Origin of the sequence: Streptomyces doebereineriae (assembly GCF_031845645.1) — a bacterium.
GTDB lineage: Bacteria > Actinomycetota > Actinomycetes > Streptomycetales > Streptomycetaceae > Streptomyces > Streptomyces canus.
In genome coordinates this window covers 1-55,973 of sequence record NZ_JAVREZ010000009.1, presented here as the reverse complement: position 1 = coordinate 55,973, position 55,973 = coordinate 1, and the positions used below count along the sequence as shown (strand labels likewise).

Genomic DNA, 55,973 nt, shown 5'->3' with positions numbered 1-55,973 from the left:
GGCGCGGGAGGTGTCCGAGTTCTCCGGGGTGAAGGCGGGCACCACGAGGGTGCCGTCGGGTCCAAGGGCGGCCAGCAGCGCGTCCCGGACCAGGGTGGGGGGCAGGCCGGTGCCACTCAGCGAGGTGTGCACCATGAGGACACCGCCGGGTCGGATGCCCAACTCGCCCAGCAGCAGGCGCAGTCGCGTCAGCTCAGACAAGACGCCGCCACTCCGCGTGCAGCTCCTCCAGGAAGGCGGCGCCGCTCTCGGTGAGCTCCCTCGCGGGCAGTCCGGTCAGCCGGGTCAGTGCCCGTTCCGTGCGTGCCAGCGCCGAGGCCGCCGCAGCGCTCGAGGGCCCCGCGTGTTCGGCGTCCCCCAGGCCGTCGGACGCCTCGGCGAACAACTCGCCGGCCCTGCTTCCCGGCACGTGCAGATGCGCCGCCTCGCGCAGCGCGGCCAGCCGGGCCCGGCGCAGATGACGCGGTAATTCCCTTGCGAGTACGGCGGGTTCGGCGTCGACGGCAACACCCAGCGCGCCCAGCCCGTGCTCGTCCCCGCGGACGCCCGTCCCGGCCGCGAGCGGGGTGACGACGGCGAGGGGCAGGGGAGGACGAGTCCCCGACGACAGCGCGGTACGAAGCAGATCCCTGAATGCGGCCAGGGCGTCCGGAGTCAGGGGGGCGGACACCTCTGCCGCGTAGACGGCACGCCAGGGGTCGGCGTCGTCGATGAGCAGCGGCGGTGTGCCGTTGCCGTCGGACATCTCCAGCGTCGTCAGCGGCCGCCACCAAGGGCCGGGACCGGTGTCCGTCGCCGACGTGCTGCCGTCGGCGAGACGCACGCTCACCGTGCGGCCGGTGACGGTCGCCTCCACGCGCCCCGGGGCGGGCAGTGTCATGGTGCCCAGCGACGGAAGGTGCAGCTCCCGGGACGGCTGCTCCCAGGACAGCTGCAGGGGGGCCTGGGCGTGAACGGCCGCGGCGACCGCGACGGACGCGCAGCGTGCGGTCGTGGTGGTGCCTGACTGGCCCGAGCGGCGCAGTGAGGACCGTACGTAGGGGTGGGCCAGCAGTCGGTTGAGGTGGGTGGCGCCGTCGTCGTCCGCGTCCAGGCGCAGCAGGGCGTGCCAGGTCTCGTCCCAGTCCGGGCGCCCGGCGAGCCGCTCGTTGGCGGCGGCCAGCCGTTCCCGGTCCTGTTTGAGCAGGGCGAAGGACAGCTCGTCGGGGTCGTGGACGCCGGGGAAGAGGGCGCGCTCGGTGATCCGGTCGGCGATGCCGTCGACCAGGGCCCGCAGGTCCGCGCAGAACACGGAGGGATTGTCGAAGCCGTTCTCCGAGCTGTAGCGGTGGGCGTAGAGGCCACCGCCGCAGGACTGCACCACGGGACAGCGACGGCAGGTCTCGGACACGCCCGCGAGGCCCGTCTGACGGGCCCGTACCCCGGGATGCCGGGCGAGTTCCGCGAAATCGTTCCGGAAGACGTCGTACCCCGTGGCGGGGGCCCCGTCGTAGGCGGTCTTCAGCGAGTCGGCCTGCTCGAAGGTGCCGTCGGTCTCCACGACCGCGAGATCGGACGGGGCGAGCCCCATGGCCTCGGTCAGGCTGGGGCCGCCGTGCAGGGTACTGAGCACCGAGTCGAAGGTCCGCACGGGCACCTTGCGGCCCTGCTCGGTCCAGCGGTCGAAAATGGTCAACAGCCAATCGGCGTACGGTGTTTGCGACCCGGAGTCGCCGCGTGGGGGTGGATTGTCCCAGGTGGAGTGCGGCAGGAGGTAGTCGATGCGCGGCGGATCGAGCGCGGTCAGCGCGTCATGGACGGCGACCGGATCGTTGCGGACGTCGACGGTGCACAGCAGCCCGCCGAAGAGATGCCGGTACGGCGGTGTCTGCAACAGGTCGACGGCACGCAGGACCCGGTCGTAGCTGCTCCTGCCACGACGGTCGAGCCGGTGCCGGTCGTTGGCGAGCTTGTCGCCGTCCAGGCTCAGACTCACCCGGACGCCGAATTCCGCGAACACGTCCAGATGGCGTCGGCTCAGCTGAATTCCGTTGGTGTGAATTCGGAGGTCCAGCGGAGTGATATCGGTGAGTGCGGTGGTGAGTTCCGTGCAGATCTCGCGCAGTCGGGCCGGGCCCGCGAGAAGGGGTTCTCCACCGTGCAGAATGACGGATACGGATTCCAGTCCGACGGCTCCGGCATATTCGGCGAGTCGACGGGCCGTCTGGGTGACCGTCCCCTTCTGGATGACGACCGGCCGCGCTTTCCAGCTCCGGTCGGCGTGCTCGTAGACATAGCAGTGGTCGCACGCCAGATCGCAGCGGCTGTGCACCTTGAAGACGAGCTGCTGGAGCGGGGTGTCCGCCGCGGGGTCGGTCATTTACCACAGATTAGTACCTGCGGCCACCCCTGGCGCCCCGGTTCAGGACAACTCCCAGGATACGTGCAGGGATTGATGGGGGACGGGTGTGCTGGTGGGGTTGACCCGGAGTGTGCGCACAGAGCGGTCAGCAGCGGCGATGTGTGGACGCGGATCGTGATCGAGATCGCCAGATGTTGGTGAGGTCTCGATCCATCAGGCATAGTGGCTGCTGCCGCCCTGGCTGTTCGTGTCGCCGGGGCGACGCACAGAACGGACCCCGGCTGAGGGTCCGGCCCCGGGTGAAGCCGGAGCCGGACCGTCGCGCGGAGTCTGCAGAGGCGGGTCCGGCCGAAGCGTCAGCACGGCCGGGCTCGCTTCTCATTGCCCTGGCCTTGGCCGGTTCACCGCTTGCTCAAGTCCGCACGTTCAGCGGAACATCAACGTCACGACACACGCAATGATGGTCGCGATCGCCGCGAGGAGTTCGAACAGCGTCGTCCAGCGCGGGTCGATGGTCCACTTGACGGGGTTTCTTTCCTGGTCTTCCTCGATATCACTTCCTTCCGGTTGCGGGTCATCGGATTCTGACTCTCTCAATTCTTCAGCCCCATTTCGCTCGGTGCGTCATGGGAATCCTCACGGATCCCCCCGCGGAGCCGTGGAAGAACATGAGAGTGCGTCAGTATAGCGAGAAGGCGAGCGCGGAAGTGGGCTGTGCAAGTTCAACGAGGCTGACTTTACAGCCCACTTCTGTCAAGCGAGTGCTGGACAGCGCGACCTACAGTGCACTGTCGAACGTGATGGGCTTGGCGGGACGCCTTTCCGGGACGTCCAGAACCCGCGCGGCCTCGGTCCTGGCCGACTCGCTGGGGACGATCGTCCCGAGCGGGGTGAGTCGACGGGACGTGGGACCGGCGACCGGTCCGCGCTCCGTGGTGGCTTGTGCGTTCATGTGTGCTGATGTCTCCTCTCGAGGGCACCGGTCTGCCCCCGGCCCAAGGGGACCAGAGGGTCCGGTGTCGCTTCGCGATCCATGAGGCAGAGACAGCCCGGGTTTAGGCGGACGATACCTCAGGAGACCATGCCCGGAGCATGGCTTGGGGGCGCGTACACGCTCATACTCGATGGTCCAGGTGAGCATGCCGTCGGGGGTGGTTCATGAGCGCCGCAATTCCGGGTCCTGGCACGACATGGAGTGATCACGACCTGCCCCCGCTCTTCCGCGTTAACGATCAACTCGCGATCACCCATCAGAGTGAATCGTTTCGCGCCGTCCGCGCCCAGTTGGTCGTCCTGCTGGCGGCCACCACCTCGGCCATGCTGGCCGAACGCCTCGACAGCCATGTCCCCGCGCTCCTGGCCGCGCTGCTGTACGCCCTGACCATCGGCATCGGACTGCGCACCACACGCCGTCGTGCCCGCGCACGCTGGCAGGCCCATCGTGCCGTCGCCGAGCTGCTGAAGTCCCTGGCGTGGCAGTACATGGTGCACGGAGGGATCTTCCACTCCCAGGTGGCCAACGCGGACGCGCTGTTCGCGGAGCGGGTCGAGGAACGGCTCAGGGAGATGCGCAAGGTGGGCTGGGAGGACTCCAGGAACGGGGCCCATGCCCGCGGCGAGGGCCAGATCACCCCGGCGATGCGTCAGGTGCGGGCGAAGGCCTTCTCGGTACGGCGGGACATCTACCTGCGTGAGCGATTACTCGAGCAGCACGCCTGGTACCGGCGGCGCGCCGCGCAGGCCCACCGGGCCTCCGTGCAGTGGTCGTCCGTGACCGCCGTACTGACCCTGCTGGCCCTGCTCGCGGCCGTGTTCAGGGCGGCCGGGATGCTCGGCGGCTGGGACCTGACCGGGGTGCTCAGTGCGGCCGCGGCGGCGGGGGTCGCCTGGCAGGAGGTGCGCCGGCACCGGCCGCTGACCTACGCGCACTCGCTGGTCGAGCAGGATCTGGAGACCCTGCGGGTCGAGATGAGCACGACGGTGACCGAGGACCGGTGGGCCCTGGCGGTCGGCGAGGCGGAGCGGCTGGTGTCGCCGCAGCACTCGGACTGGCTCGGCAGGTTCGGTGGCTGACGGCCGGCCACAAGCCGGGTGTCATGGCGCGCGGCGCACATCCGGCTCCCACAGCACGGTCACCGGCACCCCCGTCCGCCGCGCGTAGGCGACCACATCGCCGGTGCCCCCCAGCCCCCGGGCCGGGCGGCCGTCCCACACGGCGATCAGGCGGTCGCAGTGGTCGACGATCCAGCGCCCCGCCGCGAAGTACGCCTCCTCGTGCGTCGGCTCGCGCGGCAGATCGACGCGGTTCGCGCAGGCGCGCAGGATCCTGCGGTACCCGGCGCGCGCCGCGTCGTCGTCGAGGTGCGCCTCGTAGTCCATGCCCGGGATCACCGCCGTCACCGGGACGCCCCCGTCCAGGGCGATGTCCGCGAACAGCTGGTCGGCGCCGGCCGCGAGACAGGTGAACGCCTCCAGGGCGCCGCCGCTGAGGTGTCTGCGCATCTCCGCACGCACACCCGGCAGGACGGAGCCCGGGATGGAGCGGTGCCCCGTCACACCGATCCGGGTGACGGAGGTGAAAGCCGGTGCGGTCGCGGTGGAATCGGTTCCGGCCTGTCGGGTCGTCGCGGTTCCGCTCGTCACGAGAGAGCCTCCCACAGCCGTCGGAACTACACCGTAACGCCGTCGGTGGGGAGCACACAGGGGCGCACCTGCTCACACCGGGCTCGTCGGGCGACGTCCCCTCAGCCCAGCCACTCAGCCCAGCCGCACCCGACGGCCGCTCCCGGCCGAGGACCTGACGGCGTCCAGCAGCCGGTGCACCCGCACGGCGGTGGTGAAGTCGGGGCCGAAGTCGTCTCCCGTGCGGATCGCCCGGGCCAGGTCCGTGTAGACCTGGGCGACGTTGCTGACCGGGGACGGGGTGCCCAGCAGCGGGCGGTGTGCGTCGGGGACGGTGAGCTCCCGGGCGGGGGAGCCGTTGGCCGGGGCGTGGGTCAGGGTGAAGCGGGGGCCCACCAGCGAGTCGTCCGACGACGCCAGGACCAGCCGGCCCGTCCGCCCGTGCACCTCGATCCGGAAGCCGTCGCCGCGCGGACCGCCCGTCATGAAGTGCGCCGAGGCCGCCGCGCCCGACTCCAGCAGACCGCCCAGCACGATCTGGTCCGGGGAGGTCACCTCGATGGGCTCGCCGGTCTCCTCCATCGTGATCCGGTCGATCCGGGTCGCCAGGGTCGCCGAGATCTCGGCGAAGTCCCCGACGGCGTACTGGAACATGTCCAGCGAGTGACCGCCCACCACGGCGAGATGGTTGACGCCCTTCGTCTCCTCGAACAGCGCCGCATACCGCGTGGACCACACCTCGGGCGTGGCGAGCGAGTACAGCAGGGACGCCGACAGCACCTCCCCGATCAGCCCCTGCGCCAACACCTCCCGCAGCAGCCGTACTTCGGGATGGTGCCGGCTCTGCAGCCCCACCGCGTGCCGTACGCCCGCCGCCCGCGCCGCCGACTCGAAGCGCTCGGCGGTCGCCGCGTCCGGGGCCAGCGGCCACTCGCTGTACACATGCCGGCCCGCGGCGATCGCCGCCTCCACCAGCCCGTCCCGGGAGGGGAGTTGGACCGCGACGGTGACCAGGTCGACGTCCGGGTCGGCCATCAGCGCCCGGGCGTCGTCGTACGACTTCTGCGCGCCCCACACCTCGGCGGCGGCCCGCGCCGACGCGGCGGTCGTACCGGCAACTGCCGTGACCTGAAAGTCGTTTAGCGCCCTGAGTGCCGGGAGATGGATGTTGCGACCCCATCCCCGCTCGGCGTGCGCGCCGACGACACCCACCCGGATCCTGTCCGCCATGCCAACTCCCCACGTTTTCCAGGGTGGTTCCCTGGTCCGTCGATAAAAGTACCAGTCGGTTGGTTTTTTTATGGGTCGGGAAGGCAAACTGATCCCGAGAGCACGTCGCGACACAGGCAGGGGTTGGACGCATGGTCAGGCAGGAACGCGCGGAGGTCACCCGGTCGGCCATCCTCGACGGGGCGGCCCGCGCCTTCGACGCCGAGGGGTACCACGGGACGTCTCTCGGGGACATCGTCAAGGAGGCCGGGGTGACGAAGGGCGCGCTCTACTTCCACTTCGGCTCGAAGGAGGAGCTCGCCCAGGCCCTCGTCGACGAGCAGTTCTCCGCCCTGGAGTCGGTCACGGACACGGGCAAGCCCGGGGTGCAGACCGTCATCGACATCGTGCACACCATGGCCCGGCTGCTGGTGGCGGACGTCCGGGTGCGGGCCGGCATCCGCCTGGTCATCGACCAGAGCTCCAAGACGGGCATCGTCAGCGAGCCGTACACCCGGTGGATCGAGCTCTTCCGGGAGTGCCTGGTCCAGGCGCAGCAGCGCGGGGACGTCAAGGCGGACCTCGACCCCGGGCGGGTGGCCCGGCTGATCGTCGGCTCCTGGACCGGGCTGCAGCTCAGCTCCCAGGTCCTCAGCGGGCGGGCCGACCTGACCGAGGAGACCACCCTCATGTGGGAGATGCTGCTGCCGAGCATCGTGCCGCCGCGTCGGCTGGAGCGGTTCCGTCCCGAGGGCACGGCGCTGGTGCCCGAGATGGTCTGACGGGGTGCCTCAGGAGGACACCGGGTCGAGCGACATCGGCTCGATGCGGCCCTCCAGCATGTACCCCAGTCCCTGTACGGCGCAGACGTCGGGCCGCTCGGCGATGTGCACCGGCATCCCGGTCGCCTGCCGCAGCATCTGGTCGAGCCCGGGGAGCAGGGCGGAACCGCCGACCATCATGATCCCGCGGTCGGCGAGGTCGGCCACCAGGTCGGGCGGGCAGTTGCGCAGCACCCGGCCGATCCCGTCCAGGACGGCGGTCAGCGGGGTCTCGATCGCGTCCCGTACGGCGGCGGTGTCGACCTGCACGGAACGCGCGAGGCCGGTGGCGACGTCCCGGCCGTGGATCTCGGTGGAGGCGGGGCCCTGCGGGGTGAGGCCGTTGCCGGAGAGGGCGAGCTGCAGCGGTCGTACGGACTGACTGGGCAGCATCAGCTCGTGCTCGTGACGCAGGTGCTGCACGATCGCGTGGTCGACGGCCTCACCGCCGACCGGGACGCGCTCGGCGGTCACGATCGACCCGAGCGAGAGCACGGCGACCTGGGTGGCGGCGGCCCCGCACACCATGATCATGGTGGCCTCGGGCCGCTCGACGGGCAGTCCGCAGCCGACGGCGGCGGCGATGAGGGTGTCCACGAGCTCGACGCGCCGCGCCCCGAGTCCCACGAGGGTCTCGATCGCCGCGCGCTGGGCCAGCGGGTCGGCGTCGTGCGGGGTGCAGGCGGCGGCCCGCAGGCGGGGCTTGCGGCGCAGATTGCGGCGGATCTTGTCGCCGAGCAGATGGCGCAGCATGCGCTGGGCCATCTCGATGTCGACGACGGTGCCCCCGGAGACGGGCCGTACGACACGGATGTAGTCGGGGGTGCGGCCCGTCATCTTCTCGGCGAACTCACCGACCGCGATCAGCGCGCCGGTACGGGTGTTCACGGCGGCGGCCGACGGCTGGTCGACGACGAGCCCGGCCCCCCTCACGTACACCCGCGTCCTCGCCGCGCCCAGGTCGACGGCGAAGTGGCAGCGGCGCAGCTGCTCCAGACTGGCGGTCATCGCAGGTCCTCCCGAGAGCACAGACCGTGGGCCGCGCCGGGTGGCGGGCTTAGTGGCATTGTGCGGCGCCGGGGTAGGAGGGGCCCTTATTGAGGGGCCGGGTGGGGTGCGGCTAAATGGGCGATTTTGTCGCTTATGTCTGATCTGGGTGTCTTATGGGGTTCTCCCCTCCGGGTGGGCGATCACCCCGAGCTCCGCCAAGTCCTGTGGGCGGAGCCGCAGTTGGTCCGCCGTCGCCTCGACATCCTCCCGCGGTCGCTTGAGGATCGCCGCCGCCAGTTCGGGTGCGATGACGGAGAAATAGCTGTCCGGGGTGGCGTACGTGGCGCCGGGAGCCGCCAGGGCCAGGGCGCCGCCGGAGCCGCCCTCGCCGACGAGGAGGGTGGTGATCGGGGTGCGGGCCGAGGCGACCGTGGTGAACAGGTCGGCGATGGCCGCGCCCGCGCCCTGACGTTCGGCCTCCGCGTCGTTGGCCGCGCCCGGGGTGTCCACCAGGGTGAGCACCGGGATGCCCAGACGGTCCGCGAGGCGGATCAGGCGGGTGGCGGTGCGGTAGCCGGCGGGGCGGGTCGCCGTGCCGGTCTGGGCGGCGTAGGCGATGGTGCGGCCCCCGCGCTCCCCGAAGCCGCACAGCATGCCCGGGTCGGTGCCGCCGCAGCGGTCACCGGAGATGGCCGCGCGGTGGGTGAAGTAGCCGTCCAGGTAGTCGGCCGCGCGCGGTCGCTCGACGGAACGGGCACGCCGGACCGCGTCCCACCCGGTGGCGGGGAGATCAGTGGTGCCGAGGGGGGCCGGGACGGGGGCGGGTTCGGCGTGCGGTGTGGGGTGGGCTGCGCCGGTCGAGTCCGTGGGTGTGGAGTCGGTGCTTCCGGGCGCCGGGTGTCGGGGGGCGGGCGCCACCTCGGTGGTGTGACCGTCGGTGGCGCTGTCCGACGGCCTCGCCAGCAACCGCAGCCACATCCCCAGCGTCCGCCGCAGCTCCTCCGGTCGTACGACCGCGTCCACCGCGCCCGCCGCCACCTGGGCCTCCGCTGTGTACGCCGACGGGTCGGCGTCCGGAGGGCGGACCCGGGAGCCCGCGAAGCCGACCTGGGCGCCCGGGAGAGCGAGGATCACGTCCGCGCCGGCGCCCAGGGTGGCCCAGCCGCCGCCCGTGGTGGGGTCGCGCAGTACCGCGATCTGTGGGAGACCCGCCTCTCGGGTGAGGGCCGACTGGCATGCCACGCGCTGGAGTTGGGTCAGGGCGAGCATGCCCTCCTGCATACGGCTGCCGCCCGTGGCCACCAACGGGACGACGGGAAGCCGGTGTTCGCGGGCGTATGTGTACGCCGCCTCCAGACGGTCACCGGTGCGTTCACCCAGCGAGCCGCCGAGGAAGCCGAACTCGAAGGCGATCAGGACGGCTCGGGTGCCCTCGACACGCGCGGTGCCGCAGATGACCGACTCCTGCTCGCCGGTGCGTTCGGCGGCACGGGCGCGCGAGGCGTCGTAGCCCTGCCAGGCGAGGGGTCCGTCGGGCTTCGACTGCCGTTCGGGGTACCGGATTTCGGCGAAGTCGTCGGCCACCAGGGCCACGACCTGGCGCGCGGACAGCCGCTCAGCCATGCAGCGCCCGCTTCATGATCTTCCCCATGTCGTTGCGGGGAAGGGCGGCGAGGTGGTGGACCACCCGCGGGCGCTTGTGGGGGGCGAGGCGGGCGGCCACATGGTCCGCCAACTCGTCCAGAGCGGGCGGGGACTGAGGATTCTCCGGGACGATCCACGCCACGATCCGCTCGCCCAGATCCGGGTCCGGCTCCCCGGTCACGGCGGCCTCCCGCACCCCCGGGTGCTCCAGCAGCGCGTTCTCGATCTCGCCCGCCCCGATCTTGTAACCCCCGCTCTTGATCAGGTCGGTGGCCTTCCGGCCGACGATCCGGACGTATCCGTCCGCGTCCCGCACCGCCATGTCCCCCGTGCGGAACCAGCCGTCCGCCGTGAACGCCGCCACCGTCGCGTCCGGCCGGTTGAGGTACTCGGTGAACAGGTTCGGCCCGCGCACCTGGATCTCGCCGACCGTCTCGCCGTCGTACGACGTGATCGGCGACCCGTCCTCCTCCACCAGCCGCAGCTCCACGCCCGGCAGCGGTACGCCCACGGTCCCGGCGCGTGGCTCGCCGTCCGCGCGCACGCTGGTGTTCATGAGGGTCTCGGTCATGCCGTAGCGCTCGATGACCCGGCGGCCGGTCGTGGCCGTGATGCGCTCGTGGTCGTGCACGGGGAGCGCCGCCGAACCGGAGACGAGCAGCCGGGCCCCGCCCAGTGCCTTCACCAACTCGGGGTCTGTCGCCAGGGTTTCGGCGATGCGGTGGTACATCGTCGGGACGCCGAAGAGCATGGTCGCGCCGGCGTTCAGCTCGCGGGCGACCCCGTCCGTGCTGAACCGGCCGAGGTGACGGACCGAGCCGCCGCGGCGGAGCGGGCCGAGGATGCCGAGGACCAGGCCGTGCACATGGAAGAGGGGCAGGCCGTGCACCAGGATGTCGTCCGACGTCCACTGCCAGGCGTCGGCGAGGGCGTCCAGCGTGGTGGCGATTGCCCGGCGGGGGAGCACGGCGCCCTTGGGCGGCCCTGTGGTGCCGGAGGTGTAGACGACCAGGGCGGGGTCGCCGTCCTGCGCCGCACTGTCGGGGGCAGTGCCGCCGGTGCCGTGCACGTCGATGTCGACGCGCTCCAAGTCACCGACAGCCGCAGGCAGTTCGGCGCCCGGCGGGACGAGCAGCAGGACCGGCGCGCTGTCGTTCAGGATGTGCCCGAGCTCCTTCTCCCCGGACTTCGGGTTGAGCGGCACCGCGGCCACACCTGCCTCCAGCGCCGCCACCACGGCCACCGCGGTCTCCAGTTCCGCGGTCGCCCAGACGGCCACGCGGTCGTACCGCGCGAGACGGCCCGCCAGGGCGCCGGTCGCGGCCGCGAGTTGCGCGTAGGTGAGTGAGCGGTCGCCGAACCGCAGGGCGGGACGGTCCGCCGTGGCGCCCCTGAGGGCCGGGAAGAGAGAGGTCACGCTTCACAACTCCTAACGTGTTTTCGCCTGTCGGTCCTACCCGAAGCCCGGAACCACCAACACCAGCCACACCACCGCGGGTACCACCGCCACCACGATGCCCCCGTAGATCATCAACTGCCGGAAGAAACGCTCGCGGTCCACGTCCGGTGCCGCGGCCAGCACCAGCGCGCCGTTCGTCGAGAACGGGCTCACGTCCACGACCGTCGCCGAGACCGCCAGCGCCGCCACCATCCCGACCGCCCCGATCTCGCCCTGCGCGAGGAACGGCACCGCCAGCGGGATCAGCGCGCCCATGATCCCCACGGACGAGGCGAACGCGGAGACGATCGCGCCGATGTAGCACAGCAGTACGGCGGCCAGCAGCGGGACGCCGATGCCGCCGACGCCCTCACCGGCCCACTTGATCGTGCCGATCTCCTCCAGCACGCCGACGTACGTGAGAACACCGCAGATCAGCAGCACCGTGGACCACGCGATCTGCCCGACCGCTTTGCGGCTGTCCTCCGGCCAGGCGGCGCTCAGGATCACCGCGAGGGTGATGGAGGTGAGCCCGGCGTCGAGGTCGAAGGCGAGGACGGCGACGACCAGGGCGACCAGAGCGGTGAGGGTGGCGATCCGCGCGGGGGTGAGACGGGTGGTGTCGGGGGCCTCGGTGCGGGTGGCCACGGCGGTGGCGGGGCCGCTGCCGGAGGAGGGGGCGGGAGCGGCGCCGGTGCCGTCGTCCGGTGCGTCCCGCTTGTCGGGAGCATCCCCGGCCCCGGCGGCCTCGTCCAACGGGACCGCACCCTGCGCCCACAGCTTCAGCCCGCCGAACAGCACGAACATCACGCCCGCGATGACGAGGTTGACGATGAGCGAGGCCAGGAAGAGGAACACCTCGTTGCCCGGGAGGTGCTCGCGCTCGACGATGCCGTTGACGATCGTGCCGTAGATGCTGATCGGTGAGAAACCGCCGCCCTGGGCGCCGTGCACGACCATCGCGCCCATCAGCAACGGGCTGATCCCGTACCGCGCGGCGAAGCTCAGCGCGATCGGCGCGACGATCGCGACCGCGGCCGGGCTGACCGCGCCGATCGCCGTCAGCGCGCCGGTGATCGCGAACATCACCCATGGGATCAGCGCCACCCGCCCGCGCACCAGCCGGATGGACGCGTGGACCAGCCAGTCCGTGGTGCCGTTGGCGCGAGCGATCGCGAACAGGTACGTCACGCCGACGAGGACGACGAACAGGTCGCCGGGGAAGCCGGCGAAGATGCCGTCCGCGTCGAGGTCGGCGACGAGCTCGCCCACGGCGAACGCTGCGGCGAAGGCGAGTGCGCCCATGTTGACGGAACGGGTGGTGGCGATGACGAACACCACGACCAGGACGAGGATCGAGATGAGTTCTGGGGACATACGGGCTCCCGTCGTTGGGCCCCGGAGCGGTGGGGTGGGCCGACTGGCTCAGTGGACAATTGGCTGAGCCACTCAGCCACATGGGGGATGGCTGGTTAGCGTGGTGCGGGCCAGGCGGCACGTCAAGGGGGCGCGCAAAATTGGCTCAGCCACTTGGCCAATTGGCCACCTATGGGGTGTTACTCTCCCGACGAACGAGAGGGGGACCCGTGACCGACGCCCTGCGCCCCATGACCAAGCCGCGGCTCTACGAGCAGGTGCTCGACCGGCTGCGCCAGTACGTCGCCGAGGGCGGGCTCCGGGCCGGCGACCGGCTCCCGCCCGAGCGCGACCTTGCCACCCGCCTCGGCGTCAGCCGGGCCTCCGTGAAGCAGGCCATCGTCGTGCTGGAGGTCCAGGGGCTGGTCGAGGCACGGCACGGCGGCGGGACGTATCTCGTCCGGGACAGCCTCGACGTCGAGCCCGTCGAGAAGATGGTCGAGCGCCGCCGGCGCCTGCCCGACGTCCTCGACGCCCGCGAGGCCCTGGAGACCAAGCTCGCCGAACTGGCCGCCGAACGCCGCACGGACGAGGACCTGGTCGCCATGCGCATGGCCCTCGCCAGGATGGCCGGGGAGATCGAGGACGGCGGTCACGGCATCGAGGGCGACCGGCTGTTCCACGCGGCCGTCACCGGCGCCGCGCACAGCTCTCTCCTCGCGGAGTTCATGCGCTCCATCGCCGACCAGATCGCCGAGAGCCGCACCGAGTCCCTGCGCCAGCCGCACCGCCCCGAGCGTTCCCTCGCCCAGCACCGGGCGATCCTCGACGCCATCGCCCTCCAGCGCCCGGGCCAGGCGGCCACGGCGATGCGCCGCCATGTCCGTACGGTGGCGAAGGTACGGCTGCTGGACTGGGAGCCGGAGGAGGACGGGTAGCGGCGACCGCCGTGCGTCGGGGGGGGGGGACCCGGGATCGCGCTACCGGGATTCATTCGCAGTGCATCGGGCTTCAGCCCGGTGGTGAAGCGAATCTGTGATGGCGACGCGGAGCGTCGCCGTGTCTTGTCCGGCGGAGCCGGGTACCGCGTGTTCATCACCTATGGTGCGGAGCACCGCCCAGGTTCCTGCGCCGCGCGGAGAAGAAGCTGAAGAAGGCCCAGCGCGAGATGTCCCGCAAACAGAAGGGATCCAGGAACAGGGAGAAGGCGCGACTCAAGGTCGCCAGCGCCCACGCACAAGCGACAAACGCCCGCCGTGAGTTCCACCACCAGCTCTCCACCCGGCTGATCCGCGAGAACCAAGCGATCGGCGTGGAGGACCTGGCGGTCAAAGGACTGGCGCGCACCAAGCTGGCCAAGAGTGTGCATGACGCGGGCTGGTCGCAGTTCGTACACATGCTGGAGTACAAAGCGGCTCGGTACGGGCGGACCCTGGTGAAGATCGGCCGGTTCACACCGACCAGCCCGCCCTTGCGCATTAGGACCTGGGCCTGTGCCGCCTGTGGCGCGATCCATGACCGGGACCACAACGCCGCGAAGAACGTCAAAACGGCCGCCGGACTGGCGGTTACAGCCTGTGGAGCGCAGGTAAGACCAGGACTACTCCCGGCACAGCGCGACGAAACAGGAAGCCACGGATTCCCGTCCGAACCCCGTGCCGCGTAGCGGCACAGCAACGGACGAGAAGGCCAGAATCCTCGGGCTTCAGCCCGAGGAGCAAGTCAACGCGCGGCCCGCAGCACCGCTTCCACCACCGTCTGCACCGACGCCGGGTGCAGGAACAGGAAGAGGTTCGGCTCGACCAGCTCCAGTTCCATCACCCGCGCCCGCCCGTCCTCCCCGTCGACGAGATCCACGCGCGCGTACAGCAGCTCCGGCGCATCCGGTACGGCGGCCAGGGCGCGCTCGGCGACCGCGAGTTCGGCCGGGGTCGGCGTCCAGGGCTCCAGGCCCGGGTGGGCGACCTTGGCCGCGTCGAAGGCGGTACCGGGAGCGAGAACCGCCCGCTTGCGGCTGGCGTGCAGCAGTCGGCCCCCGAAGAACTGCAGCGCCCGCTCACCGCCCGCGTCGATGCCCCGCATGTACGGCTGCACCATCGCGGTCAGCCCCTCGGCGTGCATGCGCTCCAGTTGCCGTACGGCACTGTCGTGCTGCTCGGGCCTGTACCGCGCGGCATACCGCGCGCCCGCCCCGGAGGTGGGCTTGACGACGTACTCGTGGTCGCGGGGCAGGTCGGCGGGGTCGCCGGGCGCGAGATACCGGGTCGGCACCACCGGCACCCCCGCCTCCGCGAGCTCCCCGATGTACCGCTTGTCGGTGTTCCAGCGCACGACCTCCGCCGGATTGGCGAGCCGCGTCACCTTGGCGCACCGCTCCGCCCACGCCACGAACTCGGCCGCCCGCCAGCTGTAGTCCCAGGTGGACCGGATGACGGCCAGGTCGTACCCGGCCCAGTCGACGTCACCGTCGTCCCAGCACACGGCCTCCGCCTCCGCCCCGGCCTCGCGCAGCGCGGCCACCAGCACGGGCAGGTCGGCGTCCTTGCTGGGTTCGGGCCGGGGGTCGTAGGTGACGAGGGCTATGCGGGGCACGGCGGGTTCCTTTCCCATGGGGGTCGTCCGGCAGGCTATCCGCGGCAGGGGAAACCGCGGCAACCCGTTTACCTTCCCCCTTGGTGAAGCCCCACCATCGAGGGCGAGGAACGGAGGAGGCCGTATGGAGTGGCTGACGATCGGGGCCTTCGCGCGGGCGTGCCGTCTGTCGCCGAAGGCGTTGCGGCTCTACGACGAGTTGGAGCTGCTGCGTCCGGCCCGCGTCGACGCGGCGACGGGCTACCGCTACTACACGCCGGTCCAGCTCGAACAGGCCCGGCTGGTGGCGTGGCTGCGGCGGCTGGGCATGCCGCTGGCCCGGATCCGTACGGTGTGCGCGCTCCCGCCCGCTGCCGCCGCCGACGAGATCCGCGCGTACTGGGCGCAGGTCGAGGCGGAGACGGCCGTACGGCGGGATCTCGCCGCGTTCCTCGTCGACGAGCTGGCGGCGACGCCGAGGAAGGACACCACCGTGCTCGAACTGCGTTACTCCGCCCACTCGGACCCGGGCCTGGTCCGCCCAGCCAACCAGGACACCGCCCACGCGGGCGCCCGACTGCTCGCGATCGCCGACGGCTACGGCCCGGCGGGCGCCCCCGCCAGCAGCGCGGCCGTGGCGGCGCTGCGGTTCCTGGACACCGCCGACCTCCCGGCCGGCAACGTCCTCAACCTCCTGGCGGACGCGGTGCACGGGGCGACCGAGGCGGTACGGGACGTGGCCGCGGGCACCGACGAGAACGGCACGACCCTGACCGCCCTGCTGTGGACCGGCTCCCGCCTCGCCCTGGTGCACATCGGCGACTCCCGTGCCTATCTCCTGCGCGGCGGCGCCCTCTTCCGTATCACCCACGACCACACGGTGGTCCAGTCGCTGATCGACGAGGGCCGGCTGACCGCGGAGGAGGCCGGCACCCACCCCCAGAGGGCCCTGCTCCTCAAGGCCCTCACGACCGGCACCCCGGACCTGAAACTGCACGACGCCGAACCCGGCGACCGCTATCTGCTGTGCTCCGACGGCCTCTCGGGCGTCGTCCCCGACACCACCATCCGCGACCTGCTCACCACCGCCGCCGCCCCCGACACGGCCGTCCACTCCCTGGTCGACGCGGCGAACACCGCGGGCGGCCCGGACAACGTCAGCTGTGTGGTGGCGGACGTGGTGGAGACGGCGGCCCGGCCCGCTGCATCATGACGCCATGTCGATGTCCGGAACCGACGCGTACGACGGGGAACCCCATCTCCCCCCGCTCGTCGAACGAGCCCTCACCGCGGCCCGCGCCCACGGCTTCTCCTACTCCTGCCGCCCCGAACAGGGCCGTCTGCTGCAGGTTCTGGCGGGCGGGGCCCGGACCCTCGTCGGGGAGACCGGCACGGGCTGCGGGGTGGGTCTGGCCTGGCTGGTCTCGGGGGCGCGGGAAGGTGTACGGCTCCTCAGCGTCGAGCGCGACCCGGAGCGCGCCCGCGTCGCCGCCGAGGTGTTCGCCGACCGCCCCGACGTGCGGATCCTCCACGGCGACTGGCGGCGCATCGAGGCCCACGGCCCCTACGACCTTCTCGTCCTCGACGGCGGCGGCACCGGCAAGACCCCCGACGACACCCCGGCGGAGCCGGCCCGCCTCCTCGCGCCGGGCGGCAGAATCGTGATCGACGACTTCACCCCCGCGTCGGACTGGCCGCCCCGGCACGGCGGTTCCGTGGACCGCCCCCGCGTCTTCTGGCTGGAGCACCCCGCCCTGAACACGGTCGAACTCCCCCTGGCCGAGGACCTGGCCACGCTGGTGGGGACGCGACGCCGGAGCGCGGGGCGGTAGGGCGCGATCAGCGCACCGCAACCCTTTGCAGCAGGCCCCACGTGAACTCGGCCACCACCTCCCGGCGCACGCCCTTCTCGTCCGGGGCCGTGAACGTCAGGCCCCAGCGGGTCGGGGCCGTGCCCTCCAGGGGGCGGGCAGGGGGGAAGGCGTGGGCCGCCTCGTCCACCGTGCAGGACCATGGGGTGAGGTCTTCGAGGGTGCGCAGGGCAGGGCCTTCGGCTTCCGGTGCCCTGATCAGCCACTCATTCCACACCGTCGAGCCGTTCGGGGCCAGGAGCGCCTCGAAGCACAGGTCGGGCCAGAGGGGGACGGGCCAGAGCCAGGCCTCGCACTCCAGGTCGCCGACCTTGCGGGTCAGGACGGTCTCGGGGGCGCCGAGGACGGAGCGGTAGCGGGAGGCGGGGGTGCGGGACCGCGGTGAACGGACCATCGCCTGCCAGCGTTTGTTGGCCTCCCGCATGTCCGCGATCGATACGCCCAGCGCGTGCCGGGCGTCCTCCACCAGGCCGGGGTTGTGGTCGGCCATGCGGCGCAGCAGGACCAGCTGGAAGTCGAGCGGGGTGAAGGGCGCGCTAGCCGCCTGCTTTCCGGAGGGCATGCCCCCCATCGTCCCCCACCGCCCATTTCCTTGGTGCTCCGCCTCCGGGCGCCTCAGTCGGTGTCGAGGGGAAGACCGTGCTCACCCCTTCGGGCCTCCGCGCGCTCTTCCCCTCGACACCGACGCGCCCTCCGGCTCCGCACGGGCGACACCGGGACGGCGTCCATCGGGCAGGAAGAGGACCGAGTTGATGTACCGCGGGCGGTGGAGGAAGGGCAGGACGCGACGGAGGAGACCCTGGTTGACGACGTACGACGCCGTCTCCTGGTGGGCCTCCAGGGGGAAGCCGGACAGCGGGACCCAGGTGGCGCGGGGCAGCACCCAGCCGTCGTAGCCGAGGAGGGACAAGTACGTCACCACCGGGCCGATCGGCTGGATCCGGGACTCCAGTTCGACGAAGAGCGCGGGCCGGTCGCGCGCGAGGATTCCCGTGGCCCCGCGCAGCACCGCCAGCTCGCTCCCGTCCACGTCGATCTTGATGAAGCCGACGTCCTTGAGGTCCAGTTCGTCCAGCGTGACGCAGCGGACGTCCACCGCCCGGCCATGGATGTCCCGCCGGACCAGGGAGGACACCCCCCGGTCGCCCTCGTCGCCGGGCGGCAGCCACAGCCGGGCGGTCCCCGGCCGGTCCGTGGCGGCGGCCTGCACGACCTGGACGTTCGCCGGGGCCGCCGAGGTCAGCAGCCGGGCCAGATGGGGTACCGGCTCGACGGTCACCACCCGCCGCGCCCGCCCGGCCAGCCGCCGCGTCCACGGCCCGTACCAGCCGCCCACGTCCACCGCCGTCCGGCAGTCCGCCGGGCACAGGTCGGCGAGTCGCGCCAGCTCCGGTTCGAAGCGCGGGTACACGGCCCGGGCGGCCGCCGCGACCAGCCGGGTGGGCAGAAGGGGGGCCACTCTGGCAGCCCAGGTACGAGCCGGTCCGGTCATGGAGTCATCCGTTTCAGTAAGTCTTCGTGTTCGTCGTCCGTCACCTGCTCACCGGAGGCGGGCAGCAACTGCGGGATGCCGTCGACGATCGGATAGCGGCGGCGCAGCCGCGGGTTGTACAGGGCCTCGTCCGGCGGTACGAGATGCAGGGGGCCCTTGTCGAGCGGGCAGGCCAGGATCTGCAGCAGCGGGTCGTCGGGGTTCATGGGGGCGTCAACTCCTTGGCACCGATGGGGGGTTTGGGCGCCGGATCGTGCTTGGGCATGCTCAGCAGTACGGCGACGGCGAGCACCGTGCCCGCGAGGCGCAGGGCGAGTCGGAGCGGGTCGTGGGGCAGGGACTCGCCGAACGAGAGCGTGCCGAGCACCGCCGTGTACAGGCAGGTCACCGTCGTGCACACCGGCACGATCAGCGAGGCCCGGCAGCGTTGCAGCGCCGCCTGCGACATCACCAGGCCGAACGCCCCGGTGAACAACAGGAGATACGGATACGGGGAGCCCAACAGCTCAACTACCGCGCTGCCGAGCCCATTTGACGTCAGATAGCTCGACACGCCCTTGATCGCGAGCGAGCTGACCCCGTACAGCAGGCCCACCGCCACGCCGTACTCGACGCCGGTCGTGGGCATGCGGTGCCGGTGCCTCGTGCGCCGCTCGGCGGACCCGTACAGCCACACGCCCGCCGCCAGCGACGGCACGCACACCAGCAGGATCAGCTGGTACGGGGCGTCCTGGCTGACCTGGTCCGAACCCTCCTTCAGCGACAGCACGACCATGAGGAGCGCGGCGAGGATGGCACCCAGCGCGTACCGCTCCCGGCCGGTCGTCTCCTCGCCCAGCAGCCGGGCCGACAGCAGGACGAGCAGCACCAGACCGGAGACGAAGATGCCCTGCGCGGCCGCGATCGGCAGCGTCCGGTAGACCGCGAGCTGCGCCCCGAACCCGGCCGCCAGCGAGAGCGAGCCGCCGATCCACAGCGGACTTCTGAGGACCAGCCCGAGCAGCCGCGCCGGTTGCCGGATCGACACCTCGGGCAGGGAGGTGAGCGCCCGTTTCTCCAGGACGAATCCGACGCTGTACAGGGTGTTCGCCAACAGGGCCGCCGCCACTCCCCACCACATCGTCCCGCCCCCTAGGTCTTGCGCGCGTGCAGCAGCAGGATCGACGCGAGCGACGGTCTGGCACACGCCAGCCGGTCCAGTGCGCGCAGCGGACGCGGCACACCGTGGAAGGGCGCCCCCTCCAGTCGTACGACCTCGAAACCGGCCGCCGCGACGAACTCCCGCAGCGCACGAGCCGTGTACAGCCGCAGATGCCCTACGACCTCCCGCCCAGGCCTGCCGTGGATCGCCCGCAGGCTCACCTCCGAGAACACCGGCTGGACGCCCGCCAGCAGCAGACCGCGGTTGTACCAGGCGGCCAAGTTCGGTGTGGACAGCATGAGATGACCTCCCGGGCGCAGGATGCGGCGGATCTCGTCGAGCGCGGCGTCCGGGTCGACGAGATGCTCGACGACCTCGCTGAACAGCACGGCGTCGACGGACGCGGACCCGAACGGCAGCCCCGGACCGGTGAGTTCGCCGCGGATGGCGTACGGCAGCCGGGTGCGGGCGCGCTTCAGGGCGTCCTGGGACCAGTCGACGCCGACGATCGTGTGGCCGGTGAGGAGGGGTGCCGCGGTGGCGGCCGCGGTGCCGTCGCCGCAGCCGATGTCGAGGACGGTGCGCCGGGTCTTTCCGGGGGCTCCGAGGGCCGTGGCCAGCATGCGGGCCTGGCGCAGTGAGCGGGGGGTGCCGGAGGCGACGGGGACGGCGGGGTCCTCGTAGAAGTCTCTGAGGCCGCCGCGGCGCGGGGGTGCGGTGGTGTTCACGGGGCCACCTCCGTGGTGTGCAGGTAGTGCTCGAACAGGTCCCGTAGGTGGGTGCCGTCGCCGTGGCTGAGCAGGGCGCGTGACCAGCGCAGCGCGAGGTGCAGCCGGCCCGCGGTGGAGGCGGTCGTGACCGTGAGGCCGCGGGGCATCCTCGCGGGCGCCGAGAACCACACGGCGTGCGCGCGGCCGGCCTCCTCACCGAAGTCCAAGGGGTACGGGACGCGGCCGATGTTGCTGAGCAGCGTGGTCGAGGTCCAGGGGGCGGCGGCTCTGCGCAGACCGCGGGTGAGGGCCGCCCGCCAGGTCACCGGGGTGACCGGGGCGGTGAGCAGGCTTGCGCCGTGGCCCAGTTGGGGGCGGGTGAGGGATTTCAGGGCCCGCGTGCGTTGTGCCGTGCGGTGCAGGAACGCGGGCATGTCGTCCGAGGTGTGCTTCAACTCGTCGGGTGAGAAGGGGACTTCCACCAGGCGGGTGCCGTTTCCTATCGGCATCGTGGTGTCCCTCGGGCGGTCGTCGACGGGCATGGTGATGCGGAGGGGGCGGGGGTCGGCGCCGTGTTCCCTGTTCCAGTGGGCGATCGTCAGGGCCGTGGTGACCATGAGCTGGTCGTTGACCGTGTAGGGGGAGCCCTTGGGGCGGTGGGGGAGGGGGAGTTCGGTGACGAGGAGGCCGTTGCCGGGGGAGGGTTCGGGGGTGCCTGGTGCTACGCGGGCGGGGCGGGACCAGTTCGAGGGGGTCTCCGGTTGCTGGGGGGTGTCCGGGGCGCGGAGGGGTGGGGCGGCGGGGGAGTTGTCCTTGCCGCCGTAGATTTCGGCCGCCGTGGCGAGGATGCGGAGGCAGGCGGGGCCGTCGAGGGCGGTGTGGTTGATGGTGAGGAAGAGGACGGTCGTGTTTCGGGTGCGGCTGAGTGGGGGCTGGTCGCGCAGTTCCCCGCGCCCCTCAAGAGGTGGGTGCAGGCCCACAATGTCTGTCGCCTCGCTGCCTTCTGCTGGACCTGCTCCCTCCACCACCTCCAGTCGTACGGGTGGGGACAATGACAGGGGAGGTGCTTCGACCAGTGCCCTTGTCCTCGCGTCCCGTAGTGCGTTCCTCCCCGGCGCCGCAAAGGTCACCACCTCCACATCCGGCTCCGCCGTCAGCTCCCACTCGTAGCGGCGGCGGTACCGACCCCCCGGGGCCTCCCGCATCAGGATGCGTGGGTGGCGGTGCAGGGCCTCCAGGAACGCCTTCCGGAGCCGGGACTGGTCCAGTCGGCCCGGCAGGTGCACCTCGATGTGGACCGTCTCCGGTTCCTCCTCCTGGAGGCAGTGGCGGGAGACCTCGTCGACCACCGGGAACGGGATGCGTGTCGGTGGGGTCATGTCGGTTCCGTCCTCCCCTTGCTCACCTCGACCGGCGGCAGTTGCTGTGTCGGTGCCTCGGACTCGGGGGGTGTCTCTTGCTCACGCACGCTCACCAGAGCCGCGAACAACCCGACCAGCGCGAGGAGTTGGGCCACGTGACCGAAGGCCCCGTCCGATGCGCCCACCGGCTCACCGGCTCCCACCGCCGCGGCGATCCCCGCCCCCGCCGGCGCCACGAAGGCGATCGGCACCAGAAGTGCATGGCGCCGGGACGCGAGCAGTGCCAACGCCGGGACCAGCAGGGCGAACCAGCCCGCAATGACCACGCCCACCACCGTGAGCGCGACCACCCCGAGCCACACGCCCGGCGCCGGGGGCACCCGCTGCGGCTCGTCGGGGTTCGGGGAGCGCCTGCGCCACAGCACCAGGCCCACCAGCACCGCCAGTGCGACCCCGCTGCCGATCAGCGCACCGTCATAGGTCGTCGCGGGTTCGTACGACAGCTTCACCGTGCCGCCCGCACCCGCGGGGATGCGCCAGCCCTGCTGCCAGCCGTCGAGCCGCAGCGGGGAGAGCGACTTCCCGTTCAGGGTGGCCTTCCAGCCGTCGTTGTAGTTCTCGTACGTCGTCAGGTACGAGGCGGCGCCGGACCCCACGGTCACCGCGCGTTTGTCGCCGAGCCAGTCCCGAATCCGCAACTCCCGTGCGAGAGACGTCGGTTCGGCGACGGTGCCGCGGATCAGCGTGATGCCGGTCAGGGCGAGCGGACCGGCGTCCCCACCCTCGACGACATGCTCACCGGAAGCGAGGGACAACTTGGCGTCCGAGCGGCCTGACTGACAGAGCGTCACGGTCAGTTCACGCCGCTCGGTCAGGTCCCGGATCCGGCCCGACACGCCGGTCTGGTACAGCTTCCCGTCGACCGCCAGCACCGGCCCCTGGCCGCACGGCAGCGAGAACTTCCGCGTGGCCTTCGGCTGCGGGGTCCGGTACTGGTCGAGGGCCGGGATGTAGGCCTCCGTGAGCCCCACCGGGAGTTGGAGGTCCTCGTCCGCGACCGGGTTGTGCAGGGTCAGCGGGGCGGTCTTGGTGATCGTGATGTCGAGACGGTCGGTCGTGATCGGCGGGAAGCGCACCGCGCCGTTCTCGTCGACACCGGCGACCGTCGCGCCGTCGGGCGAGGTGATGTCGACCTCGGTGGGACGGGCGGAGAGTCCGCCGGCGGGCGCCAGCACCACTTCCCCGATGGGCTGTTTCCCGTTCCAGCTGAGGTGGACGGTGGGCCGGTCGCCCGCGATCCAGGCCGTGGTGAGGTCGCCGTCGGTGAGGTTGCGGGCGGACAGGCCCGTGCCGAGGGTGGCCGTGGTGTCGGCGGTCGCGGTGATGCGGTTGCGCTGGTCGGGGGCGACCTCGTACAGCAGCCTGTCGAGTTCCTCCCCGGTCACCGGCACCGCGCTCGCCTTCACCGAGTACGTTCCCGAGGCCGCCGTGTCGAAGCGGCGGTGCAGGCCGGCCTCGGTGCCGGTCGGGGAGATCCCGGCCGGGTCGGGGACCCGGTGCAGGGAGACGATCTCGGCGGGCGCGTCGGAGGAGTCCGCGTCGGCCGGCAGCCGCAGCAGCCGGGTCACCTGCACGTCCGGCAGGTCGATCTCGGAGAACCCGGCCCCGGCGAGACCGGTCCGGCGCGCGACCGAGTCGACGATCGTCAGTTTCATCCAACCCGTCGTACCCGGAGGGGACTTGATGCTCTGTGTCGATCCGTCGGCCCGAAGGAAGCTGGTGCGCGAGCCGTTCTCCGTCTCCACCCGCACCTTGGTCGCCGCCGACCGCACGCTCTCCTGCGGCAACGGCGTGACCTTGAACGACGAGGGCATGTCGTACGCGGGGTCGGAGAACCCGATCCGCAGCCACTCCCCGTCCGGCGAGCCCGCCACGCCCACCGCCCAGGCGGTGTCCGGGTTGCCGTCGAAGGCGTTGACCGGGTCGAACTGCGGGAGATGGAACAGCCAGCTGCCGTACGACGACGCCGTCACCGAGCGGGCGCCGCGCAGTTCGGCCACCGTCTGGTGCGAGAGTCCCTTGGTCGGCAGGATCTGGTGCGGTTTCTCACCGGCGTCCTGGGCGGCCCCGGAGGCGTTCCGCTCGTCTTCGGTGTACGTGTACGAGGTGTTCGCGTTGACGAGCCCGAACCGGGTGTCCGCGCGCCGCAGCCCGTCGCCGACGATCTGGAGCGGCGGCGTGCCGAGCCCCGGGTGGTTGTCGCCGGTCAACACCGTTGCCCGGCCTCGTAGTTCGGTCGCCAGCGGCAGCAGCGACTCTGGTCCGCCGGACACCTGGACGGTGTCGGCGACCGGCAGCAGCCCCGCCTGACCGGGCCGTGGCACGTCCTCGCTCGCCGGACGGAAGATCTCCACCGCCCGCTGCCTCGGGTACAGCCCTTCGATCTGGAGCGGGGTGTCGTTCGCGATCTTCCCTCCGGTCATGAGCGGCCCGAGGCCCGTCACCCGCTCGTAGCCGGACTGTTCGAGGGCCCGCTTGACGACCGAGGACGACGCGGTGCCGATCTGGTCGGGGTCGAGGTCGTTGCGCACGACGACGTAATAGACCCCGGCCCGGCTCAAGTAGTCGGCGAGTCCGGGGATTTCACCGCCGGTCAGCAGCGCCTGCTCGACCGCGTCCGTCGTGCGCCGGTTGCCGGGGGTGCCGAAGGGGACGTAGTCCCGTTGCGCCCACCGGGACTCGGCGAGCACGTCGAGCGGCTGGTCGATGGGGGAGCCCCAGGTGTAGATGCCGTGCGCGGTCGCGGGGACGACGAGGGCGCGTGAGTCGGGGGAGTACTTCTCCAGCCAGTCGGCCGTGGACTGCCAGTACGTGGGCAGTTGCTGGAAAGAGCCCGGGTTCAGAATCGTGCCGTTGAGATACGGCCACATCAGCCCGGGCAGGACGAGGACCGCCGCGATCAGCGGGGCGTACCGGCGGCCTCTCATCGCACGTGCCCCGCGCGGTTCGGCGGCCACGCCCACCAGATGGGCGAGGCCGAGCACCAGCGCGAGCGCCAGACCCGGCTGGAACTTGTAGATGTTGCGGAAGGGGGCGAGGCCGCCGTTCAGCCAGTCCTGCACGAGCCCGTGGAAGGGTGCGCCGAACGCGCCGCCGTATCCCGCGAGCAGCACCAGGACGGCCGTCAGCACGGTCAGCACCAGCCACCGGCGCTCCGGCATGTCCCGCCGCGCCAGGCCCGCGAGACCGAGCCCGGCCGCGAGCGCCGAGCAGAGGATCACGATCACCGAGGAGGCCACGGTCCAGCCGGCCGGCAGCCACGCCTCCCCCAGGTGCAGATAGGCGACCCAGTTCCCGGCCCCGCGCAGGGCCTCCGTCGCCGACATCGTCTCGGTCGTGGTCCGCGCGCTCTCGACGTACGGCAGGAAGTTCTCGCCGTAGAGGCCGAGCAGCAGCAGGGGGATCACCCACCAGGCCGTCGCCAGGATCACGCCCGGTACCCACCAGACGATCAGCTTGCGCTGCCGGGGCCCGGGTGGCCGGGAGAGGAGATACAGGCCGACGGGCAGCAGAGAGGCCAGCGTGGAGGCCGCGTTCACCCCGCCCATGAAGGGGATGATCAGCGCCGAGCGCAGGGCGGCGATCCGGGCGCTGCAGCGCTCGTTCGTCAGCGGCAGCAGCACCCACGGCAGGAAGGCGCCGGGCAGCGCGGCGGCGGAGGTCGAGCCGACGACGATGGTGAATGTCGGCCACAGCGCGTACGCGACCGCGGCGAGCAGCCGGGACGCCCCGTTGCCCACGCGCAGCCGCTCGGCCAGCCGCAGCGCACCCCAGAAGGCGACCGACACGATCAGCGACAGCCACAGCCGTTCCACCAGCCACACCGGCAGCTGGAGGGCGTGGCCCAGCCAGTAGAACGGCAGCATCGGCCACAGATAGCCGACGTACTGGTCCTGGATCCCGCCGAAGGAGCCCTGGTCGTGCCACAACTGCCCGAGGTCGGCGAGGAAGCGCCCGGGGTCCGTGGTGACGCCCAGCTTGGTGTCGAAGGTCTGCCGGCCCGGGTGGACCACGAGGAACAGCACGAAGACCACGGCCCAGAACCCCAGCAGCCAGCGCCGCGACCTCGGGCCCTCCGGGGGGCCCGACATGCTCGCGGTGGTGGGGACGGCTGCCGGAGGAGGGGCCTGGACCGTGGACGTCGTCATGGTGGACACCGCCGGAGGATGAGGAGGAGGTTCCAGGTGGCCACCTCGCGGATCCCGGGAGCCCGGACGACGGTCTCCGCGAGGAAGGGCCAGTAGCGGGAGCGCGCCGAGACGACCGTGACGTCGTCGCGGGCACGCACCTGCCGCAGGGTCGGGCCGATGTGCACGGCGAACAGGTTCTCGCCGAGGGTGTGCTTCGCGGCCTTTCCGGTACGGCGCCGATAGCGGGCACGGGCCCGCTCGGCACCCAGGTAGTGCCAGGGCGCCCACTCGTGACCGCCCCACGGGGACAGCCAGTTGGTGAACGACACGTAGATCAGCCCACCGGGCCGGGTGACCCGCACGAGCTCACTGAGGAAGGTCTCCGGGTCGGCCACGTGCTCCAGCACGTTGGAGGAGAAGGTGACGTCGGCGGCCGCGTCCCGCACGGGGAGCAGATAGCCGTCGGCGATCACGGTGGAGTCGGGTGGCTTCGCTCCCAGTTCGGTGGGATCGGGCTCGAAGAGGAAGGCGTCGGCACCGCGTCTGCGGAACTCCTCGGTGAAGTACCCGCTGCCGCCGCCGACGTCCACGACTGTACGGCCGGCGACGGGACCGTCATAGGCCTCGACCTGGTCCACGGCGTCGCGGGCGAGCAGCGTGTAGCAGGACTCGGGGTCGTCCTGCTCATGGAGGAAGGCCCGGAAGAGAGTGAGGGAACGTCGGAGGGAGGGGTCCTTCGCCCGAGGCGGTGTCACGGTCCCCAGCCCCTCACCGCCTCGGCGGCAACGGCCCGGAACTGTCTGACGGTCCGATCCCAGCGATACCGGGCCGCCCGGTCCCGGGCGGCCTTGCCCATCAGCTCACGGCGATGTCCCGACAGGGCGAGCGTGCACCAGGCGGCGGCGAACGAGGACTCGCCCCGCGCCAGCACTCCCGTCTCCCCGTCCACGACGGAGTCCCGCAGCCCGGGCACATCGAAGGCGATGGTCGGCGTCTCCCGGGTGGCGGCCTCGGTGACGACCAGTCCCCAGCCCTCCACGGCCGAGGGATGAAGCAGCAGCCACGCCTCGCACAACAGCCGGTGCTTCTCGGCCTCGGTGACATGCCCGGTGAACTCCACGCCGGGACCGGCGAGTTGCTCCAGCCGGGACCGTTCGGGACCGTCTCCGACGATCACCAGCCGGCCACCGGTCACCGGCCGCACCCGCTCCCAGAGCCTCAGCAGCAGATCGATCCGTTTGTACTCGACCAGCCGGCCCACGGCGACGAAGAGCGGTTCGGGCGAGCGGCGGACGAGTGGCTCCGGCTCCTCGACGCCGTTGTGCACGACGCGGATACGGTCCCGCTCGACTCCGATCGCCCGCAGGGCGTGGGCCGTCGACGGAGACACGGCGACCAGCAGGCTCCGGTGTCTGGCCGCCGCACCGGCCAGGGCCCAGTGTTCGAGTCTTCGGCCGATCCGGGCGGCCGGGGCCAGGGGCCCGCCGAACCGCATCTTCCACAGGTCGGTGTGCACATGGTTGACCAGGCACAGGGTGGGGCCGTGGTGCCACAGGGGCGCGAGGTACGGCATGCCGTTGCACACCTCGACCAGCAGGTCGGTCTCGCCGACCTGGCGGGCGAAGGCCGTACGGGCGCGCAGGTAGTGGCCGAACTCGCCGCCCGCCGACACGACGCGGTAGTCCCGGTACGAGGCCGGGCCGCCGCACAGGAGTGTCACCTGGTGGCCGAGCCGGGTCAGTCCGTCGGCGAGCCGGTCGACCAGCAGCTCGGAGCCGCCGGCCGCGGGATTGTCCAGGTCACGATGGGCGAGAAAAACGATTCGGCGCGGAGGTGGGGGGAGCGCCGGGGAGTGCTGCGGGCTGTGCGATGAGGGTTGCCGCTGCGACGCCTGGGGAGGCGTGTGCAGCGGATGGGGCACGTGCTGGGGCATAGGTGCTCCAACTCGTCTCAGGGTGCGGAACTCAGCAGTGTCTTTCAGGCTGGTTGTGGGGGGACTGAGGGTTTCCCAGGGGGAGGATGTGGACGGGCTGTGTTCAGGTGGGGTGGCACAGTTTTCGCCCACCCGTACGCCGTGGCTACTCACCCAGGTGACAATTTCCGGGCTTATTAGAGCTGACGTCCAGTCACATCGTGAGGACGGGCTCGGGCGTATCGCTCATATCGGTGGACTCGGGGCGCCTGCGTCCCCGTACCACCAAAACGCCCCCCACGGCAGCCAGTACGAATCCAGCCACAGCCGCCCCGATCGGCAACGTCTCGCCCACCGCGCGCAGTTGGCCGCTGTCCCGCTTGGCCAGCCGCACCGCGTCCTTCTGGGTCGCGGTGGTGAACGCGATCTTCCGGCTGTCCAGCAGGACCACGGCGTCCTTCTTCGCACCGGGCGCCCGCAGGGTGCGCTTCGGGCCCACCTGTGCGTAGACCACCCGGCCGGTGCGCTGGTCGACGACCAGCTCGATGCCGTGGTTGGAGTACCACTCCTCGGCCAGCACCTGCGGCCGTCCGGGCTGGTCCACGATCGTGCCCGGCACCAGCCGTGTCCCGACCTTCGCCGGGGCGACCGTGCCGGTGAACCGGTAACCCGTGTACCCCTGAACCTTCTTCGTACCCTGGTAACGCAACGTCACCGTCGAACCCAGGGAGTTGTCCCACCACTGGTAGGAGCGTCGCTGTACGTCGAAGGGGAACTTCAGATAGGCCTCGCCCTCGATGTACGGCTTCTCGCCGCAGCAGTGCACGGGCTTGGTGGTCTTGCGGTCCATCACCCAGCGGTGCGGGACGAATTCGAGCGCGTCGTGCGGGTCGGCGGCCGGCAGCGACTTGTCGGTGTCGACGGTGGTGGTGACGTCCCACACCGCGGCCCGGCCGCTGCGCTCACTGTCCTCGACGTCGGCGCGCACCCGCTGGGTGACGGTGATCCGCTGTCCGGGAACCGTCTCCAGTTCCTCGGTGTCGAAGACGCTGCCCGTCCCGCGGTAGACCGCGGTCTGGTCGATGTCGATCGGATTCACGGCCGCTCGCGGTGCCACGTACCACGCGAGCAACGGCGCCAGTACCAGCAGGAACGTGCCGAGTCCCAGCAGAATCAGGGAGATTGGAGAGGCTGTACGGCGCATCCGGACACTCCAGGGGCGTGAGTTGACGGAGTTCGGGCCGCTCTATGGGCCGGAGACCGTATGCGTCTCTTGACGGGGTGTCAATGTCTTGACGGATTGTCAATGTCCTGTCGACACTGGGGTGACAGGCAGGGTGGGTACCGGACGGGTTCCGGGTGGGGACGTACGCCGGATCGAGCCGCTCGAGAGAGGCTGCCCTGCGATGTCCAGACTGCTCGCCGCCGCACTGACCGTCGTGGTCTCCGCTTTGCTCGCCCTCGGTGCCGCGCTCGGCATCGTCGCGCTGCTGGAGGCGACGCCCGAGCAGCCCAACACCCCCTTGATCACCTACGAGCAGACGGACCAGGGGAGTTGACCCGTGCCCGCCCGCCCGGCAACTGTGAACGCCCGCTCGGCCTGGCACGACGTCCCCCGCCTCCAGGTCCGCCGTTTCGCGGCCATCGCCATGGCCGAGGCGCCGGCCCTCGCGGAGGAGATCCTGCGCGAGATCCGCCGCGAGTACCCCCATCTGCCGGTGATCCTCGACGAGTCCGGCGAGCCGATGGCCCTGGTCGGCATCCGCCGCGCGATCGAGGTCTTCGTCCAGCACCTGGAAACGGCGGAGGGCCGCCCGACGGTCCCCCCGGGCGTCTTCCAGGAATTCGGCCGGGGCGAGGGTCTGAACGGCCGCAGCCTCGACTCCCTCCAGGCGATCTACCGCATGGGCGTACGTCTGGCCTGGCGCCGGTTCGCCGACATCGGCCAGCGCGTGGAGATCCCGCCGCCGGCAATGTACGAGCTGGTGGACGCGGGCTACGAGTACCTGGACGGTCTGGTCGACCAGTCGGTCCGAGGCTACGCGGAGGCAGCGGCCCGCCAGGCGGGCGAGCGCCTGCGCCTGCAGCGCCGCCTGATGGAGTTACTCCTGGCCGAACGCCACCGGGGCGACCCGGCGGACGCGCTGACGGAACGCGCGGCCCGCATCGGCTGGCCCCTCCCGAAGAAGGTGGCGGTCGGCGTCCTGCTCCGTCCGGCCCGTGAGGCGGTGCCTCCAGCGGTGGGCCAGGGCGTCCTCCTGGACATGGACTACGAACAGCCCCGCATGGTCGTCCCGGAACCGGGCGCGGCGGGCCGCCCCGAACTTCTGCACCGGGCCCTGACCGGCTGGGCGGGCGCGATAGGACCCCCGGTCCTGCTCGCCGACGCGGCGAAGTCCCTCCGCTGGGCCGAGGCCGCTGTACGCCTGATGGAACGCGATCTGCTCCCCGCCGGGGACGTCCTGTACTGCACCGAACACACCGAGGCCCTGGTCCTGCTCCAGCCGGAGGAGCTGATCGACGATCTGGCCCTGCGGTGCCTGGCCCCCCTGCGGCACTGCGGCCCCACCCACGGGCGCCGCCTCGCGGAGACGTTGCTGGCCTGGCTGGAGACGAGGGGCGGGGCCCCGGAAGTAGCGGCCCGCCTGGGCGTCCATCCCCAGACCGTCCGCTACCGTCTCCGCCAGATCCGGGAGCTGTGGGGCGACGAGATCGACGACCCGGACCGGCGGTTCGAGCTGGAGCTGGTGCTGCGGGCTCGGCGGTTGCGGGGAGAGCTGGCGTGAGCAACCCAGTGTGACGTGCCGCACACGGAGTGGGTCTACCTCCCCCTTGCCCATTGCCGGAGGAAACCGCCTGTCGCTAGCCTGTGTTCGTCATGCCGATCGTCTGTTGAAATTTCGAACGCAGACGCCTTAGACACAAAGAGAGGGGGCCGGTTGTGGGACGCCTCGTACCTGCCGTGACCCGGGCTCTCGATATTCTCGAGCTCTTCCTCGACGGAGACGGGACGCTCTCCGCCCCCGACATCGTGCGCAGGCTGCAACTGCCGCGCACCACCGTGCACGAGCTGGTGACCACTCTCGCCGCCCGGTCGTACATCGTCCAGGTCCCGGGCCAGCCGGGACGCTACCGGCTCGGGGTGCGGCCCTACCAGCTCGGCAGCCGGTACGCCGAGCAGCTCGACCTCGCCGCCGAGGGCCAGCAGGTCGCCCGGTCCGTCGCCGAGACCTGCGACGAGACGGTACACGTGGCGATCCTCGAGGGCACCGACGTCATCTACATCGCCAAGGTCGACTCGACGCACGCGGTGCGGATGGTGTCGGCCGCCGGCCGGCGCCTGCCCGCGCACTGCACCTCCGTCGGCAAGATGCTCCTCGCCTCCCTCCCGGAGCCGCAGCTCGCCTCCCGTATCCCGGAAGACACTCCGCTCCCCGGTATGACGCCCAACAGCATCACCGACCCCGCCGCCCTGCGCGAGGCCCTCGACGAGATCCGGCAGCGCGGAGTCGCCGTCGAGAACCGTGAGTCCAACCCGGACGTGTCCTGCGTGGCCGCCCCGGTCCGCGACCGCACCGGGCAGGTCGTCGCCGCGCTCTCCATCTCCGTGCCGATGATCCGCTGGAGCGACGACCGCCGCGTCGAGCTGGAGCAGCTCGCCGCCAAGGGCGCCGCCGAGCTGTCCGAGCGCCTCGGCCACCGGAGCGTGGGATGACCCGCCACACGACGTACGACGTCGCCGTACGCGCCGAGGCCACCCTCGGCGAAGGGCCCACATGGGACGGCCAGCGGCTCCTGTGGATCGACATCCTCGGCGCCCGGCTGCACACCTACGACCCCGTCTCCGGCCACCGCACGGTCCGCGTCCTGGACCAGCACATAGGCGCCGTCAAGCCGCGCGCGGGCGGCGGACTCGTCCTCAACCTCCGGGACGGCGTGGCCCTGCTGGACCCCGACGATTCCTTCCGCTGGCTCCACCACGAGCCCGTCCCCGGCCGCCGGGCCAACGACGCCGCCGTGGCCCCCGACGGCTCTCTGTGGGCGGGCACCATGCGCTACGACGAGGCACCGGGCGGTGGCACCCTGTCCCGGATCACGGGTGACGGCACGCACCGCACCGTCCTCGACGACGTGGCCGTCAGCAACGGCACCGGGTGGAGCCCGGACGGCCGGCTCATGTACTACATCGACTCACCCACCCGCCGCGTCGACGTCTTCGACCACGAGAGCGGGCGGCTCTCCGACCGCCGGCCCTTCGTCGGGATCGAGGACGGCGCCGGTTTCCCCGACGGCCTCACGGTCGACGCCGACGGCTGCGTCTGGGTCGCCCTGTGGGACGGGGGAGCGGTCCGCCGCTACACGCCCGACGGCAGCCTCGATCACGTGATCACCCTCCCGACCCCGCGCGTCACCGCGTGCGCGTTCGGCGGCCCGGACCTGACCGACCTGTACATCACGACCGCACGGGTGGGGCTGGACGCCCCGCACCCGGTGGCGGGCTCACTGCTGGTGGTACCGGGGGCCGGCAAGGGCGTGGCGCAACAGCCGTTCGCGGGCTGACTACCGAAGCTCCGCCTTCTTCAACTCCTCGGCGGTCAAGGGCGGTTCGGCCAGAATCGGCTTCAACGGGCCCACCGCCGCCGCCAGCAGCACACCCGGCGCCAGCAGGACCTCCGCCCGCCGCTCCAGCGACGTCACGTCGGTGACGCGGCGGGCGATACGCCCGTTGCCCGTGGCCGTGTACATGAGACGGGAGACGTACGCGGCCACGGCCCGGTCCCGTGCCGTCGGCCCGTTCTCCGTGGCCCCCGGATAGAACACGTCCTGTCCGGTCGCCAGCTCCCACGCCGCACCGACCGGCCGGGCCACCGCCTTCTGCACCCGACGCGCCAACCCCGCGCTCCCCCACCCGTACCGCCGCGTCAGGTCCCGCAGGACGAGCGCGCTCTGGGCGCCGACGGCCAGGCCATGCCCGTAGACCGGGTTGTACGCGGCCAGCGCGTCGCCGAGGACCGTGAAGTTCTCCGGCCAGGCCGGCATCCGCTCGTAGAAGTACCGCCGGTTGACGGTCGTACGCGTGAAGGAGACGCCGGACAGCGGCTCGGCCCGGGAGATCAGGTCGCCGATCAGCGGATGCCGCAGCTCCTCGCGGGCGAACCGCACGAAGTCGTCGTCGGCGGGCGACGGTTCGCCTCCCCGCGTGCCGTTGAGGGTGACGATCCACCGACCGTCCTCGATCGGCAGCAGAAAGCCCGCCCGGCCCGGTCCGGCCGCCCGCGCGTCCGGCTGCACGCTGATGACGGGGAAGCCGTCGCGGGCCTGCTCGGGCGCGAGGTAGAGGCGGCTCGCGTACGCCAGGCCGGAGTCGACCTCGCGGCGCTCCGGCGCCGGCAGCCCGAGGTCCGTCAGCCAACGGGGCGTCCCGGAGGCCCGCCCGGTCGCGTCCACGACCATGCCCGCGTCGATGGTCCGCTCGCGGCCGTCGCGCTCCCGTACCCGGACCCCGGTGACCGCCTGCGCGTCACCCGTCAGCCCCAGCACCTCTGTGCCGCCGAGCACCTCGACCCGGTCGTCCGCCAGGACCCGTGCCCGGACCGTCGCGTCCAGCAGGTCCCGCCCGGCCAGGATCACGTGGTGGGACTCGGGCCAGCGCCGGAACCAGCCGTGTGCCGAGAGGACGACCATGTCGGTGGTGACCGGCGCCCTGCGTGCCCCGGCGTCCGTCAGCGTGCCGGTGACGCCCGGCAGGAGATCCTCCATCGCCCGTACCCCGCCCGACCAGAGCATGTGGGCGTGCCGGGCCTGCGGCAGGCCCTTGCGGGGCGCGGGCTCCACGGGCAGCTCGTCGCGCTCCACGACGACGACCCGGTCGGCGAGGCCCGCCAGCGCGGCCGCCGCGAGCATGCCCGTATGGGATCCCCCGAGGACGACGGCGACCTTGGCGGGGGAGGGGCGCCCGCTCAGGTCCGCCTCGCGTTGTCCACGCCGGTCACCCTCGCCGACCTGCTTTTCTGCCGGGGACCCGGAGGTTGTTCCCCGGGAAGACGGAGTGCTCATGCGTGGACTTGCTCTCTGCCGGGACGGCCGCGCGGGCGCGTACCGCCTTGATCTCGTCGGGGCTGTGCAGGACGTCGGACACGGCCGCGATCTCCTGCAGCAGGTACGTGGTGTCGGGGTCCCCGTCGCCGTCGGCGTCCGGGGAGTACCGGCGGGTCTCGACGGCGTCCAGGATCGTCACGGCGGCGGCGAGGGCCTGGGCGCGGCCGCGCTCGAAGCCGAGGGCGACGGCCGCGTCGTAGGAACGGGCGCGCAGGTCCTCGTCGAGGAACCGGGACAGCTGGAGCAGCGCGTCGCGGATGAAGGTCTCGCGGCGGATGAGGCGCATCTCGGGGGTGGTGCGCAGGGCGAGCGGCTCGCGGCCGCCCGCGACGGTCCGCATCACCCGGGCGAGGGGCCCCAGTTCCCGGTGGCGGCGGCGGACCAGCCAGCGCTCGTGCAGGTACTGGCCGGCGTGCGGGACGATGAAGCCGATCGCGACCAGCGTCGCCGCGATGCAGGCGGCCGACGGCGCGATGTTGGTGTTCAGCCAGTCCAGGTCGTGCCCGGTCCACCGGGCCACCACGGCCGTGAGCTTGGCCGCGCTGAAGAGCAGGTTGGTCGCGAAGCCGATGCCCAGGAACCTCAGCCCCCAGCGCAGCCACGCGTTGAGGCCGTCGGTGCGGATCCAGTTCCACACGAGCCGGGTCGTGATCGAGCAGGCCAGGGCCTGTGCGAACAGATAGAGCAGGATCTCCTCGCGCATGAACGGCGTACTGGCGTAGTACGTGTCCAGGTCCTCGATCCGCTCCACGGGGACGTCGGCGAGGGCGAAGAGCGTCCACAGCGCGACCACCACCGTCGCGTACGCGTAGACCACCCACCGGGTCGCGCGCCGCGTCTCGGCCGACCGCTCGGTGAGGCCGTTGCGCCAGTGCACGACCAGCAGCAGCCAGGACGCGGACAGCGCGGTGATCAGGGAGTAGACCCAGGGCGCCGCGATGTTCGGGACGCCCGTGACCCGGTTGGTCCAGGCGATGGTGCTGGGGGCCGCGAAGACGAACACCGCGCAGGCGAACAGCAGCAGACCGCCCACGGCACGCAGCAGCGGGTCCCGCCACAGCTTGAGGATGCTGGGCAGTTTGATCACCAGCGCGGCGGTGAGGACCAGGCCCGGGAGCCAGAAGGAGACGTACAGACCGGTGATGGAGGCGGCCAGTTGGGGTGCCGGTTCGGAGTGGGTCACCGCCCTCGGCCTCCGCGGTAGCCGAGGGACCTCTGGACGGGGTCGGGCCGCACGCCGGAGCCGCGTGCGGAGACGAACGGCCGGAAGGCGGCCGCCAGCCGGTGCCCGAAGTCGTCGGCCTCGGCCTCGTCCGCCTCGCGCGAGCCGTTGCGGGCGGCCACGGTCAGGGCGACGGAGTCCCAGCCGGGCCGGCCGGCCAGCGCGTCCGCCGCGGCCGCGTGATGGTGCGAGTGGCTCGCGTGCAGGTGCCACAACTCATGGCCCAGGATGACCAGTTGCTGCATCTCCTCGGCCCGCTCCTCCACGATGACGAGGTCGAAGTCCTGGAACTCCACCCACAGTCCGGTCACCGCGATCTCGTCGGGGAACCGCTCGAAGCGCAGGTCCACGGGCCGGCCGCCGCGGCGCGCGCTCATCTCCTGGCACAGGGCCCGGCACAGCTCGGGCACGTCGGCCGGGGGGCGGGGGCTGGCCCGGACAGCGGCGGTGAGGTGGGAGACCAGATCGCGCATGGCCGAGGTCGCACGGGTGCGCCGCAGCGCCGAGGCGATCCGGGCCGCACTCCTGCGCGCGCCCGCGATGTCCATCCCACCCCCTGAGCTCTCCCGCCGCCGTAGGACGGGCTGTTCGAGACTACGCGCCCTGAACTGTCCCGTCACGCGATCCGATTTTGCTGCCGGGGCCATTGACTGGAAAGCGCTTCCTGCCTACGGTCCCGTTCGAAGTTACGAGCGCAATTCGAAATATCGAACAGATAGGGCAGGGAATGGGACGACCTGACCTGAGCCGCAGGCAACTTCTCGCCGCGGCGGGCGGACTGAGCGTCGCCGCGAGCTTCGGCTTCGCGGCCCTCGGCACCGGCGCCGACGCGCTCGCCTCCGGCGCGGACACCCGGGTGCGCTACTGGAACCTCTTCAGCGGCGGCGACGGCGCCAACATGATCACGATGCTGGACGCCTTCCGCAAGGCCAACCCGGACATCGACGTGAAGGACTCCACCCTCCAGTGGGGCAACCCCTTCTACACCAAGCTCGCCATGGCGGCCGCGGGCAACCGCGCACCCGACCTCGGCGTCATGCACATGGGCCGGGTCACCGGCTTCTCGCCCGGCCGCCTCCTCGACCCGTGGGACGTCGACCTGCTCGCCAAGTACGGCGTACGGGAGCAGGACTACAACCCCGCGCTGTGGAAGCGCGGCGTCATCGACGGCAAGCTCTACGCCCTCCCGCTCGACATCCACGTCCAGCTCTGCTTCTACCGCAAGGACGTACTGGGCAAGGCGGGCCTGCTCGGCGACGACGGCCGGATGATCCCGGTCACCTCCACCGACGAGTGGTTCGACGTCCTGAAGAAGGCCAAGGCCGCCCAGAAGAAGGGGCTCCAGACGATCGGCCTGTGGACCAACGACCAGAACTTCCAGTGGTGGTTCTTCGTCGCCTTCTACACCCAGCTCGGCGGCAAGTGGTTCAACGACGCCAACACCGAGGTCCTCTTCGACCCCGACAAGGCCACCCAGGTCCTGGAGTTCCTCCGCAGGCACGTCACCGACGGCTACGTCATCCCCGGCGCACCCACCGGCGAGCAGTTCATCAACGGCGCCCCCTTCACCTGGGAGGGCAACTGGTCGGTGCCGGTCTTCTCCGGCGCGAAGCTGGACTACGGCGCGACCCCGCTGCCGCCCGTCTTCGGCAAACCGGCCACCCACGCCGAGTCGCACGCCTTCGTCCTGCCGCACCAGGCGGGCCGCGGCGGCGCCACCAACGAGGGTGCGCACGAACTCGCCGCGTACGTCGTGACGCACGCCCTCCAGTGGGCGGCCGGCGGTCACATCCCCGCGTACACGCCGACGCTCTCCACGGCCGCGTACAAGAAGCTCACCCCGCAGAACGAGTACGTCAGCGCCATGGACCACCAGGCCACCGAGCCGAAGGTGTGGTTCGCGGGCTCCACCGGCGTGCTCGCCCAGGACCTCGGCCCGGTCGTCGTCTCCTCGACGATGGGCTCCGCCAAACCGGCCTCGGTGGCGCAGACGATGAAGAAACACCTCACCAAGCTCCTCGCCTCGAAGAACCCGATGGACGGCAGGACCGCCGCGCAGGGAGGTGCGGTCGCATGACGACCAGCGCTCAGACCGTCGCCGCACCGGCACGGGCCAGGACCGCGACCGCGACGGCGACCGTCCGCCGCAAGCAGGGCTTCCAGCACGGCGGCTGGTTCGTCGCCCCGTTCCTCGGGCTCTTCGCGCTGTTCGTGATCTGGCCGCTGCTGCGCGGCATCTACCTCAGCTTCACGGACGCCAACATCTCCGGCGACGGCGCGAGTTTCGTCGGCCTCGACAACTACCGCGAGGCCCTGGGCGACTCGGCGATGTGGGACGCGCTCGGCCACAGCGCGTACTTCACGCTGCTGGTCGTTCCGTGCATCACCGTCCTCGCCTTCCTGCTCGCGATGCTCGCCCACCACATCGAGCGCGGCAAATGGCTGTGGCGGCTGTGCTTCTTCGTGCCGTTCCTGCTGCCCTCGACGGTCGCCGCCAACATGTTCCAGTGGCTGTTCACCCAGGGCATCGGCCTGATCAACGAGACCTTCGGGCTCGACACGCCCTGGCTGACCGACAAGTCGTACGCGATGCTCGCCATCGTCATCGAGACCCTGTGGTGGACCGTCGGCTTCAGCTTCCTGCTCTACCTCGCCGCCCTCCAGGGCATCCCCGACCACCTCTACGAGGCCGCGAAGCTGGACGGCGCCAACGCCTGGCACCGCATGGTCCACATCACGCTGCCGATGCTGCGCAACATCACCGGTCTGGTGATCGCGCTCCAGATCCTCGCCTCGCTCCAGCTCTTCGACCAGGCCGTCGTGATGATGGACTTCGGGCCGGGACCTGAGGTCAGCACCCGCTCCTTCGTCCAGTACACCCTCGAACAGGGCTTCACCAGCTACCGCGTGGGCTACGCCTCCGCCATGTCCATCATCTTCTTCGTGATCATCGCAGTCGTCGCCCTGGCTCGGATGTGGCTGCTGCGCACCCGTGAGGAGGGCGGCCGATGACCACCGCCGTACCGGTCCGCAAGAGCCCCCGTAAGCCCTGGACGCCCAGCCAGATCATCCTCACGCTGATCGGTGTCGCCGTCTCCGCCGTGTTCGTGGCGCCGATCGCCGCGGCCCTGTTCACCTCCCTCAAGTCCGAGGCGGAGGCGGCCGAGATCCCGCCGCACTGGCTGCCGAAGGTCTGGACGGTCCAGGCGTGGAAGGCGCTGTGGGAGACCGGCAACATCACCAACTGGTTCATCAACTCGCTGGTGGTGTCGGTCTGCGTCACCTCCGTCGTGCTGACGGTCAGTGCCCTCGCCGGATACGGCTTCGCCCGCACCGAGTTCCGCGGCAAGAACGTGCTCATGGGCATCGTGATGTCGGGCCTGATGATCTCCCCGGCGGTCCTCGGCGTCCCGCTGTTCACCACGGTCCAGCAGATGGGGATGGTCGACACGTACTGGGGCATGATCCTCCCCCAGTGCGCGCCGGCCGCGATGGTCTACATCCTCTACAAGTTCTTCCAGGGCGTCCCGCGCGAACTGGAGGAGGCGGCCTTCATCGACGGCGCGGGCCGCTGGCGGGTCTTCTTCACGATCGTCGTCCCGCTCGCGAGGCCGTCTCTGGCGGCGGTCGGCATCTTCACCTTCATCGCCTCCTGGAACAACTTCCTGTGGCCCTACATGGTGACCAACAACCCCGACCTGATGACCATGCCGAACGGCATCGCGACCGTCATGAACTCCTACGGCATCCAGTGGGCCCAGCTCATGGCCGGCGGCCTCATGGCGGGCCTGCCGCTGATCATCGTGTTCGTCTTCTTCCAGCGCCAGATCGTGGCGGGCGTGGCCCACACGGGGCTGGCCGGTCAGTAAGGAGTCCGAGTTGAAGCGCCTGAGATACGTGACCCTCCTGACCGCCGCCCTCATCGCCCTGCTCCCGACCACGGCACAGGCGGACGTCACCCACCCCGACCCGCTCCCGATCACCGGGCAGCAGATCATCCACGACCCGACGGTCGTCCAGCTGGGGTCCGGTGGCTACGCGGCCTATTCGACCGGTGGTGTGATCGGCGCCCGGCTGTCCAAGGACCTCAGGCACTGGACCGACGCGGGCAACGCCTTCGCCGAGCCGCCGAGTTGGTGGTACGAGTACAACGACACCGGCGACCCCTGGGCTCCCGACATCTCCTACCGCGCGGGCAGATACTGGCTCTACTACGCCGTCTCGTCCTGGGGCACCAACCACTCCGCGATCGGCGTGGCCACCTCCCCGTCCGGTCTCCCCGGCACCTGGACCGATCACGGCAAGGTCTTCAGCTCCGAGACCAGCGACTCCTGGAACGCCATCGACCCGGCGGTCGTCCGGGCGGACGGCAGGCTGTGGATGTCGTTCGGCTCGTACTGGACGGGCATCCGCATGGTCGAGCTCAGCCCCTTCACCGGGAAGGCACTCCCCGGTGCCACCGTCCACCACCTGGCCACCCGCCCCGACGCCCCGTACGCGGTCGAGGGCCCGTACGTCGTCAAGCACGGCCGCTTCTACTACCTCTTCGCGTCCTACGACGCCTGTTGTGCGGGAGTGAACTCCACGTACAAGATCAGGGTCGGAAGGTCCACGACGGTCACGGGCCCGTACGTCGACAGCACCGGCAAGCCGCTGCTGGAGGGCGGCGGCGACCTGCTGCTGGCAGGGCACGGGAGGTACATCGGCACGGGAGGCGAGTCGGTCTTCCGCACCCGCGGCCAGGACTGGCTGGCCTACCACTACTACGACGCAGAGGACAACGGCACACCGAAGCTGGGCCTGAACAGGCTCGGCTGGGTGCGTGACTGGCCCGTTGTCAAGTAACTCCGTTCCTGAAAGGTCCCCATGAGCAAGCCCACCGCCCGCTTCACCCTCGACCCCGCCTTCAAGGTCGGCGAAGTCAACCCCCGCCTCTTCGGCTCCTTCGTGGAACACCTCGGGCGCTGCGTCTACACCGGCATCTTCGAACCGGACCACCCCACCGCCGACGACAAGGGCCTGCGCCAGGACGTCCTGGACCTCGTCCGCGAACTCGGCGTCACCGCCCTGCGCTACCCCGGCGGCAACTTCGTCTCGGGCTACAAGTGGGAGGACTCGGTCGGCCCGGCCGCGGACCGCCCCCGCCGCCTCGACCTCGCCTGGCACTCCACCGAGACCAACCGCTTCGGCCTCTCCGAGTACATCGACTTCCTCCGCAAGGTCGGCCCCCAGGCCGAGCCCATGATGGCCGTGAACCTCGGTACGAGGGGCGTCGCCGAGGCCCTCGAACTCCAGGAGTACGCCAACCACTCCGAAGGCACCGCCCTGTCGGACCTCCGGGTCGCCCACGGCGACAAGGACCCCTTCGGCATCACCCTCTGGTGCCTCGGCAACGAGATGGACGGCCCCTGGCAGACCGGCCACAAGACGGCCGAGGAGTACGGCCGGATCGCCGCCGAGACAGCCCGCGCGATGCGCCAGATCGACCCCGGCGTCGAACTCGTCGCCTGCGGCTCCTCCAGCCAGTCCATGCCGACCTTCGCCGAGTGGGAGGCGACGGTCCTCGAGGAGACGTACGACCTCGTCGACTATGTCTCCCTGCACGCCTACTACTGGCCCGAGGACGGTGACATCGACTCCTTCCTCGCCTCCGCCGTCGACATGGAGTCGTTCATCGCCAACGTCGTCGCGACCGCCGACCACGTGGGTGCGAAGCTCAAGTCGAAGAAGAAGATCAACCTTTCCTTCGACGAGTGGAACGTCTGGTACCTGCCCGAGTGGGAAGCGCGCGCCAAGGAGTTCGAGCGGGACGACTGGCCCGAGGCCCCGCGTCTCCTGGAGGACAACTACAGCGTCCTCGACGCCGTCGTCTTCGGCTCGCTCCTCATCGCCCTGCTGCGGCACGCCGACCGCGTCACCGTCGCCTGTCTCGCCCAGCTCGTCAACGTGATCGCCCCGATCATGACCGAGCCGGGCGGCCCGGCCTGGCGCCAGACGACCTTCTTCCCGTTCGCGCAGGCCTCGAAGTACGGCCGCGGTGAGGTCCTCGACGTACGGGTCGACTCGCCGACGTACGACACGAAGAAGTTCGGCGAGACGGACCTCCTGCACGCCACGGCCGTGCGCGCCGAGGACGGCTCGGTCACCGTCTTCGCCGTCAACCGCAGCCAGAACGACCCGCTGCCGCTCGAAGTCGCCCTGAGCGGGCTGAACTTGACGAGTGTCGTCGAGCACAGCGTCCTCGCGGACGCCGACCCGGACGCCCGCAACACCCTCGACGCCCCCGAGCGGGTCGCCCCGCACGCGGCCGAGGGCACCGCCCTGAAGGACGGCACCCTCACCGCCGTACTGGAGCCGCTGTCCTGGAACGTGATCCGGCTCGGCTGAACGAGGTCCCCGAGGGCGTCAGCAGGTCTCCCGCAGGAAACCGTCGGCGCCCTCGGGCTCGACCTCCTCGTCCCGGCGCACCACGCTGAGGGTGCTGCTCCAGGTGGCGCACGCCGTGGTCAGGCCCTTCTTGGTGTACTCGACCATGAGGACGTTGTCGTCGAAGGCGTCGGCGAACTCGCCGCACTCGTCGTACTCCGCGCACTCCTCCACTATGGCGAAGTCCAGGCCCAGGGAGGCGCGGTCGGAGACGAGCTCCGCGGTGTTCTTCTGCGCGATGGCCAGGCCCTCGGCATGGGCGTGCGCCGCCAGCCGCTTCATCAGGGCCTCCGCCTGGGCGGCCTTGAGATACGACGGGAAGCGGGTGAAGGAGTCGTAGTTGTCGGGCTCCACGGCCTGGTAGCCCTTGGCCGCGCAGGCGTCGATCCAGGTGTCCAGTCTGGCGGCGATGCGCTCGCGCTTGGCGGCCGTACGGATGTCCAGGACGGCCTCGTCCCAGTCCGTGTCGTGGACGACCTTCCCGTCGGCGTCGCGCAGCAGCAGGTCGGCGTCCCAGTCGCTCTCCGCGTCCGACTCCGCTTGGTAGGCGTTGATGTTGCAGATGTTGTAGAGCCCGGGTGCGGGGGCGTCCTCGTAGCTGCGGCTCACCACACGGACCCCCGTCGCCGGGGGGTACGCGCCGCCGATCTGGTAGTCCCAGGGCACATGCTTGGGCGGGAGCGTCACGGCGGCGGGGCCGGTGGACCCGGACGAGGTGGACGACGGTTCGGCCGGTGACGGGGACGCGCCCTCAGTGTCCGACCCGGCCCGCAACGCCGCGATGCTCAGCCCGGTGACGGCCAGGGCCGCGACCAGACCGACGAGGACCCGCCGCCGGGACCCGCGGCCTCCCCGATCGCCTCGGCTCTCCCGCTGGTGGCTGGTCGCCACGGGGCCGGACGGCCCGGGCGACACCGGTGCGGCTGAGGCGGCCGGCGCGTCGGTGTCCGGCAACGCCCTCAGCAGCTCGCGCAGTTCACCGAGTTCCGGCCGGGCTGCCGGGTCCTTGTCCAGGCAGCGTTCGGCGATGCTGTGCAGCGGTTCCGCGACCCCCTCCAGGGCCGGCGGCTCGTACATCACCTGATAGCCCGTCAGATACGGGCTGCTGCCGTCGAACGGGCGGCTGCCGGTGGCCGCGTAGACCAGCAGCGACCCCAGCGAGAAGACGTCCGAGGCCCCGGTGACCTCGCGCGGCGCGGCGAACTGCTCCGGGGACATGAAGGGCGGGGTGCCGATCAGCCGCCCGGTCATGGTGAGCGCCTCGTTGTCGACGGCGAACGAGATGCCGAAGTCGATGACACGGGGCCCGTCCTCGGCCATCAGGACGTTGCTCGGCTTCAGGTCCCGGTGGACCATGCCGACCCGGTGGATGTCCCGCAGTGCCTCGACGAGGCCCAGCGCGAGCACCCGCAGCGCGCTGCCGCGCAGCGGGCCGTCCTGGGCCACGATGTCCGCGAGGGTGCGGCCCGGGACGTACAGCGTCGCCATCCACGGCTGCGGGGCGTCCGGGTCGGCGTCCACCACCGGGGCCGTGAACGCACCGCTCACCCGGCGGGCGGCCGCGACCTCTTGTCGAAAGCGGGTGCGGAACTCCTCGTCCAGCGCGTATGCGGGGTGCACGAGCTTGACCGCGACCTGCCGCCCGGAGTCCGAGCGACCGAGGTAGACGACCCCCATGCCGCCGCTGCCGAGCCGGTCGACCAGCGTGTAACCGCCGATGGACTCAGGATCGCCGGGGCTCAGCGACATCGCCGGTCACCTTTCCCAAGTACGGGTGCTCGAAAGTTCAACGACATCAGGCTAACGGCCGGGTGAATCCACCTGCGTGACCGGCACTCCTCCGGCCGTGACCCCCATCGCCGTCAGCCGTACGTCCCCCGGCCCCGACTCCGTCGTCCCGTCGGACAGCACCGCCAGCGCCAGGGTGTTGGTGCCGCGGGTGCGCAGGATGCCGTTCGGCAGGACGAAGGTGTGCTGCGGGCCCACGTCGTTGACGTACTGGCCCATGTTCCAGCCGTTGAGGAAGATCTGGACGCGGTAGGCGCGCTGCGGATCGTCGTCGAGGGTGAGGCCGATCGAGGCGTCGATGCCGGCGTCGACGGCGAGCCGGAACGTCGTCCGGTACCAGGTCACCCCCTGGCGCCGGTCGGCGCGGGGCAACTCCGTGGGTTCCCAGTGCTCTTCGCCGAAGCCCGGCAGATGCCAGCCCTTGCGCTCCCCGTACAGTCCGCCGTTGTTGAGCGGACCGCGCACCGGGTCGGGTGCCGTCTCGCCCCGGATGCGCCAACTCACCTTCGGTGAACCGCCCTTGAAGGTGGCCTCCGTCAACCCCCGGGCCACCTTGTGGGAGTCGGTGGATCCGCCGTCCATGTCGTGCGCCATCCGCCGGACGAGGACGGACAGGACGCGGGGCGAGGACCCGGAGGGCGGCGGCACGTCGAAGGTGGCCGTCGCCGTCCAACTCCCCTTCCGCGCAGTGCTCTTGTCCGGCACCGGCATCCGGTGCGTGCCCAGCGGCTCGCCGTCCAGCCATGCCATCAGCAGCCCCTGCGTGCCGGTGCTGTAGGCGAGGGACACCGACTCCAGGTCGTCCGCGTCCGTCAGACGTCCGCGGTACCAGACGTCGCCGTAGTGGAAGCCGTAGTCGTCGGCGAACAGCACCGGCCCGCCCTTCGGGACCGGGGTGACGCTGTACGAACCGGTGCGGTCGGCCGTCGTCCAGCCGGAGTCGTCGTAGTCCGGAAGGGACTCGAAGTTCTCGGTACGGCGCCGCCAGCCGCCCAGCGCGGGCAGCCGCACCTCGCCCACGGCGGGCACGGGGAGCTGTCCGGGCGTGGCCGGCATATCGGCGCGCAGGCTGCCCATGGTGCTGACCGAGGTACGCAGCGGGCGGCCGTTCCAGGTGATCCGGCCGATGCCGCGCGGGGCCCACACCTCCATGCCCGTCCCCTTGACGGTGTCGCCGGTGAGATGGGCGGTCGGGCCGTCCAGAGTGGCCCCACGCACCAGCGAGGGCCCGTACACCAGCACCGGGCCGGTCGGGGTGTCCACCGGGAACAGCCGCAGCGACCAGGGGTCGTCGGCGAAGATCAGCAGCAGCGGGGTGTCGCTGCCGCCGCCCTCGACCCGCACCCGGGCCGGGCCGCCGACGCCCACCGGCACGGTGATCCTGAGGACGCCGAGGTCGTAGTTCCAGGCGGGGTCCGAGTCGCCCCGGGTGACCAGCGGCTCCTCCGGGCACTCCAGCAGGACCTGGGCCATCTCGCCGTGCGGGGCGGTGAACACGGCGACGTCCATCCGCCCGACCTTCAGGTACATCATGGGCTGCGCGGTGGCGTACTTGAGCGTGCGTCCGCCCAACTGCAGGTTCGCGGCGAGCAGTCGGGCGTCATGGGCGGCGACGGTGAAGGCCACGTCGATCCCGGCGTCCGGGATCGACGTCGTGATCGGCGCGTCGGTGTCGTTGCGCACGACGTACACATGGGAGCCGGTGTCCGGATTGGTCAGGTGGTACACCTTCAGCCGCTCGTCCTCGGCCCGCACCGCGTCCGCCCGGTCCAGCTTGGCGAAGTCCGGCACGGTCCCCAGGAGATGGCCGAGCTGGTGGATCGGAGCGAGCTTCGGTGTCTGCCGGCGTGCCTCGTCGATCGCCGCCCCGTAGTCGTACGACGTGTAGACCTGCGGGGCGGGCAGCCAGCCCCACGAGGTGCCGCCGAAGGTCATGTAGACGTTGTGCACGGTGATGCCGTTGGCGAGGTTGGTGAGCTGGAAACGCCGCTCGTAGGCCGCGTCCCGGGAGTACCGCGCCTCGGCGTACCCCTTGCCGTCGAAGGTGGCCCCGCCCCACGGATCGAACCAGCCGCCGCCGAACTCCGGGATGAACCCGGGTGTCCTGGGGCTGGCCGTCGCCCCGCCCTTCAGCCCGCCCACGCCGAAGTCACCCCAGTCGGGCGGCACTTCGGCCGGATCGGGGTACCCGTCGAAGCCGTACAACCAACCGCGCTCCTCGCCCCCGGTGTTGAAGGACCCCGGCGCCCAGTAGCCGTTCCTGCCCTTGTCGTTGTGGAAGAGCGGTACGTCGATCCCGTCGGCGCGCACCTTCTTGTACAAGTGGGACATGTAGTCGCGGCCGGGGCTCTCGTCGACGAAGGCGTCGTACTCGTTCTCGATCTGGTAGAGCAGGACCGTGCCCGTGCCCTTGGTGAAGAGGTGCCGGGCGGCGATCGCGTTCACCTCGGTCAGCCACTCGTCGACGTGGGACAGATACGTCGGGTCAAAGGTGCGGGCCCGGCCCGCGGTCGCCGCGAGCCAGCCCGGGAAGCCGCCGCCGTCGACCTCGGCGTTGATGTACGGGCCGGGGCGCAGGATCACGTACAGGCCGGTCTCGGCGGCCGTGCGCAGGAACAGGTCCAGGTCGCGGACGCCGGTGAAGTCGTACTGGCCGGGGCCGGGGGAGTGGTAGTTCCAGGCCACGTACACACTCACCGCGTTGAAGCCGTGGGCGCGCATCTTCTGCAGGACGTCCCGCCACAGCGACGGACTCGGCAGCCGGAAGGGGTGCATCTCGCCCGACCGCAGCACCAGACGCCGGCCGTCGACCAGCAGCGAGTACTTGTCGTAGCCGACCTTGTGCCGCACCCGGTCGGCTGCGGGCGCGCCCGGTGCGGGCCCGGTGGGCACGCTGTGGGAGGCGTACGCCCGGGTGGTCTCCCCACCACTGCCGCTCAGCGCGAAGCCGAGCGCCGTGGTGCCGGCGAGGGCGCTGAATGTACGTCTGCTCAGCTCCAAGGGAGCGCCTCCTGGTCGTGCCGCGCTAGCGCCAGTCCGTCCGTGGGTGTGAGTGGTGTGCCTATTGTGACGTGGCCATCGGCTGCGCCCCAACGCCGCACAATTGTCGTATGAGGATCTCTGCACGGGCGGACTACGCGGTACGGGCGGTGCTGGAGCTTGCCGTGAGGCAGGACGCGGAACCGGTGAAGGCCGAGGCCATCGCCGCGGTCCAGGACATTCCGCACAAGTTCCTGGAGGGGATTCTCGGCGACCTGAGGCGCGGTGGGATCGTCGACAGCAGGCGTGGCGGGGGTGGCGGTTACCGGCTGGCCCGGGAGGCCTCGGCCATCACGGTCGCGGATGTCATCCGTGCGGTCGACGGGCCGATCGTGTCGGTGCGCGGTGAGCGGCCCACCGGTCTGGAGTACACCGGCTCCGCACAGCCGCTGCTCCCGCTGTGGATCGCCCTGCGGGCCAATGTCCGCAAGATCCTGGAGGGTGTCACCATCGCCGACATCGCGGGTGACGCGCTCCCGGAACCGGTCCAGCGGCTCGCGGCCGAACCGGCGGCGTGGGAGAACCCCTGACTCACCCGGCAGAAAATCCTTCTGCGCTCAACTTCCCCTGTTTACACGTGAGTTCGGCCATCACTGGAATGGCTGGAGTTCGCTCTGGCGGTGTCACAGGGTGCTCCCTACGATTCGATCGCCGCGGTGCTTCACAGAAACCACACAGGTTCTCCACGCTTCAACTACAGCGCAGAGGAGAGACCCCCCATGGCAAGTGGACTGCTTCTGGGCGGCGCCGTCGCCGCCCTCGTGACCGCGGCGGTACCCGCGCACAACCCGTCCGGCGGGTTCGTCGACCCGCCCCCGGACAAGATCGTCATCAACGTCGCCACGGTGAACGGCTCCGGCTGTCCCGCGGGCACGGCGGCCGTCGCCGTCTCCGAGGACAACACCGCGTTCACGGTGACCTACAGCGACTACCTCGCCCAGGTCGGCGGCAACTCCGACCCCACGGCGTTCCGCAAGAACTGCCAGCTCAACCTGATCGTCCACGTCCCCCAGGGCTTCACGTACGCCATCGCCGAGGCGGACTACCGGGGCTTCGCCTCGCTCCAGGCCGGCGCGAGCGGCGTTCAGCGGGCCTCGTACTACTTCCAGGGCTCCTCGCAGACGGCCGCCAAGACCCACACCTTCCCCGGCGCCTACAACGACAACTGGCAGGCGACCGACACCACCGACTGGGCCCAACTGGTGTGGGCGCCCTGCGGAGTCCAGCGCAACTTCAACATCAACACGGAGGTCCGCGTGAACGCGGGCACCTCCTCGCCGTCCAAGGTCAGCTTCATGACGATGGACTCGACCGACGGCGACATCAGCACCGTGTACCACATGGCGTGGAAGGAGTGCCCGGGCAATTGAAGGGGCGTCGCCCGCCGCCCCTGTGGGCGGCGGGCGACGCGTTGATCAGCGTTCGACGCCGAGCGTCAGGGTGCCGGAGTAGCCGGCGGAGGGGCTGCTGCCCAGGGCGGTGAGGGTCAGCAGGCCGGACGCGGCGCCGCCCTCGTCGTAGATCGAGTCCTGGGCGAGGGTGGTGCGGGTGACCGTGTTGGCCGAGTACGGCGAGAGCGCGCCGACCTTGGCGGTGACCGTCTCGTCGAAAAAGAGCTGTCCGGTGTGGAGCTCGGTGCCGCCGGTGAAGGAGCCGTCGGAGGTGAGCGTGACGCCGACGTGCACCTTCACATGGATGTGGACGCAGCGGCCCCGGTACCAGCCGGGGTAGACGGTGGTGATGCGGGCGACGCCGCCGGAGTCGGTGAGGACGCCGCCGCGCAGGAAGGTGCCGCTGTCGGGCTCGTTGTGGCCGTTGTTGCCGACGTAGCCGGAGTACTCGCCGAGTGCGTCGCAGTGCCAGATCTCGACGAGGGCGTTGCTGATCGTGGCGCAGGTGTCGTCGTCCACGACGGTGAGGGCGAGTTTGAGCGGGAAGCCGGTCTTGCCCTCGGTGATGTCGGCGCGGACGTACTGGCCGTCGAGGTAGTAGGGGCCTTCGGTCATCTCCTTGGTGAGGGTGCAGACCGCCGCGGCGGCCACGGGGGCGGTGTCGGTGGTGCCGGCCGTCTGCGCGGTGGGGGTGCCGGGCGCGGCGGCGCCGAGGGCGAGGGTGGCGGCGGTGGCGCCCGTGGCGACGAGGACGGTGCGGCGGGCGACGGTGTCTCTTGTCGCGGTCTCGCTCGTCGATGTCTCGTGCATGGGGGTCTCATTCATGGGGGTGTCTGTCATGAACACGGCACCGTAAGGGCGGTCGCTGTTGATGGGCTGTCAGTTCGGCAAAATGAGGGGTCGTCAAGTTTCTTGCGAGACAGGTTGCGGTGTCTGGAGGGGTGGACGCGGTACCGTACCGGGGCGTATGCCGACAAGGAGGGTAAATGGGGCTTACCGTGCGGGTCGAACGGCGCATCGCGGAGGACTTCCCCGGCCGGGACGGCGAGGTGGTGGGAGATCTCCTCACCGAACTGGTCAATCACCTGACCGACCGGGGCGACCGGGAGGACAAGGAACGGATCGCCGCAGCGACGCTGCTGTGCGGACAGGGCCGGGTGGACCGGATCCTCGACGCCGTCCAGCTGGCCAAGGAGGACTGGCGGGACGTGCTGGTGGGGGCGGGGCTGGCCGACGCGGGGTGGAGGGAGCGGTTGGAGGCGGACTTCGGGCCGGCGGCTCCGGCCGGCTGATACACGGGTGTGAGCCCCACGGCGGCTGTCGAACCGCCGGTCTCGCCGTGGGGCCGCCCGACGGTGGCTACACCGTGCCGCGGAGGACCCTGGCCACCCAGGTGGTGAGCGCGGGGCCGCGTGCATAGACGCCCACGTCGTCGATACGGCAGCTGGGACCCCAGGTGACCAGGCCCCACACCGTGTTCGTGACCACGACCGGGCTGCCGGAGTCGCCTGTGCAGGTATTGCGGGTGGCGTCGGCGGTCGGCAGGGCGCACAGCTGCCAGGCCGGGTTGGGAGTGATGTCAAGGTCGAGCTGGGCGCGAGTGCACCGCTCCCCCGACACGAAGCGCAAGGGGACGGCGGTGCGGCGGCACGGGGCGACCCCGCCGTAGCCGTCCCGGCCCCAGCCGAACTCGGTGCCGGTGGTGGGCGGTCGTTCTCCGGCACCAGGCAGACGGGCGGGTGCGGCGGTCGCTCTGCCGGTCAGTACCAGCAGCGCGGCGTCCACGACCCGCCCCTGGGGACTGCGTGGATGCAGGAGGACGGCGCGGACGTGGAGCCGCTGCCCGGGGATGGGCGCTCCACGACACAGGTTGTCTGCTCCGACGACGGTGTCGACGGAGGCGGCCCGTCTGTCGTGTACGCAGTGGGCCGCGGTGAGGACGAGGGTGGGGGCGACCAGCACACCCCCGCAGAATTGGCCGTTGAAGAGGTTACCGGCGGGTGAGGAGGCGTTGACCAGGGCTACGACCGCGCCGGTGCCAGGAGCCTGGACCGGAAGCGGTGTGCGCGCCAGGGGGCCTGCCGAGCCGCCCGGCAGCAGTCCGATGAGGATCATCAGCACCGCTGCCGGGACGCTCGTCATGAGGCGACGGGGCATGAGCGGTTCAGCATGACTTCTTCTTCGTCTCCACGGCCAGGCCCAGCACGTTGTGCCACACGTAGTCCGAGCCGCCGACGTGGTAGTGGACCAGGACTCCGGCCATCCGCACCCCGGAGGCGCCGGTGACCCGGAGATGCAGGACCAGGTTGTTCACGACCTTCGCGTCGTCCGGCTGGGGAGAAAGGGTCGCTCCCGCGGCCTTGCGACGGTGGTCCCAGTCGATGCCGGGCTGGTTGCGTGCCTCTGGGACGGGGGGAAACCCGGTGCTGTAACCGACGAGGGACGTCGAGGTGGACACGATGACCGCCTCGACCAGGCGCAGACCGCTCGCCTTGCTCAGCGTGACCTTGTCGATGACGACGGGCTTGCTGCCGTAGTTGTGCAGTTCGTCGCCGCCGAAGGTGACGCTGCCCCCCTTCTTCTCCGGAATGCACTCCTCGCCCGATCCCGCATCGGCATGGTCGGGTCCGTTCAACGGCCCGCTCGTGGAGGCCTGGTGACCGCCCGAGGTACAGCCCGTCACCAGGGCCGCGAACAGGATCAGGGCCGACAGCGACCGCCCTACCCTCACCGGGTGTGCCCGCTGTGCGTGGTGGTGGCGACGAAGTTGTACGGATGGTCGCCGCCCGGAGCTCCACCGGTGCCACAGATGTAGCGGCTGGCGTTGAAGGTGTACACCACCGTCGCGTCGCTGGAATACCCGGTCTCGGCCGACAGATCGATACCGATCACGTTCGCGAGACCGGCTCCGTCGGTCCAGGTGATGGCGTGGGAGGTGGTCCGGGTGAACTTGCTGCCGTTGATCTGGAAAGCGCAGTGCTTGGCGGTGGGAATGTAGGCCGTGCTGGTGTTCGCACCGCCGTAATAGCCCCTGGCGCGTACCTCGTAGTGCTGGGAGATCGTGGATCCCCGGCCGCCCATGCCGCAGGTCATCAGGTACTTGCCGTAGCTGTACAGCTGCGGGCGGACGCGGCGCGGGGGGTCAGTGGTCGATGCTGGCCATGTTGGCCTCGTCGTGGCGCTCGCCCGCGGCCGGGGTGAGGTTGTTCAGGCGGTCGAGCTGGGCGGCGCTGAGTTCGACGGCGTCGGCGGCGGTGTTCTCCTCGACGCGTGAGACCCGCCGGGTGCCCGGGATGGGGGCGATGTCGTCGCCGCGGGTCAGCAGCCAGGCCAGTGCGGTCTGGGCCGGGGTGGCGCCGATCTCGGCGCCGATGGCCCGTACTTCGTCGACGATGGCCAGGTTGCGCTGGAAGTTCTCGCCGGTGAAGCGCGGGTTGGTCTTGCGCCAGTCGTCGTCGGTGAAGTCGTCGACGGTGCGGATCTGTCCGGTCAAAAGGCCGTGGCCGAGCGGCGAGTAGGGAACGAACCCGATGCCGAGCTCGCGCAGCAGCGGGAGGATGTCGGCCTCGACGTCACGCGTCCACAGCGAGTACTCCGTCTGCAGCGCGGCCACCGGATGTACGGCGTGTGCGCGGCGGATCGTCTCGGGGCCGGCCTCGGAGAGCCCGATGTGGCGCACCTTGCCCTCGGCGACCAGCTGGGCCAGCGCGCCGACGGTCTCCTCGATGGGCGTGTTCGGGTCGACGCGGTGCTGGTAGTAGAGGTCGATGTGGTCGGTGCCGAGCCGCTTGAGTGAGCCTTCGACGGCGGTCTTGACGTTGGCGGGGCTGCTGTCGATGACGCCGGGGCCGCCGCCGGCGTGGGAGACCAGGCCGAACTTGGTCGCCACGACGACGTCGTCGCGCCGGCCCTTGATGGCCTTGCCGACGAGGTTCTCGCTGTGGAAGGGGCCGTAGATCTCGGCGGTGTCGATGTGGGTGACCCCGAGGTCCAGGGCCCGGTGGATGGTGCGGATCGACTCGGCGTCGTCGAGCCCTCCGCCCGTGGTGTAGACGCCGGCCATGGTCATGGCTCCCAGGCCGATGCGGGAGACGTCGAGCCCGCCCAGTGATACGTGCTTCATCAGGTACTCCGTAAGGTGTAGGCGGCCCTAGGGAGGGCCAAATGTGCGTGTCAGTGCTCCTGGGCCGCCGGCTCCAGCACGAGGACCGGGATCTCGCGGTCCGTGTTCTTCTGGTACTCCGCGTAGTCCGGGAACGCCTCGACGGCTCGGGCCCACCACAGGGCCTTCTCGTCCCCGGTCACCTCGCGTGCCAGCATGTCCCGGCGCACCGGGCCGTCCTGGAGCTCGACGCGGGGGTCGGCCACCGCGTTGTGGTACCAGACCGGGTGCTTGGGGGCTCCTCCCGCGGAGGCGACCACGGCGTAGGAGCCGTCGTGCTCCACCCGAATGAGCGGGGACTTGCGGATCTTGCCGCTCTTGGCGCCCAGCGTGGTCAGGATGACGACGGGCACGTCCTCCAGTTCCTCGTCCTCTTCACGGGTGACCAGGACACCCAGCGTCGTTCCTTGCGTACCGCCGGAGCTTTCGTACAGCTCGACCTGGTCACGCACGAACTGCGCCGTGCTCGGCTCGTACTCGCCGTTCAGTGGCACGGTGCCCCCTCAGACGGTGGTGTCGTCGTAGGCGAGGTTGTCGCCCAGCTCGCGGGAGGCCTCAGCCTGGGCGAGGAGTTCCTTCGCCTTGGCCTCGGCGGCCCCGATGGCGTCCGCGCCGGCGACGAAGCGCTCCAGCGGCTTGTCCTGGCCGGCGATGGTGAGCAGGGCGCGGGCGAGCTTGGCGGGGTCGCCGGGCTGCCGGCCGTTCATGCTCTTCATGCCCTCGATCCGCGGGGCGGTGCGCGGGGCGTAGTCCTCGATGGACAGCTCGGGCCAGATGGTGGAGCCGTCCACGAGGAGTTCGGTGCGGAAGTAGCCGGGCTCCACGACCGTGGTGTGGATGTTGTACGGCTCGACGTCGTGGCGCAGCGACTCCATCCAGCCCTCTTCCGCGAACTTGGAGGCGGCGTAGGCGGAGGTGAACTCCATGCCGACCAGGCCGGCGGTCGAGGTGATGGTGATGACGTGGCCGGCGCGCTGCTTGCGCAGGACGGGCAGGACGGCGCGGGTGACGTTCATCGGACCGAAGACGTTCGTCTCGAACTGCCGGCGCATCTGCGCGGGCGAGATCTCCTCGAAGTAGCCGGTGAAGAGGTTGCCGGCGTTGTTGATCAGGACGTCGATGCGCCCGAACCGGTCGACGGCGGCCTGCGCGGCGGCCTCGGCGTCCTCCAGGCTGGTGACGTCGAGCCTGGTGACCAGGAGGTTGTCCTGCGGTCCGCCCAGGGCCTTCTCGACCTCTTCGGGGCGGCGGCCGGTGGCGACGACCTGGTGGCCGGCGGCGAGGGCCTCGCGGGCGATGTCGGTGCCCAGGCCGCGTCCGGCACCGGTGACGAGAATGACCTTGCTCATGGGTTTCCTTTCAGACGCCGTGATCCGGCACCTGGTGTGTGCGGGGGTTCGAACCGCCGTGGGCGGTGCCCCACCAACAAAAGCCGCTGTCACGCGAGGGTGGGAGTCCCTGATGAGGGGGTCACTGACAGGGACCCCCTCCCCGGCGGCAGCGCTCGTAGAGTGAAGCGCATGGCAGGCAGAAACGACCCACAAGGTGGCAACCGCGACATCCGTGAGGATTTCCGCGCGGAGATCCGGGAATTCCTCGGTACGCGACGGGCCAGGGTCACGCCCGAGCAGGCCGGACTGCCCGTGTACGGCGGAGAGCGCCGACGGGTCACCGGGCTGCGCCGTGAGGAGGTCGCCCTGCTCGCGGGCATTTCCAGCGAGTACTACACGCGGCTGGAGCGTGGCAACGCCACCGGCGTCTCCGAGAGCGTCATCGAAGGCATCGCGCAAGCACTTCAGCTCGACGAGGCCGAGCGCATCCACCTGAACGACCTCCTGCGCGGCGCGGGCACGACCCGTCCGCCGCGCCGCCGACCTGCTCAGCAGCGCGTCCGGCCGACGGTGCGGCGCGTCCTCGACTCGATGGCCGGCACACCCGCGTTCGTCCTCAGCGGACGGGGGGACATCCTGGCCGCCAACCACCTCGGTCGCGCCCTGTTCTCCCCCGTCTACGCCGACCCGGTACGGCCGCCGAACAACGCCCGGTTCGTCTTCCTCAGCCCGCACGCGACCGAGTTCTTCCGTCACTGGGACGAAGTCGCCAATGACGCCGTCGCGATGCTGCGCGCCGAGGCCGGCCGCGATCTCTACGACCGGCGGCTCACGGACCTGATCGGGGAGCTGTCCACCCGCAGCGAGGAATTCCGGCGCCGCTGGGCGGCCCACAACGTCCGGATGCACACCACCGGCGTGAAACTCCTTCACCACCCGGTCGTCGGCGACCTCGACCTGCCCTTCGAGACCTTCCCGCTCGGCGACGGCCCCAGCCAGTTCCTCCTCACCTACACCGCCGAGCCCGCGTCCCGCTCGCATGACGCCCTGAATCTGCTGGCCAGTTGGGCCGCGACCAACGACGACATCGAGCGGTCCGCCCCGGACCACGACTCTGAGCCGGCCGAGCCGGCCGAGCCGACCGAGACGCCCGACTGAACGGCTCGCGAGTCGACGCGGCTTCCCCGACCGCTTACCTCCCGGGTAATCGACCCCGGTTCGCCCCGCGTGCCAGGCTCGTCGGTGTACGGAGCCCTACCGACCGGGAGGACACCATGACCGCCTACGCCATAGCCCACCTGCGGGAAGCCGCGCCGCATCCGGAGATCGCCGAGTACATCGAGCGCATCCCCGCCACCTTCGAGCCGTACGGCGGACGCTTCCTCGTGCACGGTGCGGGGCACGAGGTGAAGGAGGGCGGCTGGCCGGGACATGTCGTGGTGATCGGCTTCCCGGGGATCGCCGAGGCGCGGGTCTGGTGGGACTCCGCCGCGTACCACGAGATCGCCCCGCTGCGTTCGCGGCACATCGAGGGCGACATCATCCTCGTCGAGGGCGTTCCCGACGGGTACGACCCCGCGGTCACCGCGAAGGCGATGCGGGACGCGCTCACTTCCTGAGGACGTGCTCCCGACTCCCGTGACCCACGGGGCTGTTGGATACTGGGGCGACTGGCGTACGCAAGGGGGAGGTTCGCGTGCCGGACGGACGTGAGGTGGACCAGGCGGAGTTGCTGGATGTCACCAAGGACGAGGACCGGGCTCGCAGCCTGCTCCGCGCGCTGCGCACCCTGAGCACCGGGCCCGATCCCAAACTGCGGGAGATGGCGCGCGGGGTGCTGCGCGGCGACCTCACCGCCCAACAGGCCTTCACCGACCCTGAGTACACCTCCGCCCTGTTCTCCGGCGCCGCCAAGGTCCGCCGAGCGGGGGAGCAGCGTTCCGACGCCGAGGCCCGCGAGGCCGGCGAGCGTTTCGGAGAGTGGCAGCAGGAGCGTCGCACCGAGGGCGAGGGCGAGGATCAGGACACGTCACGTACGGCTCCGGGGCAGCAGCCCACCGGACCCTGGCGGCACTCCGGCACAGGCGGGGCGGGCGGCCTGGGCGGCTCCCGCCCGGCAGGGGGGTTCGGCCCCCGCTGAGTACCACGTCTGCTTCGGGCTGCTTCGACTCCCGTCCGGCAGACAGTCGGGTCGTTGCTGGGCACCGCGTGTGCCTTGGGCTGCTTTGGCTGCCGCCGGGCAGGGGGTTTGGGTCGTTGCTGGGCGCCGCGTCTGTCTCGGGCTGCTTTGGCTGCCGCCGGGCAGGGGGTTTGGGTCGTTGCTGGGCACCGCGTCTGCCTTGGACTGCTTCGGCTCCCGCCGGGCAGCCCCCTACCGCCACCGCTGAACACCGCGCTTGCCCTGGGCCGCTTCGGCTCCCGTCCGTCATGCTGCTTCGGGCGCCGTTGGGCAGCGCGCCTGTCCTGGGCCACTTCGGCGCTCGTCGAGCACGGCCCCTGCCCCCGTCGTCGTACGACCGGCCTCCCGTCGCGCACTCCCCCCGCCCGGGTCCCTTCGGCTACCGCTGAACACCGGCCCACCGTCCAGCACCGCCCCGACCCGGACCCGTCGTCGTACGACCGGCCTCTCGTCGCGCACTCCCCGCGCCCGGGTCCCTCCGGCTACCGCTGAACACCGGCCCGCCGTCCAGCACTGCCCCGCCCCGGAGGTCTTCGTCCACCGTCGAGCACCCCCGCCGAACACGCCCCCGCCCAACCCCATCCCCCCACCGCCGATTTCCAGCCGCCGAAACCCCGTCCCACCGGCAGAGCCCCCCGCCCCACCGACAAAGCCCCCACCCCACTCC

General features: G+C 71.1%; 53 protein-coding genes and 1 pseudogene (1 of these 54 running past the window's edge). 21 read left to right on the top strand and 33 right to left on the bottom strand.

The genetic code is table 11. The annotated features are described in order from the left end of the window. From RNB18_RS25555 to RNB18_RS25540, 4 genes are all read right to left on the bottom strand, one after another. Positions 1-201, bottom strand: partial view of an aminoglycoside N(3)-acetyltransferase gene (locus RNB18_RS25555; protein ID WP_311716453.1) — the 5' portion only. 582 nt of this gene lie to the left of the window's left edge; only the first 201 of its 783 coding nucleotides appear in the window; it begins with the start codon at positions 199-201; the stop codon falls past the left edge of the window. Further along, entirely contained in the window at positions 194-2,359 is a 2,166-nt protein-coding gene (gene fxsBH / locus RNB18_RS25550; protein ID WP_311716452.1) for a radical SAM/SPASM protein FxsBH, inactivated beta-hydroxylase extension form, read from the bottom strand. Before fxsBH ends, RNB18_RS25555 begins: the two co-directional genes overlap by 8 nt. A gap of 408 nt (positions 2,360-2,767) precedes the next feature. Further along, positions 2,768-2,938, bottom strand: a complete 171-nt coding sequence (locus tag RNB18_RS25545) for a hypothetical protein (RefSeq protein WP_311716451.1) — start codon at positions 2,936-2,938, stop codon at positions 2,768-2,770. A gap of 181 nt (positions 2,939-3,119) precedes the next feature. Beyond that, complete coding sequence (locus RNB18_RS25540) at positions 3,120-3,293, bottom strand: hypothetical protein (RefSeq protein ID WP_311716450.1); 174 nt, start codon at positions 3,291-3,293, stop codon at positions 3,120-3,122. 206 nt (positions 3,294-3,499) lie between these two features. On the opposite strand from RNB18_RS25540, the gene RNB18_RS25535 reads away from it, so the two are divergent. Next, on the top strand, positions 3,500-4,414 hold the full coding sequence (locus RNB18_RS25535) for a DUF4231 domain-containing protein (protein ID WP_311716449.1): 915 nt from the start codon (positions 3,500-3,502) through the stop codon (positions 4,412-4,414). Positions 4,415-4,435: 21 nt separating this feature from the next. Here RNB18_RS25535 and RNB18_RS25530 read toward each other — a convergent pair whose 3' ends face one another. After that, a complete protein-coding gene (locus RNB18_RS25530; protein ID WP_311716711.1) occupies positions 4,436-4,903 on the bottom strand; it encodes a hypothetical protein in 468 nt (155 codons plus the stop codon). A gap of 195 nt (positions 4,904-5,098) precedes the next feature. Continuing rightward, positions 5,099-6,193: a Gfo/Idh/MocA family protein gene (locus RNB18_RS25525; protein ID WP_311716448.1), complete on the bottom strand. Its 1,095-nt coding sequence runs from the start codon at positions 6,191-6,193 to the stop codon at positions 5,099-5,101. A gap of 131 nt (positions 6,194-6,324) precedes the next feature. Between RNB18_RS25525 and RNB18_RS25520 the strand changes: the two genes are divergently transcribed. Beyond that, positions 6,325-6,954 carry a ScbR family autoregulator-binding transcription factor gene (locus RNB18_RS25520; RefSeq protein WP_311716447.1) on the top strand — a complete coding sequence of 210 codons (630 nt, stop codon included), beginning with the start codon at positions 6,325-6,327 and terminating at the stop codon, positions 6,952-6,954. A gap of 9 nt (positions 6,955-6,963) precedes the next feature. Here the strand turns inward: RNB18_RS25520 and RNB18_RS25515 are convergent, their stop codons facing one another. The 4 genes from RNB18_RS25515 to RNB18_RS25500 form a co-directional block, all read right to left on the bottom strand. Further along, the gene (locus RNB18_RS25515) at positions 6,964-8,001 is read right to left on the bottom strand and encodes a rod shape-determining protein (RefSeq protein WP_311716446.1); all 1,038 of its coding nucleotides are present in this window, start codon (positions 7,999-8,001) and stop codon (positions 6,964-6,966) included. A gap of 153 nt (positions 8,002-8,154) precedes the next feature. Next, a complete protein-coding gene (locus RNB18_RS25510) occupies positions 8,155-9,606 on the bottom strand; it encodes a carboxyl transferase domain-containing protein (protein ID WP_311716445.1) in 1,452 nt (483 codons plus the stop codon). Further along, on the bottom strand, positions 9,599-11,044 hold the full coding sequence (locus tag RNB18_RS25505) for an acyl-CoA synthetase (protein WP_311716444.1): 1,446 nt from the start codon (positions 11,042-11,044) through the stop codon (positions 9,599-9,601). Before RNB18_RS25505 ends, RNB18_RS25510 begins: the two co-directional genes overlap by 8 nt. A gap of 36 nt (positions 11,045-11,080) precedes the next feature. Further along, complete coding sequence (locus RNB18_RS25500) at positions 11,081-12,442, bottom strand: SLC13 family permease (protein ID WP_311716443.1); 1,362 nt, start codon at positions 12,440-12,442, stop codon at positions 11,081-11,083. A 209-nt stretch (positions 12,443-12,651) separates the two neighbouring features. Between RNB18_RS25500 and RNB18_RS25495 the strand changes: the two genes are divergently transcribed. Beyond that, entirely contained in the window at positions 12,652-13,359 is a 708-nt protein-coding gene (locus RNB18_RS25495; RefSeq protein WP_311716442.1) for a FadR/GntR family transcriptional regulator, read from the top strand. Positions 13,360-13,538: 179 nt separating this feature from the next. Further along, positions 13,539-14,087: pseudogene (locus tag RNB18_RS25490) on the top strand (RNA-guided endonuclease InsQ/TnpB family protein); the annotation flags it as partial. 56 nt (positions 14,088-14,143) lie between these two features. Here the strand turns inward: RNB18_RS25490 and RNB18_RS25485 are convergent. Next, positions 14,144-15,013: an ATP-grasp domain-containing protein gene (locus RNB18_RS25485; RefSeq protein ID WP_311716441.1), complete on the bottom strand. Its 870-nt coding sequence runs from the start codon at positions 15,011-15,013 to the stop codon at positions 14,144-14,146. Positions 15,014-15,137: 124 nt separating this feature from the next. On the opposite strand from RNB18_RS25485, the gene RNB18_RS25480 reads away from it, so the two are divergent. Beyond that, complete coding sequence (locus RNB18_RS25480) at positions 15,138-16,205, top strand: MerR family transcriptional regulator (RefSeq protein WP_311716440.1); 1,068 nt, start codon at positions 15,138-15,140, stop codon at positions 16,203-16,205. Positions 16,206-16,209: 4 nt separating this feature from the next. Then, positions 16,210-16,824 (top strand): O-methyltransferase, encoded by a 615-nt coding sequence (locus RNB18_RS25475; protein ID WP_311716439.1) that lies wholly within the window; start codon positions 16,210-16,212, stop codon positions 16,822-16,824. 7 nt (positions 16,825-16,831) lie between these two features. Here RNB18_RS25475 and RNB18_RS25470 read toward each other — a convergent pair whose 3' ends face one another. The 10 genes from RNB18_RS25470 to RNB18_RS25425 form a co-directional block, all read right to left on the bottom strand. Next, positions 16,832-17,425: a hypothetical protein gene (locus RNB18_RS25470; protein ID WP_394817666.1), complete on the bottom strand. Its 594-nt coding sequence runs from the start codon at positions 17,423-17,425 to the stop codon at positions 16,832-16,834. Between the two features lie 81 nt (positions 17,426-17,506). After that, the gene (locus RNB18_RS25465; protein WP_311716437.1) at positions 17,507-18,355 is read right to left on the bottom strand and encodes an FkbM family methyltransferase; all 849 of its coding nucleotides are present in this window, start codon (positions 18,353-18,355) and stop codon (positions 17,507-17,509) included. Next, the gene (locus RNB18_RS25460; protein WP_057615464.1) at positions 18,352-18,561 is read right to left on the bottom strand and encodes a Trm112 family protein; all 210 of its coding nucleotides are present in this window, start codon (positions 18,559-18,561) and stop codon (positions 18,352-18,354) included. The genes RNB18_RS25465 and RNB18_RS25460 overlap by 4 nt, the downstream gene beginning before the upstream one ends. Further along, positions 18,558-19,463, bottom strand: coding sequence for a hypothetical protein (locus tag RNB18_RS25455; protein ID WP_311716710.1), 906 nt, complete (start codon positions 19,461-19,463; stop codon positions 18,558-18,560). Before RNB18_RS25455 ends, RNB18_RS25460 begins: the two co-directional genes overlap by 4 nt. Positions 19,464-19,486: 23 nt before the next feature. Continuing rightward, a complete protein-coding gene (locus tag RNB18_RS25450) occupies positions 19,487-20,224 on the bottom strand; it encodes a class I SAM-dependent methyltransferase (protein WP_311716436.1) in 738 nt (245 codons plus the stop codon). Beyond that, positions 20,221-21,585 carry a condensation protein gene (locus RNB18_RS25445; protein ID WP_311716435.1) on the bottom strand — a complete coding sequence of 455 codons (1,365 nt, stop codon included), beginning with the start codon at positions 21,583-21,585 and terminating at the stop codon, positions 20,221-20,223. The genes RNB18_RS25450 and RNB18_RS25445 overlap by 4 nt, the downstream gene beginning before the upstream one ends. Then, positions 21,582-25,775 (bottom strand): DUF3367 domain-containing protein, encoded by a 4,194-nt coding sequence (locus RNB18_RS25440; protein WP_311716434.1) that lies wholly within the window; start codon positions 25,773-25,775, stop codon positions 21,582-21,584. Before RNB18_RS25440 ends, RNB18_RS25445 begins: the two co-directional genes overlap by 4 nt. Then, positions 25,772-26,512, bottom strand: coding sequence for a class I SAM-dependent methyltransferase (locus tag RNB18_RS25435; RefSeq protein WP_311716433.1), 741 nt, complete (start codon positions 26,510-26,512; stop codon positions 25,772-25,774). The genes RNB18_RS25440 and RNB18_RS25435 overlap by 4 nt, the downstream gene beginning before the upstream one ends. Then, entirely contained in the window at positions 26,509-27,690 is a 1,182-nt protein-coding gene (locus tag RNB18_RS25430) for a glycosyltransferase family 4 protein (RefSeq protein ID WP_311716432.1), read from the bottom strand. Before RNB18_RS25430 ends, RNB18_RS25435 begins: the two co-directional genes overlap by 4 nt. Before the next feature lie 193 nt (positions 27,691-27,883). Next, positions 27,884-28,873: a DUF3068 domain-containing protein gene (locus RNB18_RS25425; RefSeq protein WP_311716431.1), complete on the bottom strand. Its 990-nt coding sequence runs from the start codon at positions 28,871-28,873 to the stop codon at positions 27,884-27,886. Positions 28,874-29,075: 202 nt separating this feature from the next. On the opposite strand from RNB18_RS25425, the gene RNB18_RS25420 reads away from it, so the two are divergent. The 4 genes from RNB18_RS25420 to RNB18_RS25405 all read left to right on the top strand — a co-directional run bounded on the left by RNB18_RS25420 (position 29,076) and on the right by RNB18_RS25405 (position 32,229). After that, entirely contained in the window at positions 29,076-29,228 is a 153-nt protein-coding gene (locus tag RNB18_RS25420) for a hypothetical protein (RefSeq protein WP_167368209.1), read from the top strand. A gap of 3 nt (positions 29,229-29,231) precedes the next feature. Beyond that, positions 29,232-30,455, top strand: coding sequence for a helix-turn-helix domain-containing protein (locus tag RNB18_RS25415; protein WP_311716430.1), 1,224 nt, complete (start codon positions 29,232-29,234; stop codon positions 30,453-30,455). A 155-nt stretch (positions 30,456-30,610) separates the two neighbouring features. After that, the gene (locus RNB18_RS25410; protein WP_311716429.1) at positions 30,611-31,384 is read left to right on the top strand and encodes an IclR family transcriptional regulator; all 774 of its coding nucleotides are present in this window, start codon (positions 30,611-30,613) and stop codon (positions 31,382-31,384) included. Continuing rightward, on the top strand, positions 31,381-32,229 hold the full coding sequence (locus tag RNB18_RS25405; RefSeq protein ID WP_311716428.1) for an SMP-30/gluconolactonase/LRE family protein: 849 nt from the start codon (positions 31,381-31,383) through the stop codon (positions 32,227-32,229). Before RNB18_RS25410 ends, RNB18_RS25405 begins: the two co-directional genes overlap by 4 nt. Here RNB18_RS25405 and RNB18_RS25400 read toward each other — a convergent pair whose 3' ends face one another. Genes RNB18_RS25400 through RNB18_RS25390 form a run of 3 tightly spaced genes read right to left on the bottom strand, consistent with a single transcriptional unit; the run spans position 32,230 to position 35,538 of the window. After that, on the bottom strand, positions 32,230-33,633 hold the full coding sequence (locus RNB18_RS25400; protein WP_394817670.1) for an NAD(P)/FAD-dependent oxidoreductase: 1,404 nt from the start codon (positions 33,631-33,633) through the stop codon (positions 32,230-32,232). Between the two features lie 25 nt (positions 33,634-33,658). Further along, positions 33,659-34,951 carry an MAB_1171c family putative transporter gene (locus tag RNB18_RS25395; RefSeq protein WP_311716427.1) on the bottom strand — a complete coding sequence of 431 codons (1,293 nt, stop codon included), beginning with the start codon at positions 34,949-34,951 and terminating at the stop codon, positions 33,659-33,661. After that, complete coding sequence (locus RNB18_RS25390) at positions 34,948-35,538, bottom strand: toxin-antitoxin system, toxin component family protein (RefSeq protein ID WP_311716426.1); 591 nt, start codon at positions 35,536-35,538, stop codon at positions 34,948-34,950. Before RNB18_RS25390 ends, RNB18_RS25395 begins: the two co-directional genes overlap by 4 nt. A gap of 179 nt (positions 35,539-35,717) precedes the next feature. On the opposite strand from RNB18_RS25390, the gene RNB18_RS25385 reads away from it, so the two are divergent. The 5 genes from RNB18_RS25385 to arfA are packed head-to-tail and all read left to right on the top strand — an operon-like array spanning position 35,718 to position 41,377. Beyond that, positions 35,718-37,067: an extracellular solute-binding protein gene (locus RNB18_RS25385; RefSeq protein WP_311716425.1), complete on the top strand. Its 1,350-nt coding sequence runs from the start codon at positions 35,718-35,720 to the stop codon at positions 37,065-37,067. Further along, positions 37,064-38,002, top strand: coding sequence for a carbohydrate ABC transporter permease (locus RNB18_RS25380; protein ID WP_311716424.1), 939 nt, complete (start codon positions 37,064-37,066; stop codon positions 38,000-38,002). The genes RNB18_RS25385 and RNB18_RS25380 overlap by 4 nt, the downstream gene beginning before the upstream one ends. Beyond that, entirely contained in the window at positions 37,999-38,859 is an 861-nt protein-coding gene (locus tag RNB18_RS25375; protein ID WP_311716423.1) for a carbohydrate ABC transporter permease, read from the top strand. The genes RNB18_RS25380 and RNB18_RS25375 overlap by 4 nt, the downstream gene beginning before the upstream one ends. Before the next feature lie 10 nt (positions 38,860-38,869). Beyond that, on the top strand, positions 38,870-39,835 hold the full coding sequence (locus RNB18_RS25370) for an arabinan endo-1,5-alpha-L-arabinosidase (protein ID WP_311716422.1): 966 nt from the start codon (positions 38,870-38,872) through the stop codon (positions 39,833-39,835). A 21-nt stretch (positions 39,836-39,856) separates the two neighbouring features. Next, on the top strand, positions 39,857-41,377 hold the full coding sequence (gene arfA, locus RNB18_RS25365) for an arabinosylfuranosidase ArfA (RefSeq protein WP_311716421.1): 1,521 nt from the start codon (positions 39,857-39,859) through the stop codon (positions 41,375-41,377). A gap of 18 nt (positions 41,378-41,395) precedes the next feature. Here the strand turns inward: arfA and RNB18_RS25360 are convergent, their stop codons facing one another. Then, complete coding sequence (locus tag RNB18_RS25360; protein ID WP_311716420.1) at positions 41,396-43,165, bottom strand: endo alpha-1,4 polygalactosaminidase; 1,770 nt, start codon at positions 43,163-43,165, stop codon at positions 41,396-41,398. Positions 43,166-43,216: 51 nt separating this feature from the next. Beyond that, positions 43,217-46,204 carry a glycoside hydrolase family 35 protein gene (locus RNB18_RS25355; RefSeq protein ID WP_311716419.1) on the bottom strand — a complete coding sequence of 996 codons (2,988 nt, stop codon included), beginning with the start codon at positions 46,202-46,204 and terminating at the stop codon, positions 43,217-43,219. A gap of 110 nt (positions 46,205-46,314) precedes the next feature. Here RNB18_RS25355 and RNB18_RS25350 point away from each other — a divergent pair, with 110 nt between their 5' ends. After that, complete coding sequence (locus RNB18_RS25350) at positions 46,315-46,773, top strand: RrF2 family transcriptional regulator (RefSeq protein WP_059205648.1); 459 nt, start codon at positions 46,315-46,317, stop codon at positions 46,771-46,773. 189 nt (positions 46,774-46,962) lie between these two features. Continuing rightward, positions 46,963-47,613 (top strand): DUF4360 domain-containing protein, encoded by a 651-nt coding sequence (locus RNB18_RS25345; RefSeq protein WP_311716418.1) that lies wholly within the window; start codon positions 46,963-46,965, stop codon positions 47,611-47,613. 45 nt (positions 47,614-47,658) lie between these two features. Here the strand turns inward: RNB18_RS25345 and RNB18_RS25340 are convergent, their stop codons facing one another. After that, the gene (locus RNB18_RS25340) at positions 47,659-48,459 is read right to left on the bottom strand and encodes an intradiol ring-cleavage dioxygenase (RefSeq protein ID WP_311716417.1); all 801 of its coding nucleotides are present in this window, start codon (positions 48,457-48,459) and stop codon (positions 47,659-47,661) included. A 161-nt stretch (positions 48,460-48,620) separates the two neighbouring features. Here RNB18_RS25340 and RNB18_RS25335 point away from each other — a divergent pair, with 161 nt between their 5' ends. Then, the gene (locus tag RNB18_RS25335) at positions 48,621-48,926 is read left to right on the top strand and encodes a hypothetical protein (RefSeq protein WP_311716416.1); all 306 of its coding nucleotides are present in this window, start codon (positions 48,621-48,623) and stop codon (positions 48,924-48,926) included. 67 nt (positions 48,927-48,993) lie between these two features. On the opposite strand, the gene RNB18_RS25330 is transcribed toward RNB18_RS25335, so the two are convergent. The 6 genes from RNB18_RS25330 to RNB18_RS25305 form a co-directional block, all read right to left on the bottom strand. Then, positions 48,994-49,776: a S1 family peptidase gene (locus RNB18_RS25330; protein ID WP_311716415.1), complete on the bottom strand. Its 783-nt coding sequence runs from the start codon at positions 49,774-49,776 to the stop codon at positions 48,994-48,996. A 22-nt stretch (positions 49,777-49,798) separates the two neighbouring features. Continuing rightward, the gene (locus tag RNB18_RS25325) at positions 49,799-50,365 is read right to left on the bottom strand and encodes a hypothetical protein (protein ID WP_311716414.1); all 567 of its coding nucleotides are present in this window, start codon (positions 50,363-50,365) and stop codon (positions 49,799-49,801) included. Beyond that, on the bottom strand, positions 50,362-50,715 hold the full coding sequence (locus RNB18_RS25320) for a hypothetical protein (RefSeq protein ID WP_311716413.1): 354 nt from the start codon (positions 50,713-50,715) through the stop codon (positions 50,362-50,364). The genes RNB18_RS25325 and RNB18_RS25320 overlap by 4 nt, the downstream gene beginning before the upstream one ends. Positions 50,716-50,776: 61 nt before the next feature. Next, positions 50,777-51,757, bottom strand: coding sequence for an aldo/keto reductase (locus RNB18_RS25315; protein WP_311716412.1), 981 nt, complete (start codon positions 51,755-51,757; stop codon positions 50,777-50,779). Between the two features lie 50 nt (positions 51,758-51,807). Next, entirely contained in the window at positions 51,808-52,290 is a 483-nt protein-coding gene (locus tag RNB18_RS25310) for a nitroreductase family deazaflavin-dependent oxidoreductase (RefSeq protein WP_311716411.1), read from the bottom strand. Between the two features lie 9 nt (positions 52,291-52,299). Next, positions 52,300-53,145 carry an SDR family oxidoreductase gene (locus RNB18_RS25305; protein ID WP_311716410.1) on the bottom strand — a complete coding sequence of 282 codons (846 nt, stop codon included), beginning with the start codon at positions 53,143-53,145 and terminating at the stop codon, positions 52,300-52,302. A gap of 171 nt (positions 53,146-53,316) precedes the next feature. On the opposite strand from RNB18_RS25305, the gene RNB18_RS25300 reads away from it, so the two are divergent. The 3 genes from RNB18_RS25300 to RNB18_RS25290 all read left to right on the top strand — a co-directional run bounded on the left by RNB18_RS25300 (position 53,317) and on the right by RNB18_RS25290 (position 55,267). Continuing rightward, the gene (locus RNB18_RS25300) at positions 53,317-54,285 is read left to right on the top strand and encodes a helix-turn-helix domain-containing protein (protein ID WP_311716409.1); all 969 of its coding nucleotides are present in this window, start codon (positions 53,317-53,319) and stop codon (positions 54,283-54,285) included. Between the two features lie 116 nt (positions 54,286-54,401). After that, positions 54,402-54,746 (top strand): DUF1330 domain-containing protein, encoded by a 345-nt coding sequence (locus RNB18_RS25295; protein ID WP_311716408.1) that lies wholly within the window; start codon positions 54,402-54,404, stop codon positions 54,744-54,746. 77 nt (positions 54,747-54,823) lie between these two features. Then, positions 54,824-55,267, top strand: a complete 444-nt coding sequence (locus tag RNB18_RS25290) for a hypothetical protein (protein ID WP_311716407.1) — start codon at positions 54,824-54,826, stop codon at positions 55,265-55,267. Positions 55,268-55,973 lie beyond the last annotated feature (706 nt).

Coding starts and splice junctions, on each gene's coding strand:
- RNB18_RS25500 (WP_311716443.1), bottom strand. CDS start 12,442: ATGTCCCCAGAACTCATCTCGATCCTCGTCCTGGTCGTGGTGTTCGTC.
- RNB18_RS25360 (WP_311716420.1), bottom strand. CDS start 43,165: ATGTCGCTGAGCCCCGGCGATCCTGAGTCCATCGGCGGTTACACGCTG.
- RNB18_RS25425 (WP_311716431.1), bottom strand. CDS start 28,873: ATGCGCCGTACAGCCTCTCCAATCTCCCTGATTCTGCTGGGACTCGGC.
- RNB18_RS25340 (WP_311716417.1), bottom strand. CDS start 48,459: ATGAATGAGACCCCCATGCACGAGACATCGACGAGCGAGACCGCGACA.
- RNB18_RS25380 (WP_311716424.1), top strand. CDS start 37,064: ATGACGACCAGCGCTCAGACCGTCGCCGCACCGGCACGGGCCAGGACC.
- RNB18_RS25390 (WP_311716426.1), bottom strand. CDS start 35,538: ATGGACATCGCGGGCGCGCGCAGGAGTGCGGCCCGGATCGCCTCGGCG.
- RNB18_RS25510 (WP_311716445.1), bottom strand. CDS start 9,606: ATGGCTGAGCGGCTGTCCGCGCGCCAGGTCGTGGCCCTGGTGGCCGAC.
- RNB18_RS25520 (WP_311716447.1), top strand. CDS start 6,325: ATGGTCAGGCAGGAACGCGCGGAGGTCACCCGGTCGGCCATCCTCGAC.
- RNB18_RS25465 (WP_311716437.1), bottom strand. CDS start 18,355: ATGACCGGACCGGCTCGTACCTGGGCTGCCAGAGTGGCCCCCCTTCTG.
- RNB18_RS25405 (WP_311716428.1), top strand. CDS start 31,381: ATGACCCGCCACACGACGTACGACGTCGCCGTACGCGCCGAGGCCACC.
- RNB18_RS25330 (WP_311716415.1), bottom strand. CDS start 49,776: ATGACGAGCGTCCCGGCAGCGGTGCTGATGATCCTCATCGGACTGCTG.
- RNB18_RS25345 (WP_311716418.1), top strand. CDS start 46,963: ATGGCAAGTGGACTGCTTCTGGGCGGCGCCGTCGCCGCCCTCGTGACC.
- RNB18_RS25470 (WP_394817666.1), bottom strand. CDS start 17,425: ATGCCCTCCGGAAAGCAGGCGGCTAGCGCGCCCTTCACCCCGCTCGAC.
- RNB18_RS25540 (WP_311716450.1), bottom strand. CDS start 3,293: ATGAACGCACAAGCCACCACGGAGCGCGGACCGGTCGCCGGTCCCACG.
- RNB18_RS25535 (WP_311716449.1), top strand. CDS start 3,500: ATGAGCGCCGCAATTCCGGGTCCTGGCACGACATGGAGTGATCACGAC.
- RNB18_RS25295 (WP_311716408.1), top strand. CDS start 54,402: ATGACCGCCTACGCCATAGCCCACCTGCGGGAAGCCGCGCCGCATCCG.
- RNB18_RS25480 (WP_311716440.1), top strand. CDS start 15,138: ATGGAGTGGCTGACGATCGGGGCCTTCGCGCGGGCGTGCCGTCTGTCG.
- RNB18_RS25515 (WP_311716446.1), bottom strand. CDS start 8,001: ATGACCGCCAGTCTGGAGCAGCTGCGCCGCTGCCACTTCGCCGTCGAC.
- RNB18_RS25385 (WP_311716425.1), top strand. CDS start 35,718: ATGGGACGACCTGACCTGAGCCGCAGGCAACTTCTCGCCGCGGCGGGC.
- RNB18_RS25525 (WP_311716448.1), bottom strand. CDS start 6,193: ATGGCGGACAGGATCCGGGTGGGTGTCGTCGGCGCGCACGCCGAGCGG.
- RNB18_RS25300 (WP_311716409.1), top strand. CDS start 53,317: ATGGCAGGCAGAAACGACCCACAAGGTGGCAACCGCGACATCCGTGAG.
- RNB18_RS25305 (WP_311716410.1), bottom strand. CDS start 53,145: ATGAGCAAGGTCATTCTCGTCACCGGTGCCGGACGCGGCCTGGGCACC.
- RNB18_RS25420 (WP_167368209.1), top strand. CDS start 29,076: ATGTCCAGACTGCTCGCCGCCGCACTGACCGTCGTGGTCTCCGCTTTG.
- RNB18_RS25430 (WP_311716432.1), bottom strand. CDS start 27,690: ATGCCCCAGCACGTGCCCCATCCGCTGCACACGCCTCCCCAGGCGTCG.
- RNB18_RS25335 (WP_311716416.1), top strand. CDS start 48,621: ATGGGGCTTACCGTGCGGGTCGAACGGCGCATCGCGGAGGACTTCCCC.
- fxsBH (WP_311716452.1), bottom strand. CDS start 2,359: ATGACCGACCCCGCGGCGGACACCCCGCTCCAGCAGCTCGTCTTCAAG.
- RNB18_RS25440 (WP_311716434.1), bottom strand. CDS start 25,775: ATGACGACGTCCACGGTCCAGGCCCCTCCTCCGGCAGCCGTCCCCACC.
- RNB18_RS25475 (WP_311716439.1), top strand. CDS start 16,210: ATGTCGATGTCCGGAACCGACGCGTACGACGGGGAACCCCATCTCCCC.
- RNB18_RS25445 (WP_311716435.1), bottom strand. CDS start 21,585: ATGACCCCACCGACACGCATCCCGTTCCCGGTGGTCGACGAGGTCTCC.
- RNB18_RS25375 (WP_311716423.1), top strand. CDS start 37,999: ATGACCACCGCCGTACCGGTCCGCAAGAGCCCCCGTAAGCCCTGGACG.
- arfA (WP_311716421.1), top strand. CDS start 39,857: ATGAGCAAGCCCACCGCCCGCTTCACCCTCGACCCCGCCTTCAAGGTC.
- RNB18_RS25350 (WP_059205648.1), top strand. CDS start 46,315: ATGAGGATCTCTGCACGGGCGGACTACGCGGTACGGGCGGTGCTGGAG.
- RNB18_RS25320 (WP_311716413.1), bottom strand. CDS start 50,715: ATGGGCGGCCGGGGATCCACGATCTCCCAGCACTACGAGGTACGCGCC.
- RNB18_RS25460 (WP_057615464.1), bottom strand. CDS start 18,561: ATGAACCCCGACGACCCGCTGCTGCAGATCCTGGCCTGCCCGCTCGAC.
- RNB18_RS25315 (WP_311716412.1), bottom strand. CDS start 51,757: ATGAAGCACGTATCACTGGGCGGGCTCGACGTCTCCCGCATCGGCCTG.